Annotated in this window: 54 protein-coding genes (2 of these 54 only partly in view); 17 read left to right on the top strand and 37 right to left on the bottom strand. The window is 70.4% G+C overall.

Annotated features, from left to right (window positions below):
- On the bottom strand, positions 1-755 hold the 5' portion of the coding sequence (locus U1T56_RS12140; protein WP_418159733.1) for a hypothetical protein. 25 nt of this gene lie to the left of the window's left edge; the window shows 755 of its 780 coding nt (coding positions 1-755); its start codon is at positions 753-755; its stop codon lies off the left edge, out of view.
- A gap of 90 nt (positions 756-845) precedes the next feature.
- Between U1T56_RS12140 and U1T56_RS12135 the strand changes: the two genes are divergently transcribed.
- On the top strand, positions 846-3,023 hold the full coding sequence (locus U1T56_RS12135) for a glycosyltransferase (protein ID WP_418159732.1): 2,178 nt from the start codon (positions 846-848) through the stop codon (positions 3,021-3,023).
- 12 nt (positions 3,024-3,035) lie between these two features.
- Here U1T56_RS12135 and U1T56_RS12130 read toward each other — a convergent pair whose 3' ends face one another.
- Positions 3,036-3,713 carry a hypothetical protein gene (locus tag U1T56_RS12130; protein ID WP_418159731.1) on the bottom strand — a complete coding sequence of 226 codons (678 nt, stop codon included), beginning with the start codon at positions 3,711-3,713 and terminating at the stop codon, positions 3,036-3,038.
- Positions 3,714-3,743: 30 nt separating this feature from the next.
- A complete protein-coding gene (locus tag U1T56_RS12125; RefSeq protein WP_418159730.1) occupies positions 3,744-4,106 on the bottom strand; it encodes a hypothetical protein in 363 nt (120 codons plus the stop codon).
- A gap of 342 nt (positions 4,107-4,448) precedes the next feature.
- Here U1T56_RS12125 and U1T56_RS12120 point away from each other — a divergent pair, with 342 nt between their 5' ends.
- Entirely contained in the window at positions 4,449-4,601 is a 153-nt protein-coding gene (locus tag U1T56_RS12120; protein ID WP_418159729.1) for a hypothetical protein, read from the top strand.
- Positions 4,602-4,656: 55 nt separating this feature from the next.
- Here the strand turns inward: U1T56_RS12120 and U1T56_RS12115 are convergent, their stop codons facing one another.
- The 3 genes from U1T56_RS12115 to U1T56_RS12105 form a co-directional block, all read right to left on the bottom strand.
- On the bottom strand, positions 4,657-5,664 hold the full coding sequence (locus U1T56_RS12115; RefSeq protein WP_418159728.1) for a 2-oxoacid:ferredoxin oxidoreductase subunit beta: 1,008 nt from the start codon (positions 5,662-5,664) through the stop codon (positions 4,657-4,659).
- A complete protein-coding gene (locus tag U1T56_RS12110) occupies positions 5,661-7,547 on the bottom strand; it encodes a 2-oxoacid:acceptor oxidoreductase subunit alpha (RefSeq protein ID WP_418159727.1) in 1,887 nt (628 codons plus the stop codon). The genes U1T56_RS12115 and U1T56_RS12110 overlap by 4 nt, the downstream gene beginning before the upstream one ends.
- Positions 7,548-7,651: 104 nt before the next feature.
- A complete protein-coding gene (locus tag U1T56_RS12105) occupies positions 7,652-8,632 on the bottom strand; it encodes a S1C family serine protease (protein WP_418159726.1) in 981 nt (326 codons plus the stop codon).
- 218 nt (positions 8,633-8,850) lie between these two features.
- Between U1T56_RS12105 and U1T56_RS12100 the strand changes: the two genes are divergently transcribed.
- From U1T56_RS12100 to U1T56_RS12090, 3 genes are all read left to right on the top strand, one after another.
- A complete protein-coding gene (locus U1T56_RS12100) occupies positions 8,851-9,771 on the top strand; it encodes a substrate-binding domain-containing protein (RefSeq protein ID WP_418159725.1) in 921 nt (306 codons plus the stop codon).
- A 177-nt stretch (positions 9,772-9,948) separates the two neighbouring features.
- The gene (locus U1T56_RS12095) at positions 9,949-10,332 is read left to right on the top strand and encodes an ABC transporter permease (RefSeq protein ID WP_418159747.1); all 384 of its coding nucleotides are present in this window, start codon (positions 9,949-9,951) and stop codon (positions 10,330-10,332) included.
- 99 nt (positions 10,333-10,431) lie between these two features.
- Positions 10,432-11,310, top strand: a complete 879-nt coding sequence (locus tag U1T56_RS12090; RefSeq protein ID WP_418159724.1) for a transporter substrate-binding domain-containing protein — start codon at positions 10,432-10,434, stop codon at positions 11,308-11,310.
- A 65-nt stretch (positions 11,311-11,375) separates the two neighbouring features.
- Here the strand turns inward: U1T56_RS12090 and U1T56_RS12085 are convergent, their stop codons facing one another.
- The 5 genes from U1T56_RS12085 to U1T56_RS12065 form a co-directional block, all read right to left on the bottom strand.
- On the bottom strand, positions 11,376-12,674 hold the full coding sequence (locus tag U1T56_RS12085) for a BON domain-containing protein (protein WP_418159723.1): 1,299 nt from the start codon (positions 12,672-12,674) through the stop codon (positions 11,376-11,378).
- An 88-nt stretch (positions 12,675-12,762) separates the two neighbouring features.
- Positions 12,763-13,647 carry a penicillin-insensitive murein endopeptidase gene (mepA, locus tag U1T56_RS12080; protein WP_418159722.1) on the bottom strand — a complete coding sequence of 295 codons (885 nt, stop codon included), beginning with the start codon at positions 13,645-13,647 and terminating at the stop codon, positions 12,763-12,765.
- Positions 13,648-13,741: 94 nt separating this feature from the next.
- Positions 13,742-14,587 (bottom strand): ABC transporter substrate-binding protein, encoded by an 846-nt coding sequence (locus U1T56_RS12075; RefSeq protein WP_418159721.1) that lies wholly within the window; start codon positions 14,585-14,587, stop codon positions 13,742-13,744.
- Positions 14,588-14,619: 32 nt separating this feature from the next.
- Positions 14,620-15,393 (bottom strand): ATP-binding cassette domain-containing protein, encoded by a 774-nt coding sequence (locus U1T56_RS12070; RefSeq protein ID WP_418159720.1) that lies wholly within the window; start codon positions 15,391-15,393, stop codon positions 14,620-14,622.
- Positions 15,386-16,093 (bottom strand): ABC transporter permease, encoded by a 708-nt coding sequence (locus U1T56_RS12065; RefSeq protein ID WP_418159719.1) that lies wholly within the window; start codon positions 16,091-16,093, stop codon positions 15,386-15,388. Before U1T56_RS12065 ends, U1T56_RS12070 begins: the two co-directional genes overlap by 8 nt.
- 259 nt (positions 16,094-16,352) lie before the next feature.
- On the opposite strand from U1T56_RS12065, the gene U1T56_RS12060 reads away from it, so the two are divergent.
- Both U1T56_RS12060 and U1T56_RS12055 read left to right on the top strand, forming a co-directional pair.
- Positions 16,353-17,033, top strand: coding sequence for a hypothetical protein (locus U1T56_RS12060; protein WP_418159718.1), 681 nt, complete (start codon positions 16,353-16,355; stop codon positions 17,031-17,033).
- Between the two features lie 104 nt (positions 17,034-17,137).
- Positions 17,138-17,392, top strand: a complete 255-nt coding sequence (locus U1T56_RS12055; protein ID WP_418159717.1) for a DUF4170 domain-containing protein — start codon at positions 17,138-17,140, stop codon at positions 17,390-17,392.
- Here the strand turns inward: U1T56_RS12055 and U1T56_RS12050 are convergent.
- Genes U1T56_RS12050 through mobB form a run of 3 tightly spaced genes read right to left on the bottom strand, consistent with a single transcriptional unit; the run spans position 17,383 to position 20,308 of the window.
- On the bottom strand, positions 17,383-18,519 hold the full coding sequence (locus U1T56_RS12050; RefSeq protein ID WP_418159716.1) for an NAD(P)/FAD-dependent oxidoreductase: 1,137 nt from the start codon (positions 18,517-18,519) through the stop codon (positions 17,383-17,385). The genes U1T56_RS12055 and U1T56_RS12050 overlap by 10 nt on opposite strands.
- Positions 18,520-18,539: 20 nt before the next feature.
- Positions 18,540-19,808: a molybdopterin molybdotransferase MoeA gene (locus U1T56_RS12045; RefSeq protein WP_418159715.1), complete on the bottom strand. Its 1,269-nt coding sequence runs from the start codon at positions 19,806-19,808 to the stop codon at positions 18,540-18,542.
- The gene (gene mobB / locus U1T56_RS12040) at positions 19,805-20,308 is read right to left on the bottom strand and encodes a molybdopterin-guanine dinucleotide biosynthesis protein B (RefSeq protein ID WP_418159714.1); all 504 of its coding nucleotides are present in this window, start codon (positions 20,306-20,308) and stop codon (positions 19,805-19,807) included. Before mobB ends, U1T56_RS12045 begins: the two co-directional genes overlap by 4 nt.
- Before the next feature lie 143 nt (positions 20,309-20,451).
- On the opposite strand from mobB, the gene U1T56_RS12035 reads away from it, so the two are divergent.
- Positions 20,452-20,679 carry a sulfurtransferase TusA family protein gene (locus U1T56_RS12035; RefSeq protein ID WP_418159713.1) on the top strand — a complete coding sequence of 76 codons (228 nt, stop codon included), beginning with the start codon at positions 20,452-20,454 and terminating at the stop codon, positions 20,677-20,679.
- Between the two features lie 216 nt (positions 20,680-20,895).
- Here the strand turns inward: U1T56_RS12035 and U1T56_RS12030 are convergent, their stop codons facing one another.
- Positions 20,896-22,038, bottom strand: a complete 1,143-nt coding sequence (locus U1T56_RS12030) for a carboxylate-amine ligase (RefSeq protein ID WP_418159712.1) — start codon at positions 22,036-22,038, stop codon at positions 20,896-20,898.
- Positions 22,039-22,112: 74 nt separating this feature from the next.
- Positions 22,113-22,979: an N-formylglutamate amidohydrolase gene (locus tag U1T56_RS12025; protein WP_418159711.1), complete on the bottom strand. Its 867-nt coding sequence runs from the start codon at positions 22,977-22,979 to the stop codon at positions 22,113-22,115.
- 215 nt (positions 22,980-23,194) lie between these two features.
- Here U1T56_RS12025 and U1T56_RS12020 point away from each other — a divergent pair, with 215 nt between their 5' ends.
- The 3 genes from U1T56_RS12020 (at position 23,195) to U1T56_RS12010 (ending at position 25,361) form a co-directional block, all read left to right on the top strand.
- Positions 23,195-23,704 carry a L,D-transpeptidase family protein gene (locus U1T56_RS12020; RefSeq protein ID WP_418159710.1) on the top strand — a complete coding sequence of 170 codons (510 nt, stop codon included), beginning with the start codon at positions 23,195-23,197 and terminating at the stop codon, positions 23,702-23,704.
- 138 nt (positions 23,705-23,842) lie between these two features.
- A complete protein-coding gene (locus U1T56_RS12015) occupies positions 23,843-24,103 on the top strand; it encodes an Lpp/OprI family alanine-zipper lipoprotein (RefSeq protein ID WP_418159709.1) in 261 nt (86 codons plus the stop codon).
- A 169-nt stretch (positions 24,104-24,272) separates the two neighbouring features.
- On the top strand, positions 24,273-25,361 hold the full coding sequence (locus U1T56_RS12010; protein WP_418159708.1) for a L,D-transpeptidase family protein: 1,089 nt from the start codon (positions 24,273-24,275) through the stop codon (positions 25,359-25,361).
- Between the two features lie 445 nt (positions 25,362-25,806).
- On the opposite strand, the gene U1T56_RS12005 is transcribed toward U1T56_RS12010, so the two are convergent.
- Complete coding sequence (locus tag U1T56_RS12005; protein ID WP_418159707.1) at positions 25,807-29,403, bottom strand: vitamin B12-dependent ribonucleotide reductase; 3,597 nt, start codon at positions 29,401-29,403, stop codon at positions 25,807-25,809.
- 776 nt (positions 29,404-30,179) lie between these two features.
- Here U1T56_RS12005 and U1T56_RS12000 point away from each other — a divergent pair.
- The gene (locus U1T56_RS12000; RefSeq protein WP_418159706.1) at positions 30,180-30,563 is read left to right on the top strand and encodes an NADH:ubiquinone oxidoreductase subunit NDUFA12; all 384 of its coding nucleotides are present in this window, start codon (positions 30,180-30,182) and stop codon (positions 30,561-30,563) included.
- On the opposite strand, the gene U1T56_RS11995 is transcribed toward U1T56_RS12000, so the two are convergent.
- Positions 30,560-31,249: a DsbA family oxidoreductase gene (locus U1T56_RS11995; RefSeq protein ID WP_418159705.1), complete on the bottom strand. Its 690-nt coding sequence runs from the start codon at positions 31,247-31,249 to the stop codon at positions 30,560-30,562. The genes U1T56_RS12000 and U1T56_RS11995 overlap by 4 nt on opposite strands.
- Positions 31,246-31,668, bottom strand: a complete 423-nt coding sequence (locus tag U1T56_RS11990) for a VOC family protein (protein ID WP_418159704.1) — start codon at positions 31,666-31,668, stop codon at positions 31,246-31,248. Before U1T56_RS11990 ends, U1T56_RS11995 begins: the two co-directional genes overlap by 4 nt.
- Positions 31,669-32,019: 351 nt before the next feature.
- On the opposite strand from U1T56_RS11990, the gene U1T56_RS11985 reads away from it, so the two are divergent.
- Positions 32,020-32,955 carry a metal-dependent phosphohydrolase gene (locus tag U1T56_RS11985; protein ID WP_418159703.1) on the top strand — a complete coding sequence of 312 codons (936 nt, stop codon included), beginning with the start codon at positions 32,020-32,022 and terminating at the stop codon, positions 32,953-32,955.
- Between the two features lie 9 nt (positions 32,956-32,964).
- Here the strand turns inward: U1T56_RS11985 and U1T56_RS11980 are convergent, their stop codons facing one another.
- The 11 genes from U1T56_RS11980 to U1T56_RS11930 all read right to left on the bottom strand — a co-directional run bounded on the left by U1T56_RS11980 (position 32,965) and on the right by U1T56_RS11930 (position 42,421).
- Entirely contained in the window at positions 32,965-33,234 is a 270-nt protein-coding gene (locus U1T56_RS11980) for a hypothetical protein (protein WP_418159702.1), read from the bottom strand.
- A gap of 53 nt (positions 33,235-33,287) precedes the next feature.
- Positions 33,288-33,596 carry a calcium-binding protein gene (locus tag U1T56_RS11975; protein ID WP_418159701.1) on the bottom strand — a complete coding sequence of 103 codons (309 nt, stop codon included), beginning with the start codon at positions 33,594-33,596 and terminating at the stop codon, positions 33,288-33,290.
- Positions 33,597-33,808: 212 nt separating this feature from the next.
- A complete protein-coding gene (locus U1T56_RS11970; protein WP_418159700.1) occupies positions 33,809-34,318 on the bottom strand; it encodes an OsmC family protein in 510 nt (169 codons plus the stop codon).
- Positions 34,319-34,359: 41 nt separating this feature from the next.
- Complete coding sequence (locus tag U1T56_RS11965; protein ID WP_418159746.1) at positions 34,360-35,106, bottom strand: ABC transporter ATP-binding protein; 747 nt, start codon at positions 35,104-35,106, stop codon at positions 34,360-34,362.
- A 5-nt stretch (positions 35,107-35,111) separates the two neighbouring features.
- Positions 35,112-35,948, bottom strand: coding sequence for an ABC transporter permease (locus U1T56_RS11960; RefSeq protein WP_418159699.1), 837 nt, complete (start codon positions 35,946-35,948; stop codon positions 35,112-35,114).
- Entirely contained in the window at positions 35,945-36,922 is a 978-nt protein-coding gene (locus U1T56_RS11955) for an aliphatic sulfonate ABC transporter substrate-binding protein (protein ID WP_418159698.1), read from the bottom strand. The genes U1T56_RS11960 and U1T56_RS11955 overlap by 4 nt, the downstream gene beginning before the upstream one ends.
- Positions 36,923-37,358: 436 nt before the next feature.
- The gene (locus U1T56_RS11950) at positions 37,359-37,655 is read right to left on the bottom strand and encodes a YciI family protein (protein WP_418159697.1); all 297 of its coding nucleotides are present in this window, start codon (positions 37,653-37,655) and stop codon (positions 37,359-37,361) included.
- Between the two features lie 275 nt (positions 37,656-37,930).
- Positions 37,931-39,052, bottom strand: a complete 1,122-nt coding sequence (locus U1T56_RS11945; RefSeq protein WP_418159696.1) for an NAD(P)/FAD-dependent oxidoreductase — start codon at positions 39,050-39,052, stop codon at positions 37,931-37,933.
- Positions 39,053-39,061: 9 nt separating this feature from the next.
- Entirely contained in the window at positions 39,062-40,135 is a 1,074-nt protein-coding gene (locus U1T56_RS11940; protein WP_418159695.1) for a malate/lactate/ureidoglycolate dehydrogenase, read from the bottom strand.
- Positions 40,136-40,250: 115 nt separating this feature from the next.
- On the bottom strand, positions 40,251-41,087 hold the full coding sequence (locus U1T56_RS11935; RefSeq protein WP_418159694.1) for an inositol monophosphatase family protein: 837 nt from the start codon (positions 41,085-41,087) through the stop codon (positions 40,251-40,253).
- Entirely contained in the window at positions 41,084-42,421 is a 1,338-nt protein-coding gene (locus U1T56_RS11930; RefSeq protein WP_418159693.1) for a TldD/PmbA family protein, read from the bottom strand. The genes U1T56_RS11935 and U1T56_RS11930 overlap by 4 nt, the downstream gene beginning before the upstream one ends.
- Positions 42,422-42,734: 313 nt before the next feature.
- Here U1T56_RS11930 and U1T56_RS11925 point away from each other — a divergent pair, with 313 nt between their 5' ends.
- The gene (locus tag U1T56_RS11925) at positions 42,735-43,763 is read left to right on the top strand and encodes an extracellular catalytic domain type 2 short-chain-length polyhydroxyalkanoate depolymerase (RefSeq protein ID WP_418159692.1); all 1,029 of its coding nucleotides are present in this window, start codon (positions 42,735-42,737) and stop codon (positions 43,761-43,763) included.
- An 8-nt stretch (positions 43,764-43,771) separates the two neighbouring features.
- Here U1T56_RS11925 and U1T56_RS11920 read toward each other — a convergent pair whose 3' ends face one another.
- From U1T56_RS11920 to U1T56_RS11910, 3 genes are all read right to left on the bottom strand, one after another.
- Positions 43,772-45,265 (bottom strand): UbiD family decarboxylase, encoded by a 1,494-nt coding sequence (locus U1T56_RS11920; protein ID WP_418159691.1) that lies wholly within the window; start codon positions 45,263-45,265, stop codon positions 43,772-43,774.
- 129 nt (positions 45,266-45,394) lie between these two features.
- Complete coding sequence (locus U1T56_RS11915; protein WP_418159690.1) at positions 45,395-45,847, bottom strand: hypothetical protein; 453 nt, start codon at positions 45,845-45,847, stop codon at positions 45,395-45,397.
- 118 nt (positions 45,848-45,965) lie between these two features.
- Positions 45,966-46,523, bottom strand: a complete 558-nt coding sequence (locus U1T56_RS11910; RefSeq protein WP_418159689.1) for a thioredoxin family protein — start codon at positions 46,521-46,523, stop codon at positions 45,966-45,968.
- Positions 46,524-46,611: 88 nt separating this feature from the next.
- Between U1T56_RS11910 and U1T56_RS11905 the strand changes: the two genes are divergently transcribed.
- Positions 46,612-47,913, top strand: a complete 1,302-nt coding sequence (locus U1T56_RS11905; RefSeq protein ID WP_418159688.1) for an MFS transporter — start codon at positions 46,612-46,614, stop codon at positions 47,911-47,913.
- Between the two features lie 22 nt (positions 47,914-47,935).
- On the opposite strand, the gene U1T56_RS11900 is transcribed toward U1T56_RS11905, so the two are convergent.
- Both U1T56_RS11900 and U1T56_RS11895 read right to left on the bottom strand, forming a co-directional pair.
- Positions 47,936-48,589, bottom strand: coding sequence for a peptidoglycan-binding domain-containing protein (locus tag U1T56_RS11900; RefSeq protein ID WP_418159687.1), 654 nt, complete (start codon positions 48,587-48,589; stop codon positions 47,936-47,938).
- Positions 48,590-48,598: 9 nt separating this feature from the next.
- Positions 48,599-49,009, bottom strand: a complete 411-nt coding sequence (locus tag U1T56_RS11895) for an EF-hand domain-containing protein (protein WP_418159686.1) — start codon at positions 49,007-49,009, stop codon at positions 48,599-48,601.
- 179 nt (positions 49,010-49,188) lie between these two features.
- On the opposite strand from U1T56_RS11895, the gene U1T56_RS11890 reads away from it, so the two are divergent.
- Both U1T56_RS11890 and U1T56_RS11885 read left to right on the top strand, forming a co-directional pair.
- Positions 49,189-50,784 (top strand): alkaline phosphatase D family protein, encoded by a 1,596-nt coding sequence (locus U1T56_RS11890; RefSeq protein WP_418159685.1) that lies wholly within the window; start codon positions 49,189-49,191, stop codon positions 50,782-50,784.
- 158 nt (positions 50,785-50,942) lie between these two features.
- Positions 50,943-51,890, top strand: coding sequence for an SDR family NAD(P)-dependent oxidoreductase (locus tag U1T56_RS11885; RefSeq protein ID WP_418159684.1), 948 nt, complete (start codon positions 50,943-50,945; stop codon positions 51,888-51,890).
- Here the strand turns inward: U1T56_RS11885 and purH are convergent.
- Together purH and U1T56_RS11875 are read right to left on the bottom strand one after the other, a co-directional pair.
- Positions 51,884-53,437, bottom strand: a complete 1,554-nt coding sequence (purH, locus tag U1T56_RS11880; RefSeq protein ID WP_418159683.1) for a bifunctional phosphoribosylaminoimidazolecarboxamide formyltransferase/IMP cyclohydrolase — start codon at positions 53,435-53,437, stop codon at positions 51,884-51,886. The genes U1T56_RS11885 and purH overlap by 7 nt on opposite strands.
- 37 nt (positions 53,438-53,474) lie before the next feature.
- Positions 53,475-54,384 carry the 3' portion of an RsmB/NOP family class I SAM-dependent RNA methyltransferase gene (locus U1T56_RS11875; RefSeq protein WP_418159682.1) on the bottom strand. It continues 533 nt past the right edge of the window, so only the last 910 of its 1,443 coding nucleotides appear in the window; its start codon lies off the right edge, out of view — the gene reads right to left on this strand; it ends in the stop codon at positions 53,475-53,477.

Raw genomic sequence — 54,384 nt, 5'->3', positions numbered from 1 at the left:
GCGCCGGCGTCGGTCGCAGCGGAGCGGAGCAGGGCGCGGGCCTCTTCGGCGAGATGCGGGCTGTCGGCGATGGCGGCGAGCCACTGCCGGGCCTCCCTGCCGAAGGCCACCACCCGCAGCGGCTGCCATTTCCGGCACAGGATGCCGAAGCGGCGGATGCGGTAGAGCTCCCAGTCGCGGCCGTCGGGATCTCTCGGCTGCGGCAGGTGCTCGAAGAAGGCCCCCCGGCGGCGGAAGGGCGCGAACGCGGTCCGGTCGGTGACGAAGACGGGGACGAGGCCGGGAAAAGGCGGGGCGGCCGCGAGCCGGTCCGCGAGCGCGGCCTGCTCCTCCTCGCTCAGGCCGAGGAGGAGGGCCAGCACCGTGCGGCCGGCACCGGTCAGGAGCGAGGGGGCGGGCGGGGCGGCGGGCTCGGCCGCTTTCGGCCCGAGGCGGGCGAGCAGGGTTCGGATCGGGACCAGGCCGCGCGCGAGGCGGCGCCCGAACCGCGCGGTCGCGTGGCGGGCGATCTCGTCGAGCCGGCGCTCCTGCCGGTGCCGGCCGGCCGCGAGCTCCTCGAGCCTGCGGCGCAGGCCATCCAGCGCCTGGCCGAGCGCGCGCGTCTCGGGCGGCGGGGCCGCGAGCTTCTGTTCGAGGCCGGCGAGTGCCGTGCGCAGGCCGGCGAGTTCCGTCAGGATCCGCTCGTCCCGAATGCCGGGAGCGGCGGGGCGGATCGGCAGCGGCCGTGCGCGTCCGGAACGGATCTGGCGCGCCATTTTCCACCTTGTCGTCTCTGCGGCTGCCTCTATTAGCGGAGCGCGCAGCCGGCCGCCAGCGCGGGCGTTCCGGCCGGAGCCACGCCCCGCATGAGCCGCAGCCACGACATCCTCGTCCTCGCCGATCTCCGCTTTCCCGGCGGGACCTCGACGGCGATCGCGGCCGAGATCGAGGCGCAGGCCCGCGCGGGCCACCGCACGGGCCTCGTCGCGCTGAAGGCGCCGGTCTTACGCTTTCCGCATCCGATCCATCCCGAGATCAAGGCGCAGATCGCGGCCGGGCGGGCGGAGCTCCTCGATCCCGAAACACCGGTGAGTGCGGGGCTCGTGCTGATCCACCACCCGCAGGTGCTCACCCATCTGCCGCGCGTCCCGCTCGGGATCGCCGCGGAGCACGCGCTGCTCGTCGCCCACCACCCGCCGTTCGATGCCGAAGGCAGTCCGTTCTACGACTGGCGGCGGATCGACCGGAACGCGGCCGCCCTGTTCGGCCGGCGCGTGCCGTGGGCGCCGGTGGGGCCGGCCGTGCGGCGCCAGCTCGCAGCCCTGCCGGACGGGCCGGCGCTGTGGGCGGCGGACTGGCACAACGTGCTCGATCCGGACGCGTGGCGGGTGGCGCGCGGGCCGGCACCACGGACGGTGCCGGTGATCGGGCGCCACAGCCGGCCCGATCTCCTGAAGTGGCCGGCGACCCGCGAGGAGGCGCTGCGGATCTACTCGGCAGCACCCGGCGCCGTCGCGGTGCGGATCCTGGGCGGCGACGCCGCGGTGGCAGCCTTCCTCGAGCCGCTGCCGGCTCATTGGGAGCTGCTGCCGTTCGGCAGCGTGCCGCCGCGAGCGTTCCTCGCGAGCCTCGACACGTACGTCTACTTCCATCATCCGCGCTGGGTCGAGGCGTTCGGGCGGACGGTGCTCGAGGCGATGGCCGCGGGTCTGCCGGTGGTCCTGCCGGCCTCGTTCCGGGAGCTGTTCGGGGCGGCGGCGCTCTATGCCGAGCCGGCCGAGGTCCAGGCGGTGCTGCGGGCACTCCATGCCGATCCCGCGGCCTGGCGCGCCGCGGGCGAGCGCGCCCGGACCGCCGTGGCGGAGCGCTTCTCGCTCGCCCGACACGCGCAGCGGGTCGCGGACGTGATCGGCAGGCCCACGGCGGGCGGGCCGCCGCGTCCCCGGCGGCCGCGGACGGTCCTGTTCTTCACCTCGAACGGGATCGGGCTCGGCCACGTCACGCGAGCGCTCGCGATCGCGAAGCGCTGCGGCCCCGGCATCGAGCCGGTCTTCGTCACCCTTTCGCAAGGGGCACGGCTGATCGAGGAAGCCGGGTTCGCGGTCCAGTACCTGCCGTTCCACGCCTATCTCGGCGCCGACGTCAACCGCTGGAACCAGCACCTCGCGGCCGAGCTCGGCGAGGCGATCCGGTTCTACGATCCCTCGGTCGTCCTGTTCGACGGCAACACGCCTTACGCGGGGTTCGTGCAGGCACTTCAGAAGGCGGAGCGCGCCTGGGCGGTCTGGGTGCGCCGCGGCTTCTGGCGGCCGGGCAGCGGAGCGGCGGCGCTCGAGCGGGAAGGAGCGTTCGATGCGGTGATCGAGCCCGAGGATCTGGCCGAGATCCTGGACGAGGGGCCGACCACGCAGCAGCGCGGCCGGACCCGGCGCGTGGCGCCGATCCGGCTGGTCGACGGGGCGGAGCTCCTGCCGCGCGAGGCGGCGCGGCGGGCGCTGGATCTGCCGGGAGCGGGTACGTGCGTCCTCCTCCAGCTCGGCGCCGGCAACAATTACGACTTCGCGGGTCTGCAGGAGCGCGCGATCGCGCTTCTCTCGAGGGTTCCGGGTCTGACGCTCGCCGCCCTTGAATCGCCGATCGCCCTCGAGCCGCCTTCGGACGGGAACGGGGTGCGCCGGCTTCGCCTGTTTCCGGCCGGCCGCTATGTCCGGGCGTTCGATTTCGTCGTCAGCGCCGTGGGCTACAACTCCTATCACGAGCTCCTGCTCTCGGGCACGCCCGCGCTGTTCGTCCCGAACGAGCATCCGATGATGGACGACCAGCGCGCCCGTGCCGAGCACGCCGAGCGGATGGGCTGGTCGCTCGCGCTCCGCACGGACGACATCTACCGGCTGGGGGCGAAGCTCGACCGGCTGCTCGATCCGGGCGAGCGGGAGGCCATGCGGCGGCGCATGGCGCTCCTGCCGCAGCGCAACGGCGCCGAGGAGGCGGCCGAGATCGTGCGCGAGATGGCGCTCACCGTGCGTGCCGACCGGGCAGGCTGAGGCCGCGGCCGGTCAGGGTGCGGCGTCGCTCTTCCTGAACGGCTCGAACACGACGCTTTCGAGCCGGCCGTTGCCGACGCAGATCGTGCCCTTCGCGAACCGGCCGCTCCCGGCCGAGGTGAAGCTGATGGTCTCGCGATTCACCAGCTCGTCCGGCTTGCCGCCCTTGCGCAGGCGGTGAATGGACTTGGTCGCGACGTAGATGGCGTCGCTGTAGATTTTCGCTCCCTTGCCGCGGGGCTCGACCCGCGCCACGAGCCGCGCGTCGAGGCGGAGCGTGCGGAGCAGGCCATAGCGCCGTCCTTTCGGCCACTTGCCGGTGCGCACCTCGGCCTTGTTGGCGCCATAGGTCCTGGGCGGCTCGGCGGGGCGGCCGTCGACGAGCAGGGTCACGACGCCGCAGTCGAGGAAGGGCCTGGGATCGCCGCTGTAGCGGGCGACGACGAGGCGCTGCTGCGGATCGACGCTCTCGATCCTGAAGCCCTGCTCCTCGAGCGAGGTCCAGATCGTCTGGAGCACGGCGTCGGGCGCCTCGTTCACGAAGCGCGAGCGCTGGCCCTTGGGTGCCCGCTCGGGTGGGGCGTAGGCGAAGCTCTCCTTGGCGGCCCACCCGGCGGATGGTGCGACGAGGAGCGCCGTGGCGAGGGCGAGGCCCGCCGCTGCCGCCTTGACGCTCGAGGACGTGAGCATGGGCTCGGTTCTCCCTGCCATCCTGGCCGCTCAGTAGAGCGAGAGCGCTGCGGTCTCGATCGTGTGGCGGCGCCCCTTGGCGCCGGGGCGCGCAGGCGGGTCGACGTCGACGAGCGCTTTCACCGGCCGGCCCTTGAGCGAGTGCTCGACCAGGAGCCGGAAGGCCTCCTCGGCATATTGCCCGGTGGGGAACAGCTCGAGATAGCGCTCATAACCCGCGACCGTCCGCTTCTTCCGCGCCTCGGCCCAGACCTTCTGCTCGGCGGCGCTCGCTCCCGTCTCGGTTCCGGCGGGTGCCTGGGCGTGGCCCGGAAGCGGCGGGGCACTGCCCGCGGCGGCGGCGAGCAGCAACGCGCGAAGACGCTCGAGAGCGGCCTTCAAGGCCGGACGCATGGGCGAAGCTCCATCCTGTGAGCCGCCGGCACGGCCGATCTTCTTGGCGTTTCTTGCCGGCGTCGACCCGGAGGCTCGGCAGGTAGTTCCACACTCGGCGGGCGGACGCAAGGCCGGCGGCAGGAAACGGCACCCTGTCGTAGGCGCTTCACGCGCGGTCGGTCGTGTGGGGGAAGGGGGCGGGAATGCCGACGGGCGGCGGGCTTCCGGGCGGGCACCGCCTGCCGGCGCGGAGTCCGACGTCATAGGCCGCCTCTATGGAGATGGCAGCCGGCCGGCATTTCACGCTGCCCTCGCCACGATGCAGAAGGGCAGCATGGAGCACGAAGGTGGAGAGCAACCATGAAGCCGATCTGGATCGTGTGCTGGCGCGGGCTCGACGAGGTCCGCATGAGCCGCGAGGACGCGCTCGACCGGCTGGAGCAGCTCGATGCGCTCGGCATCGAGGCCGAGCTGTTCGAGGTCAGGGACGGGCGGCGGCGGAAGCTGTGCTGAGCCGCCGGCCGTCGGAGGAGAACGGACGATGGACGGGGCCGTGGCCCTCGCGCCGTCAGCCCGGCACCACCCAGGTGGGTGCCTGCCGCAGGAGCGCGCCGAGGTCGGTGCGCCTCCCGGCCGGCGCTTGCTGCGCGCGCCGCATCTCGTAGCTCGGGGCCGGGTCGTCGTAGAGGATGCCGACCGCGACCGGCATCGGTGGCTCGAGGGCGGCCAGCATCTGCGCCAGGACCGGGTCGGTCTGGTCGTGGCGCAGCACGCCCGCGGCATCGGGGCCGTCCGCGCCGATCGGGACGATCTCGAGCCCGAGGCCATCCACGCGCAGGCGCAGGCCCTTGTCCTTCGCCTTGCCGAAGACGAGCGGCTCGCCGTGGGCGAGGCGGATCTGCGCTTCGGCCTCGACCTCCTTGCCGGCGACGTCGTCGAAGGCGCCGTCGTTGTAGACGATGCAATTCTGCAGGATCTCGACCAGCGCAGCACCACGGTGCAGCTTCGCCCGCTCGAGGATCTCGGGCAGGAGCTTCTGCTGGGTGTCGACGGCGCGGGCGACGAACCGGGCACCCGCACCCAGCGCCAGCCGGCAGGCCGAGAGCGGGCCGTCGATCGAGCCCGCAGGCGTGCTGGACGTGCGCGTGCCGAGCCGGGTCGTGGGCGAGCACTGGCCCTTGGTGAGGCCGTAGATCTCGTTGTTGAACAGGAGGATCTGAAGGTCGACGTTGCGGCGGAGCGCATGGATCAAGTGGTTGCCGCCGATCGAGAGCATGTCGCCGTCGCCGCCTATCACCCAGACGTCGAGCGCGGGATTCGCGAGCTTGATGCCGGTCGCGATCGCGGGGGCGCGACCGTGGATGCCGTGGAAGCCGTAGGTGCGGACATAATAGGGAAAGCGCGCGGCGCAGCCGATGCCGGAGACGAAGACCGTGCGCGCGGGATCGGCGCCGAGATTGGAAAGCGCCTTCTGGACGGCCCGCAGGATGGCGTAGTCGCCGCAGCCGGGGCACCAGCGGACCTCCTGGTCGCTGGCATAGTCCTTGGGCTCGAGGCGGCAGGTGGGGGCGTTCATGCGCGGTCTGCCTCCAGCTCGGCCGCGATCGCGGCTTCGAGCTCGGCGATGGTGAAGGGCTTGCCGGTGACCTTGGAGAGGCCCTTGGCCGGGACCAGGTACTCGCTCCGGAGCAAGGTCACGAGCTGGCCCTTGTTCATCTCGGGCACCACGATCCGGCCGAAGCTTTGCAGCAGATCGCCGAGGTTTCGCGGCAGGGGCCAGAGATGGCGGAGATGGACGTGCGCGACGTCGTGCCCGCGGGCACGGGCGTTCAGGACCGCGCGCGCGATCGGCCCGTAGGTGCTGCCCCAGCCGACGACGGCGAGAGCCGCACCCGGCGCTCCCTGCTCGCAGCCCTGCAAGGGGATGGCGTCCGCGACCTTCAGGACCTTCTCCCAGCGCGCATCAGTCATGCGCTGGTGGTTGACGGGATCGTAGGAGATGTTGCCGCTCGCGTAGTCCTTCTCGATGCCGCCGATCCGGTGCTCGAGGCCGGGGGTGCCGGGCTTGACCCAGGGCCGCACCAGCCGCTCGTCGCGCAAGTAGGGGTGGAAGCCCTCGGGGTCGGTGCGAAAGCGTGCCGGGAAGGGCGGGGTCGCCTCGAGGTCGGGAATCAGCCAGGGCTCGGACGCGTTGGCGAGGAAGCCGTCGGTGAGCAGCATCACCGGGGTCATGTGGTGCACGGCGAGGCGCACGGCCTCGCGGGCCATCGCGAAGCAGTCGGACGGTGTCGCCGCCGCCAGCACCACGATCGGGCAGTCGCCGTTGCGGCCGAACACGGCCTGGTAGAGGTCGGACTGCTCGGTCTTGGTGGGCAGGCCCGTCGAGGGGCCGCCGCGCTGGGCATCGACGATCACGAGCGGCAGCTCGGTCGCGACCGCGAGGCCGATCGCCTCGGTCTTGAGGGCGATGCCGGGGCCGGAGCTCGCGGTGACGCCGAGGCTGCCGGCATAAGAGGCGCCGATGGCGGCGCACACGGCCGCGATCTCGTCCTCGGCCTGGAAGGTGGTGACGCCGAAGGTGCGGAGCTTCGCGAGATGGTGCAGGAGGGCCGAGGCCGGGGTAATGGGATAGGAGCAGAAGACCATCTCGAGCCCGGCCTTCCTCGCCCCGTCGAGGAGGCCGAAGGCGAGCGCCTCGTGGCCGGTGACGGTGCGGTAGATGCCGGGCACCATCGGCGCGGGCTCGACGTGGAAGGCCGGGAGCTGCGGGATCTCGGCCGTCTCGCCGAGCGCATGGCCGGCATCGAGTGCTGCGATGTTGGCGGCGGCGAGCTCGGGCCGGTCCGCGAAGCGCTGCTCGAGCCAGCGGACGGTGGGTGCCCGGTCGCGCTCGAACATCCAGTAGACGAGGCCGAGCGCGTAGAAGTTCTTGCAGCGGAGCTGCTCGCGGACGGAGAGGCCGGTGTGCTTGGTGGCGGCACGCGTGCCGGCCGTGATGTCGACCGGGACGACGCGGTAGGGATCGAGGGTACCGTCGAAGCGCGGGTCCGCGGCGAGGCCCGCCTTCTTCAGGCTGCGCTCGTCGAAGCTGCCCGCGTCGAGAATGACGATGCCGCCGGGCTTCAGGTCCTCGAGGCTCACCTTGAGGGCGGCCGGGTTCAGCGCCACCAGCACGTCGGGATGGTCGCCGATCGTCCAGATGCGGCGCGCGCCGAAATGGATCTGGAAGGCCGAGACGCCGAAGGTGGTGCCCACGGGGGCGCGGATCTCGGCCGGGAAGTCGGGGAAGGTCTCGAGGCTGTTGCCGGCCAGGGCCGTCGCTTGCGTGAACTGCGCGCCGGTGAGCTGGATGCCGTCGCCGCTGTCGCCCGCGAAGCGGACCACCGCCGAGTCCAGCTCTAGGCGGCCGGCCGTCGCCACCCTGTTCCGCTCGCCCGCGATCGTCGCCGCTGCCGCCATCGCTCCTGCCCTTCGCCCGCCGGGTCCCGTCGTCACGGCGGCGGAGCCTGCCGCCGGATCGGACACGGTTCATTGATCCAGATCATGTGGGGAGCGGGACGGGGTCAGTGCAGCGAGGGACGCTTCAGAAAGTCGCGGCGGCTCGCGGTGCGGCACTCGAACTGCTGGCGGCGGCCGTCGCGCAGGACCGTGAGGCTCACCACCGCACCGGGCGCGCCGTGTGCCCAGAGCCGGCGCCAGAGGTCGGCCAGATCCTCGATCTCGTAGCCGTCGACCTCGATGACGACGTCGCCCTCGGCGAGGCCGGCGTCGGCAGCGGGCCCGCCTGGGGCGAGGCCGGTGACGACGACACCTTCGGCGGTGTCGCTCGCGAACAGGCCGAGCCAGGGCCGGGGCGGCCGGTTCACCCGGCCGTAGCGCAGAAGGTCGTCCAGGATCGGGGCGAGGAGATCGATCGGCACCGCCATGTTGCCGATCACGTTCCGGCTGTCGCGGATCGCCTCCTGCACGAGCAGGGAGCCGATGCCGATCAGGCTGCCATCGGGGCCGATGCAGGCGGCCCCGCCCCAGTGCGGGTGGGCCGGGGCGGTGAACAGCGCGTTCTCGAGGTAATATTCCCAATAGCCCGCGAACGGTCGCTTGGCGACGATCCGGGCAGCGAGCGCGTCGCGGACACCTCTGCCGCCCGCCACCACCACGGGCTGGCCGATGTCGAGGATCTCGCTGCTGCCGAGCGGCAGCGGTGGCGCGCCCAGGCGGGCGAGGGCCTGGACGAGGCCCAAGCCCGTCGCGTGGTCGTGAGCGACGGCATAAGCGGGTGCGGCGGTGCCGCTCGCGGTCGTGAGCCAGATCTGCTCGGCCTCGGCGATGACGTAGCCGATGGTGAGGACGAGGCCGTTGTGGTCGATCATCACCCCGTTACCGCGGCGCTCGGTGCCGAGCGACGCGGCGGTGAAGGCGTCGCTCGGGATCTGCGTGCGCACGGTGACGACCGAGGCGAGCGCCGCGTCGAGATCGTACGCGAGCTCGGCGGGATCGGGACGCGCCACAGGCGGTATGTCGTCGTTGTCCTCGTCCGCCTGCATCAGCCTCCTCCAGTATCTTCTGTGCCGGGCCGGGCTATTCACCTAGAATCCTTTCCGAAGCCGTCGAGGTCAACCGAGGATCGCGGCCGATGCGCCGGGCGGTGCTGCAGCGTCGCCCGTGCCGTGCGAGGATGCCTCGAGCCCTTGCCCGGTTCCTTCGGACAGGCTACCGCCCGTAGGGTGGGCGATGCAACGCGGATGGTGGTGGACGAGGACGCATGGGCGAGCAGCAGCCCTACCTGACGGTCCAGGAGGTGGCTCGACTGCTTCGGCTGAAGGAGCGACGGGTCTACGCGCTGGCCCGTTCCGGTGTTCTGCCCGGCCGGCGCGTGACCGGCCGGCTCCTGTTCCGGCGGGCGGAGATCGAGGCCTGGCTGGCCGGTGCTGCTGCGGGCGTGCCCGCGGCCGGGATGGGCACGCCGCCGGCCGTGCTCGTGGGCAGCCACGATCCGCTGCTCGAATGGGCCTTGCGCGAATCGGGCAGCGGGATCGCGAGCTTTCTCGACGGCAGCCTGGACGGCCTCGCCCGGCTCGCGCGCGGCGAGGCGATCGCCGCCGGGCTGCACCTGCCGGGAGCGCTGGACGAGGGGGAGTGGAACCGGTCCCAGGTCGAGGAGTGCCTGGCCGGGCGGCCAGTGGTCCTGCTGGAGTGGGCATGGCGTGAGCGCGGGCTCGTCGTGGCGGCCGGCAATCCTCTGGGAATCGACGGGCTCGAGGGCTTCCTGCGCCATCGGCTGGTGGTGCGCCAGCCCGAGGCGGGCAGCCAGCTTCTCCTCGAGCTGCTCCTGCGGCGGGCCGGCCTGCCGCGGGAGCCCTTGCAGCGCGCCGTCGCGGTCGCGCGCAGCGAGAGCGATGCCGCGCTCGCCGTCGCCGACGGCAAGGCCGATGCGGCGTTCGGCCTGTTCTGCATGGCTCGCCAGTTCCGGCTCGGCTTCGTCGGCCTCGCACGCGAGCGCTTCGATCTCGTCGTCGACCGCCACGCCTATTTCGAGCCGCCGTTCCAGCGCTTCCTCGCCTTCTGCCGCAGCCCAGCGTTCGCTTCACGGGCCGGAGAACTCGGCGGCTACGACCTGTCGGGGCTGCTCACGGTCCACTATAACGCTCCTCGGGATCCGGCTGCGGGATTGTCTCCGTCTTGAAGCGTCTTCTTCCGTGCGCGTTCGCGGTCCTGCTCCTGGCCGGAATGGCGATCGGCGCCACGGTCGCGGAGGGTCTGAAGGAGCTCCTGCGAGCGCGACGCCGGGTGCGGGACGGCGCACCCGACGGCTTCGACGTCCGCAACGAGTTCGTCCGCGCGCACGGCGACCCGGAGCACGCTGGGAATCCTCCTGGGTGCGACGGCGGCGATCTCGCTTCCCGTGGGCGGCATCGGCATCATGAACATCATGCTGGTATCGGTGACCGAGCGCACCCGCGAGATCGGGCCCAGGATGGCGATGGGCGCGCGCCGGCGGGACATCCTGCGCCAGTTCCTGATCGAGGCGGTCAGCCCGTGCCTCGCGGGCGGCCTCGTCGGGGTCGTCCCGGGCGGGACGATCGGTCTCGGCCTCGCCCGGTTCGGGATCCGGCCCGCCCGCCTCGATCCCGGCATGGCGGTGCTGGCGCTCCTCGTCCCGGCTCTGGTCGGGATCTTCTTCGGCTGCTGGCCGGTGCGGCGGACGGCGGAACTCAACCCGATTGAAGCGCTACGTCATGAATAGACGCCAGGCGATTGCAAGATCACGATCTTTCCGGCATAGGATGATCGGCATCAACTTTCTGCGACGGTTCATTCACTCTTGCCCTGGGACCTCGAAGCCATGATGCGATCCCCGTTCGATGCCGACAAGGTCGGCCCGAGCCGCCTTCGTCGGCGGATGGCGCTCGCCGTGCTGGCGGGCGCGGCTGTCCTCGTCGCCGGTGCGGCCGAGGCGGCGCAGAAGGCGGCTGTCGCCAAGCAGCCTGCGGCGCAGGGCGAGGGGCTCAAGGTCGCGGTCGAGGGCGAGTACCCGCCGTTCAACGAGACCGGGCCGGACGGCCGCCTCAAGGGCTTCGACGTCGACATCGCCCAAGCGCTCTGCGCGCACATCGGAGCACGGTGCGAGCTCGTGAAGCAGCAGTGGGACCGGATGATCCCGGATCTCGCCGCGGGCAAGTACGACATGATCGTGAGCTCGATGTCGATCACCGACACGCGCCGCGCCACGATGGACTTCACCGACGCCTATTATCACACGCCGGCCAAGTTCGTGGGCCGCAAAGGGGCGTTCGCCGGGCTCACGGCCGACGGTCTCGCCGGCAAACGGATCGGCGTGCAGCGGGCGACGATCCACGACAGCTATCTCACCGACACCTATGGCGGTCGGGCGGAGATCACGCGTTACGACACGCTGGAGAAGGCGCAGGCCGATCTCGTCGCCGGCAAGCTCGACCTCCTGTTCGCCGACGCGATCGCGCTCAACGACGGTTTCCTCAAGACGGCGAAGGGCAAGAGCTTCGAGTTCGCGGGCCCCGACGTGCGCGACCCGCGCTGGTTCGGCGAGGGTATCGGCATCGCCGTGAGGAAGGGCAACACGGGCCTGCGCGACCGGCTCAACCAGGCGCTCGCCGCGATCCGCGCCGACGGCACCTTCGAGCGCATCGAGAAGAAATACTTCCCGTTCGACATCGGCGACGTCAAGCGCACGGCGATGCCCTGAACGTGGCGGCGCCCCGGAGGGGCTCCGGGGCGCCTGCCGTTTACGTCAAGGTAAGGACGGCCCGGCTAGCTTCGATCCGTCGACGTGCCGGTGAGGCTCGTCGTGCCGGTGGTGCCGCCCTGGCTCGAACCGGCGCCGACCCCGGCCGTGCCGGTGGTCGAGCCGCTCATGGTGCCGGACGTGCTCGACGTCGTGCCGGTGCTGCCCGTTCCCGCCGAGCCGTGCTGGCCGGTGGTCGAGGAAGTCGAGCTGCCCTGCCGGCTGCCGGTCCAGGACGAGCTGCCGGTCTGGCTGCCCTGCCAGGACTGCGGCCGGACGCGCAGATTGTTCTGCACGTACGTCACGCCCGAGACGTTCTCGGCGATGTCCTCGGCCCGGCGCCTGGCCTCGCGGCTGTCGACCGTGCCCGAGAGCGTCACCTCGCCGTTGCTGACGCTCACGTCGATGTCGGAGGCGTCGACCCAGGGATCGTCGGCGAGACGGTCGTTGACGTCCTCGCGGATCCGGTCGTCCGAGCGGCGATAGCCTTTGGGGCCGCGGCCGCGATAGTCCTGCTCGCGGCGACGCTCGGCGTCGCGGTCGCCGAACCAGGATGCGACCTCGTCGGAAGCGCGCTCCCAGAAGCCGCGCTCCCGGCCGCGGCCTTCGCGGGTGCCGTAGCCCTCGCGGCCATAATCGCCGCCGCCCCAGCCACCGCCGCCGTACGTGCCGGCCCCACCGCGGCCATAATCGCCGCCATAGCCGAAGCCGCGGCCCTCGTTGCCGACATAGCTGCGGCCGGCGGCCTCCCGGCCGTAGCCGTAATCGCCGCCACGGCCGCCGGCACCGTAGCGCCACTCGTCGCGGCCGTAGCCCTCCGAGCGTTGCCGCCAATCCTCGCCGCCACCCCGGCCGCCGCCGGCGCGCCGCCATTCGTCGCGCTCGTAGTCGGAGCCGGTGTAGCCGCCACGGCTGCCGCCCCACTCGCGGCCGTAACCGCTGCCGTAGCCGCTGGAGCCGTAGTCCTCGCGGCTGTAGGTACGAGCACCCTCGCGGCCGTAGCCGCGGCCTTCGTGGCCCTCGCCCCACATGCCCTCGCGCTCGCGGCTCCCCTCGCCGCCACGGCCATAGTCGCGACCGTAGTCGCCGCCGTAGATGTCGGACGAGCCCTCCCGGCCGTAGCTCGTACGGCCTTCGCTGCCCTGGCGGCGATAGCTCTCGTCGGTCCAGCCGGCACCGCCGCTGTAGCCGCCGCCACCGTGCTCGCTGCCGTAGCCGCGCTGGCCGCCGCGCCAGTCGCCGCCTCTGCCTTCGCGCCAGTCGCGTCCCTCGCCGGAACGTCCCCAGCGCTCGCGATCCTCTCGCCAGCGACTCTCGTCTGCCATGGTGGATTCCTTTCCGTTGGCCCGATCGTCAGCCGTGATCGGCTGTCATCAGAACCCCCGCGACCATGGGCAGTTCCCGGCATCGATCTCAGGGCTCGCGCAGCACCACGCGGCATTCCGCGGGCAGCGCCGCCAAGGCGACCGGCCGCGCCGGCTGCGTCGTATCCTTGGGCTTGTAAGGAGGCCGGCCGAGCCAGCGCTCGAGCTCGGCACCGCAGCCGTCGCCCGCCGGCGGCGGATCCTGGTCCTCGCACGAGAGCTGACCTGCCGGGCAGCGCAGGCGGACGTGCATGTGGGCGTCGTGGCCCCACCAGGGCCGGACCTTGCCGAGCCAGCGCCGATCGCCCTCGGCCGTGGCGCAGAGCGCCGCCTTGATGCCGGGATTGACGAAGATCCGCGCCACTTCGGGCGACAGCGCCGCGCGCCGGATCAGGGCCGCCTGCCGGCGGCCGAAGCGGCTCGGGTCGACCGCGTAGCGGTCGTCCTGCACCATCGAGACCGGAACCAGGCGCTCGCGGTCGTCGAGCGACAAAGGCCGCGCCGGCGGCGGCATCAGCCAGATGTCGGCGTCGAGGCCGATCTGGTGCGAGGCGTGGCCGAAGCGTGCCGGCCCGCCGCGCGGCTGGCCGAGATCGCCGACGAGGATGCCGACCCCGTCCTCGCGCTCGGTGTCGGCCGCGAGGCGCTCGATGAAGCGGACGAGGCTCGGATGACTCCAGTTGCGGTTGCGCGAGAGCCGCATCACCTCCCAGCCGGGGCCGCTCACCGGCAGCTCGACTGCACCACGCAGGCAGCCCCTGGCGTAGGAGCCGATCACCTCCGGCCGGCGGTCGGCGGTGGGCTCGCGGACCGCGCCGAAGAGCTGGTTGGCGGAGAGAGTCTCGCCGCTGGCGGCGGGCACGGAGACCGCTGCCGCGAGCGAGACGGCGAGGCCCGCGAGGACCCCGCACCAGAAGGTGCGAAGCAACCACATGCCGATTCGTTCCCGCAGATCATCGTTCTGCGGTTGATGATGCTCGGCCGATGGTTGTCAGACAATGAACTCTCGGTCGCGCTTTGCGCGAATATCAACTCGCCGACGGCTTGGCGTTGGGAAAGAAGAGCGGCTCCCCGGCGATCTTGTAGGACGCGATCGCGGCCTGGCCCTCGGGGCCGATCAGCCAGTCGACGAACTTCTGGCCGAGCTCGGCCTTCACGTTCGGGTGCCTGGCCGGATTCACGAGGATGACGCCGTACTGGTTGAAGAGGCGCGGATCGCCTTCGACCAGGATCGCGAGGGGGCCGCGGTTCTCGAAGCTGAGCCAGGTGCCGCGGTCGGCGAGCGTGTAGGCGCTCATCGCAGCGGCCGTGTTCAGCGTCGGTCCCATGCCGGAGCCGGTCTCGCGGTACCAGGTCCCGCTCGCGGCCCTGGCGTCCACGCCGGCTGCCTGCCAGAGCTTGAGCTCGGCCTTGTGCGTGCCGCTGTCGTCGCCGCGCGAGACGAAAGGGGCCCGGGCGTCGGCGATCTTCTTCATGGCTTCGGCCGCGTCCTTGCCGCCCTCGACGTGGGCGGGGTCGTCCTTCGGGCCGACGAGGACGAAGTCGTTGTACATGACGTCGAAGCGCTGCACGCCCCAGCCTTCGGCCACGAACTTCTCCTCGTCGGGCCTGGCGTGACACAGGAGCACGTCGCCGTCGCCGTTCATGGCGTTCTTGATCGCCTGGCCGGTGCCGACCGCGACCACGCGGACCTCGATCCCGGTCTTCTTCGTGAACAGCGGCAGGATGTGGCCGAACAGGCCGGACTGCTCGGTGGAGGTGGTGGACTGGACGGTGATGAACCGATCCTCGGCCCGGGCCGCGGGGCCGGCGGCGAGCCCGCTGCCGAGGACCACCGCACCCAGCACGATGGTCAGGAATGCGCGACGAGGCATGGGTCGTCCTTTCTCGCTTCGGGGTGAAAAGGTCAGAGCGCCAGGTCGCCGGCGAGGTAGGCGCGCGCGATCGCGGAGCGAGGTCCGGCGAAGAAGGCGGCGGCCTCGGCTTTCTCGACGGCTCGGCCCTGGTGCAGGAACACGACCTCGCGCGCGAGCCGGCGCGCCTGGCCGAGATCGTGGGTGACGAGGAGGATGGCGGTGCCGGCGCCGTGCGCCCGTTCGATCAGGGCTTCGATCGCGAGCGTGGCGGCGGGATCGAGGCTGGCGGTGGGCTCGTCGAGGAACAGGACCTCGGGCTCGCAGGCGAGGGCTCGGACGACGGCGAGCCGTTGCTGCTCGCCGCCCGAAAGGAGGCGGGCCGGTACGCGGGCGAGGTGGAGCAGGTTGCCGAGCGTCAGAAGCTCCTGGAGCCTGGCTCGGCGCCTCGAACGGGAAAGGCTCTGCCGTTTCAGCACGTAGTCGAGATTGGCGGCCGTCGAGCGGCGCAAGAGCACGGGCTTTTGGAACACCATCGCCTGCCGGCGGCGCACGTCGGCATCGGCCGCGCGCCCGGCCCAGGTGATGGCGCCGGCCGTGGGCCGGAGCAACCCGTGCAGGAGGCGCAAGGCGAGGCTCTTGCCGGCCCCGTTGGGACCCAGGATCACGGTGAGAGCGCCGGGCTGAAGCTCGAGGTCGAGCCCGTCGACCAGGCGCCGGCCGGCCGTCTCGAGCACGAGTCCCCTGGCTTCGAGCGGCAGGATCGGCCGGGCCCGGACTGCGGCCGCGGGTGCCGTGAGCGCGAAGGGGGTCTCGACCCTAAGCATAGGCGGTGTGCGCCATCGTCGCCCGGATGCCCGCGACCGCGGCGTTCACGGCCGTGGTCAGCGCCATCAGGATCAGCCCCAGGGCCAGGGCCAGGGCGAGGTTGCCGCGCGCCGTCTCGAGTGCGATCGTCGTGGTCATCACCCGGGTGACGTGGTTGATGTTGCCGCCGACGATGATGACCGCTCCCACCTCGGCGATGGCCCGCCCGAAGCCGGCGAGCGCTACCGTGAGCAGGCTGTAGCGGGCGTCCCAGAGGAGCGTGCGGACGAGATCGAGCCCTGCGACCTGGAGCGAGCTGAGCTGCTCGTCGTACTCGCGGTGGAGGTCTTCGATCACCTGCCGGGTCAGCGCCGCCACGATCGGAGCGACCAGGACGGCCTGGGCCAGGATCATGGCGGTGGGCGTGTAGAGGAGCCGCAGGAAGCCCAGAGGCCCCGCGTTCGAGAGCAGGAGATAGAGGAGCAGGCCCGCCACTACCGGCGGGAAGCCCATGAGCGCATTGAGGAGGACGAGGACGGCGCCGCGTCCCGGAAAGCGCACCACCGCGAGCGCTGCGCCGAGGGGCAGCCCGACGAGGCAGGCGAGCACCACCGCCGACAGGCTCACCCGCAGCGAGAGCAGGACGATGGCGACGAGGTCGGGATCGGCGCTGACGATCAGCCCGAATGCCAGGCCGAAGGCGGCGGTGAAGTCCTGCAAGGCTTCCCTCCGAGATCTGCATTCCATGCGGAGACAGGGAAAGGAAAAGCACAGAATGCAGTATCTGGCCAGCGCCGACCCGGCTGCGATGCCCGCGTCGCAAGTGGATGATGGGTAAATCCAGATTGATTGACGGTCCAGGAATGGATTCGATGCGCGATCCCGCCGCCTTCTTGCCCGGTGTGGGCACGGATCGCATAGTCGGGCGGCAGCCGAGGCGGGGTGATCCGCCTCGGCATCAGGACGGGCCGATCCGCGCATGACCGAAGCCGCACCGCTCGAGACACTCGCCCGGCTGCTCACGGCCGAGGCGGCGCATCTCTGCCGCTCGCTGGCCGGGGCGGTCGTGGTGGCGGCCGCTGCCTGCATCGCCGGCAACGATCTCGGCGCCGTCCTGCGTCTGCCCGAGGCCGCCGGCCGCCGGCGCCGGATGGTGCTGCAGCGCGGGCACGTGGTCGAGCTGGACGGCGTGTCGCTCCTGCACCTGCTGCGCTTCGCCGGGGCCGAGCCGGTCGAGATCGGGACCGCGCGCGAGACCAGAGCGGACGAGCTCGCCGCGGCTCTGGCCGAGGGAGCGGCCGCCGGGCTGTTCGTGGCCGGAGCGGGCGAGGGCGGGTCCGTCGCGTTGCCGGCCTTCTCCTGGGCCTGCCGTGAAGCGCACGTGCCGTCGCTTGTGATCGCCGACGGCTCGCTGCCGCCCTTGGCGGCGCTCGATGCCGGGGCCGATCTCGTGCTGGTGGATCCCGCACGGATTGCGGCGGCACCCGAGGCCGGGCTCGTCCTCGGCCGGCGCGATCTCGTGCGGGCGTGCGCGCTCCAGGAGCGCGGCATCGGCGCCCTGGTCCGGGCGGAGGAGGGGGTGGCCGCGGCCTGCGTGCGGGCGTTTCGGGTCGCGGCGGGGGAGCTCGCGGGCGGGATCGCCGTGGCCGACCCCGGCTGACGCCCGAGACGATAGGCCATAGGCGCTATGGCCTATCGCGCGGGTCTGCTCTGCGCTATCCAGCCCCGCACCGCATTTCCGGCGAAGGCAACAGGACCTGCAGCATGACGAAGCAGCTGCTCCATCTGGTGTTCGGCGGCGAGCTCAAGGACCCGACCGCGACCGAGTTCACCGACCTTGCGAACCTCGACATCGTGGGCATCTACCCGAACTACGCCGAGGCCTTGAAAGCGTGGCGCGCCAAGGCGCAGGCGACGATCGACAACGCGCACATGCGCTATTTCGTGGTGCATCTGCACCGCCTGCTCGATCCCGCGACCGACACCCGGTCCACGAACGGCGAGCCCGGTCAGGGCTGAGCCGCGAGCAGGCGGGCCGGACTCAGCGCTGCGGGCTCGATGCCGGCATCCTCGATCTGGCCCGGCACCGGCTCGCCCTTGACCAGCGCGGCCGCGAGCGCGGCCAGCGCCGGCGCGGTCTGGATGCCGTAGCCGCCCTGGCCCGCGAGCCAGAAGAAGCCCGGTGCCCGCGGATCGAAGCCGGCCACGGGCGTCTTGTCGGGCGCGAACGAGCGCAGGCCCGCCCAGCGGCTCTCGATCCGGCGGATCGGGAAGATGAAGTTCTCCTCGATCCGCTCGACGCAGATCGCGACGTCGAGCTCCTCGGGCTGGGCGTCGCAGGGATCGCACGGGGTCTCGTCGGCGGGCGAGCACAGGAGCCGCCCGGCGTCGGGCTTCAGATACCACTCCTCGGCCACGTCGGCGACCATGGGCCAGGCGCGGACGTCGCTGTCGGCTGGGGCGGGGACCGTGATCGCGGTGCGCCGCTTGGGGACGATGCCGAGCGGCCCGAGGCCGGCGAGCCCGGCCAGCGTGTCGGCCCAGGCTCCGGCGGCATCGACGAGGATGTCGGCCTCGACCACGCCGTCGCGCAGGCTCACGCGCCAGCCGGCGCTCGCGCGCTCGATGCCGAGGAGGCGGACATCGGTGCGCAGAGTGGCGCCTCGGGCGCGCGCACCCTTGACGAAGCCCGCGAGGATGGCGCCGACGTCGAGGTCGAGCAGGGTGGGATCGAGCATCCCGGCCACGATCCGCTCGGCGCGCAAAGCGGGCACGAGCGCCCGGCAGCCGGCACCGTCGAGCCGCGCGACCTCCGGCACGAACCGGCGCGAGCGCTCGATCTCGGCCTCGAGCTCGCCCTGCTGATCCTCACGGGCGGTGACCAGGATGCCGCGCGGGCTCGAGAGCGCCACTTCGGTGAAGTCTGCGGGTGGGGCGAGGTAGAACGCTGCCGAGCAGGCCGACAGCGCCCGGATGGTGTCGTTGCCGTAGGAGCGGTGCAGCGTCGCGGCCGAGCGGCCGGTGCTGTGATAGCCGGGCTGGCTCTCCTGCTCCAGCAGCAGCACCCGCCGGTCCGGCGCCAGCATGTAGGCGAGGGACGCGCCGGCGATGCCGGCACCGACGATGACGACGTCGAAACGCTCCATGGATATCCGTTCCGTCAAGGTCAAGAGGTGATGCCGAGCTCGGCGAAGCTCAGGAAGGATACCGGCTCGCCCGGCTCGACCCGCTCGACCTCGGGGCCGAGTTCGACGAGGCCGTGCGCCTCCACCATCGAGGTGAGGATGCCCGAGCCCTCGCGCGGGACGTGCCGTGCCGCGAGCCCGGCTTCGGTCGCGACGAGGGTGGCGCGCAGATATTCGCTCCGGCCGGGCTTCTTGCGGAACGCGAACGCGGCAGGGACCCGGAACGCGTTCGGCCGGGGCCAGGCGGCACCCGCCAGCCGCAGGAGCACGGGTCGGGCGAAGAGGAGAAAGCAGACCATGCTGGCGACGGGATTGCCGGGCAGGCCCACGAACACGGCCTCGCCCAGCCGGCCGAAGGCCAGCGGCCGGCCCGGCTTCATCGCGATCTGCCAGAAATCGAGCCGGCCCATCGCCTGCACGCTCCTGACGACGTGATCTTCGTCGCCGCGCGAGGCACCGCCCGAGGTCAGGACGACGTGATGCCGGGCGGCGGCGCGGCCCAGCACCTCGCGCACGGTGTCGGGATCGTCGCGCACGATGCCGAGGTCCTTGATCTCGACCGGCAGGGTGGCGAGCAGGCTCATCAGGATGAAGCGGTTGGCATCGTACACCCCGCCCGCCGGCAGATCGAGGCCGGGCTCGACGATCTCGTCGCCGGTCGAGAGCACGGCCACCTCGAGCCGCCCGAACACCGAAAGCCGGTCGCGGCCGAGCTCGGCGGCGAGCCCGATCTCCTGCGGGCGGAGCCTGGCGCCGGCTGCGAGCACGGTCTGGCCCCGGCGCACGTCCTCGCCGGCGAGGCGGCGGTTGGCGCCGCACTTCAGGCCGGGCGGGATCGTCACCGCGGCGCCGTCCGGATCGAGCGTCACCTCCTCCTGCAGTGCCACCGTGTCCGCACCGTCGGGCATCATGCCGCCGGTGAGGACGCGCAGCGCCGATCCTGCGGGCAGGGTGCCGGTGAAGGGGTGCCCGGCCGCGGACCGGCCGGGATGGAGGGGAAGCCGCACGGCTTCGCTGCGCATCGCAGCCGTGAAGGCGAAGGCGTAGCCGTCGACGGCGCTGTTGGCGAAAGTCGGGACGTCGCGCGGGCTGACGAGGGGCTCGGCGAGGCAGCGCCCGACGGCCGCGCGTAAAGGCACGGTCTCGGGGCACACCATCGGCGCCGTGCGTGCCTCGAGGAGCGAAAGTGCCTCGGCGACCGTGATGCGCTCGCCGCCATAAGCGAAGCAGTCTCCGGCGAGCCGGCTCATGATGCCGCACGCTCCATCCGCTCGAGGATGAACGCGGCGATTCCCGCGACGTCGTCGAGGTCGAACTGCGGCAGCGGGAGGTCGGGGAAGGGCTCGTCGGTCGCGAGGGCCACGATGCTCGGGTCCTCGCGCGCAAGCAGCGGCGTGCCGCGCGCACGGCGGTGCACCTCGAGCTTCGGATGCGCGAAGCGCTTGAAGCCCTCGACGAGGACGAGATCGCAGGGTGCCAAGCGTGCCAGCAGCTCGTCCAGGCTCGGCTCGGGTGCGCCGCGCAGTTCGTGGACGATGGCGAAGCGGCGCGCGGTCGCGAGCACCACCTCCTGCGCCCCGGCCTCGCGGTGGCGCCAAGTATCCTTGCCGGGCTGGTCGAGTTCGACCTCGTGGTGCGCGTGCTTGACGGTCGAGACGCGAAGGCCCCTTCCCGTCAGATGCTCGACCAGGCGCACGACCAGCGTGGTCTTGCCGTTGTTCTTCCAGCCGACGACGCCGAAGACCTGCATCGCCCTTCCCGCTCGTGGCTCTACCCTCGCGCGCCGCCGCCCGGTCCGCTATAAGCTCCCGGCCGCACCGCGCCTGAGCGGAATGTGCAGCGCGGGCGGCGCCTCGGCAAGGACGGCGGACGAGCGGTAGGGCCTGATCATCGATGAGCGAGCAGCTTCTTGACACGCGCGGTCTGTCCTGTCCTCTGCCGGTCCTGAAGGCGAGGAAGCGCCTGATGGCCATGGCGCCCGGCGAGCGCCTGCGCGTGCTCGCGACCGATCCCAAGGCACCCGGCGACTTCCGCCTCTACTGCCAGGAAACCGGTCACAAGCTGATCGAGGAGCGGCAGGAGGGGCAGGATTTCGTCCTGGTGCTGGAGCGGGCCGGATAGAGCCGCGCGTAGACAGCCGAGAGGGGAGCGGGACCGGCGGTGCCGGCCGCGACATTTTCGACGTGAATGCCGGTGACAGCGAGGTCGGCCCGGGTAGCGGCGACGCGATCGCCGACTTCACCCGCGGCCAGGACCGGTTCGATCCGGGATCGCCCTCGCGGCAACCGACTTTTATCTCCGAACGCGCCGCGTGACCGGCCGGATGGCCTCTGGGGGTTATTCCGGCAGGCCCGCCAGCGTCGCCTCCAGCAGCCAGTCGACCACCATCCGGCAGGCCTCCTCGGGACTGGCACCTTCGCGCAGCGCCTCGTGGTAGAGGGCGAGCTGACGGTCGGCGCTCGTACCCCGCTCGACGATCTCCCGCGCCCGCTCGACCTCGGCGAGGCACCCGAGCTCGCCCGCATCCTCGCGCACGAGCTCGATCAGCTCCTCGATCAGCATGGGCATCGGCTTGAGGCAGCCGGCGCCGAGATCGGCGAGCTCGGCTTCGATTCCATAGCGCTGGGCGCGCCACTTGTTCTCCTCGAGCAGGATCCGGCGATAGACGCGCCAGCTCTGGTTGCAAGTGCGCAGCCGCCAGAGGCGGTGCAGGAGTGCCTGGAACAGGGCGGCGATGGCGAGCGCGTCCTCGAGGCTCGTGCAGACGTCGGTGATCCTGAGCTCGAGCGTGGGGTGCTTCGCCGAGGGGCGGATGTCCCACCAGACCTGGGTCGGATCGCTGCACAAGCCCGTCCCGGCGAGAAGGTCCAGAAGATCCCGCCATGCACTCCAGCTTGCGAGATATTCGGCCGAGCCCGAGCGCGGCAGGTTGCCGAACACCGAAGGGCGGAACGCCTTCAAGCCCGTCGGGCGGCCGCGCCAGAACGGCGAGCTGGTCGAGAGCGCCAGAAGGTGCGGCAGGAAGTAGCCGGCCTGGTTCATGAAATCGATCCGGAGCTCCTCGTCCTCGACCGCGACGTGGACGTGCATGCCGCCGATGAGCTGACGGCGGGCGAGGGCCTGGTAGTCGTCGGTGAGCGACTGGTAGCGGTCGAGCTCGGTGCTGCGCTGCTCGTCCCATTCGGCGAAGGGGTGGGTCGAGGCGGCGATCAGGCCCATGCCGTGATCGCGGGCGATGGCGGCGACGGTGCGCCGCAGCCGGGCGAGATCGCTCCTGGCCTCGGCGATCCGAGCGCAGATGCAGGTACCCACCTCGACCTGCGACTGGAGCAGCTCGTTCGTGACCTGCTCGCCCAGAGCATCCTCGCAGGCCGTCATGAAGCCGGGATCCGGCGACTGGACGAGGGCGCGCGTGAGGGGATCGACGAGGAGATACTCCTCCTCGATGCCGAGCGAGAGCGTGGGCTTGCGTGGCGCCATGACGGGCGGACCTCCTTGATCGACGGTCTAGGAGGCGCCGAGCCCGGTCCGGGTTCCCACCTCGCCGGATGGACTCAGTTCGTCGGCGGAGGGCGCAGCGCGTGCCGCCAGGAGATCAGCCCGCCCGGCTGGTCGAGATTGTCGCCTTCGAACGGCCGGTAGAGGTCGGGATCGGCGAGCGGCCCTTGCAGCGCCGCGTGGACGATCCCGGCGAGGCGTCGGGCCTTCTCGGGCGTGTCGATCTCGTCCTGGCGGATCTCGAGCATGACGTGCGGCAGGCGCGGGCGTTGGGCGTGGAACTCGACCGTGAAGCCGAACTCGCGCAGGCCCGAGTAGGGCTGGTTGTCGCCGACCACGAGATCGCCGCGGGCGCGCAGGGCCTCGAGCACCGGCCCGGCCAGCCGCCGGTCGCCGCGCCAGAGCACGCCGATCTGCCAGGGCCGGTCCTCGCCGTTCAGGCGCGGGGTGAAGCTGTGCACGGCGATCAGCACGGGCACGATGCCGGCGCACCGGAACCGGCCGATGCGCCGGGCGATCGCGCGATGGTAGGGCAGGAAATAGCGGACCACGCGATCGAGCACCGCCTCGAGGTCGAGTCCCTGGTTGCCGGGGACGATGCAGCCGTCGCTGATCTCGGGGATCGAGGTCGGCGTTCCGGGCCGGCGGTTGGCGTCGATCACGAGCCGCGAGACGTGGTTCAAGATCGCGGGCGCATCGAGAAGGAGGGCCAGGTGCTTTGTCACGTCGGCGGCGCCGATGTCCCAGCCGATGTGGCGGGCGAGCGCCTCCTCGCTGATGCCGAGGCGGTCGAGGCCGCCCGGGACCAGCTTTCCGGCATGGTCGCACACGACGAGGATCGGTGCCCGGCCGGCCGGATGAAACAGCTCGACATGGGTGGGGTCGGGAACGGGAACGATGCGCATGGCGCGGGAATAGGCCACGAAACCAGCGGCTTGAGAAGAGTGCCGTGACCGAGCCGTTCGCTCCACTGTGACGTGATTGCACCACCTCCCGATCGGCCGCCGGCTGCGTTCCTTCGCGCCCAAGGTGATCGATGGACTTTTGGCAATCAGCCCGTATAGACAGGTCGCGTTCGGACCGGTCGTATCATCGAGCGGGTGGTTTGCGCATGGAGCGCAGCTTGGCGAGACGAGGTATGTGGGCGACGAGCGTGGCCGCAGCGATGCTGGCCGGTGCCGCGCTCCTGCACGGCTCGCCGTCGGCCGGAGCCGGCGAGGTCCTCAAGGCCGACAAGATCGTGGTCGTGAAGAGCGAGCGCCGGCTCTACCTCCTGCACGGCGGCGAGATCATCAAGAGCTACCGCGTGGCCCTGGGCCGGCAGCCCAAAGGCACCAAGATCTACGAGGGCGACGGCCGCACGCCCGAGGGCGTCTATCGTGTCGCGGCCTTCAACCCGGACAGCCGCTTCTATCGTTCGATTCGGGTCTCGTACCCGAACGAGGCGGATCTGACACGGGCGCGAGCGCTCGGCCAGTCGGTCGGCGGCAACATCATGATCCACGGCCTCGCCCCGGAGCGGCGCCAGTTCGGATCGGACCACTGGCTCTACAACTGGACGAGCGGCTGCATCGCGGTCACCGACAAGGAAATCGACGAAATCTGGCAACGGGTCGAGCTCGGTACGCCGATCGAGATCCGTCCATGATCCCGGCGGGCTCTTTTGGAGCCGCTCCCTGCCCGGAAACGCATCGGAACGCGGGCATGGGGCGAGGAGCCCCGGCGGGCTCGTTCCGATGATTTTCTCGCCTTCGAAGCTCACGACACCCAATTGGAGGGAACAAGCATGAAGAAGCTCTACAGCCTCGCTCCGGTCGCAGCCGTGGCGGTTCTCGCTCTCGGCGGCTGCGCCTCGAAGGGCGACATCGAGTCGCTCCGCAGCGAGATCTCGGGCCTGCGCTCCTCGATCGAGTCGGTCGACGCCAAGGCGACCCGCGCCGAGGCTGCCGCCCAGAAGGCTGCTGCCGACGCCGCCGCCGCCAACGCCTCGGCCACCGCGGCCAGCCAGAAGGCCGACCAGATCTTCCGCGCCGGCCTGCGGAAGTAACGGCGCGCAGCGAAACGCGAGACCGGCTGCGGGCTCGTCGCTTCGCTCGCGACGTGTGCGCCGGTGCCGGGGCGGACTTGCCTCCGGCCCGGCGTGCACGATCTAGATGAACGACTGCCACAAGAAGCGGCGGAACGCCTTGCTACAAGGTTCGTCACGGTCTCGTGCCATGATCTCGCGTCGGCTCTTCGGCCTGCACGTCCTCGGCGCCCTAGGCGCTGCCCTCTTCCTGCCGCACGCAAAGGCCGCCACGGCCACGGTTTCTGCGCCGCAGCGGCGGACCGGCGATCTCGTCGGTGAGATCACCTACTACGTCACGCACGCGAACGAGACGCTGCTCGACATCGCCCGCGCCCACAATCTCGGCGTGCCCGAGATCTCGGCGGTCAACCCGGGCGTGGATCCCTGGGTTCCGGGCGAGGAGACGCTCCTCATCCTGCCCACGGCCTTCATCCTTCCGGATGCGCCGCGCGAGGGGATCGTCATCAATTACGGCGATCTCCGGCTCTATTATTTCCCGAAGAACGGCCCGGTGCAGACCTACGCCCTTGGCATCGGCCGGGACGGGTTCGAGCTCAAGTACGGTCAGACCCGGATCGTCCGCAAGAAGGAGAAGCCGACCTGGTATCTGACCGAATCCGAGAAACGCGACCATCCCGAACTCGGGAACGCCGTGCCGCCCGGGCCGGACAACCCGCTGGGCGAATACGCCCTCTATCTGGGCTGGCCCACCTACCTGATCCACGGCACCAACAAACCCTACGGCGTCGGCCGGCGGGTGAGCCGCGGCTGCTTCCGCATGTACCCCGAAGGGGTGGCGCGCCTGTTCCGCGAGGTCCAGGTCGGCACCAAGGTCACGGTCTTGGACCAGCGGGTCAAGGTCGGCTGGCACCAGGGCGAGCTCTACATCGAGGTTCAGCCCGACATCTACCAGATCGACGAGCTCGAGGCGACGCAGACCATGACGCCGCGGCCGCCCGAGGGCGACGTCCGCCAGCACATCCTGAACAAGGCCGGCGCCGACGCGGCCCGAATCGACTGGAGCATCGTGGACAACGAGCTCCTGTTGCGGCGAGGGATCCCGGTTCAGATCACACGGCCGGAGCTGCCGGTCGTGTCGGAGCGGGAGCCGTCGCTGCCGATGGCCGATGCCGCTTCCAGCATCACCGCCGACAATGATCCGCTCGACGGTCTGCGCGCGCGGGTGGCGCCACCGGCGATCGTCCGACCTGGTGCCGACAGGAGCGGCTTCTACTGAATCCGTGGAAGCACACAGCTTATCCACAGGATGAAAATCCGCGTTGATGGCGGCTGAGGATGGCTTGAGAGTGCCATCCGCCGCCGTCCTCCGGCGCGGCGGCATGGTCGCCGGCGCGTCGGCGAGCGGTCTTCGATCGTACCCCGAAACATCCGGCGATACCAGGCCGACCCGGCCGTCTCCGGTCGGGACGGCGCTCTTGCGCGACCGCTGTGCTTTCCTCGTCGCAGCGGCCCGGCGGCGCGGTGTCCACGATTCATCCACAGGGCGGCTGCCGATACGGCCTGGAGATGGGCTTGAGGCTTGTCAATCCGAATCATCGGCCGGCAGCCACGTTTCCCGACGAGGGTGACAAAAAGGCCCGGGAGACGCGCTCCCGGGCCGAAGATGGAGGAGAATACAAGGAAAGAACGCCCCGCTTGCCCGACGGGACGTATGCGTACTTTTAGCTACAACCAGTGGTCGAGCCGCAAGTATCGCATTTCAGGCAGGTGCCGTTGCGCACCAGCGTGAAGTTGCCGCAGGCGGAGCAGGGGTCGCCGACATAGCCCTTGAGCCGGGCCATCTGCGCCTGCGCCGCGCGGCTGTTCGTGCCGCCCGACGGAGCCTCGGCGGCAACCGCCGGGCTCCCGGTCGGGCCGGGTCTCTTGGCCGCATCGCTCGCGGCACCGCCGCCGGCGAGCAGCCGGAGATTGCCGCGGACGAAGCCGGTCGAGGCGATCTGGCGGACCGCCTCGCTGCCCATGTCGCCTTCCTTGATGCCCTTGCCGAGCGCATCGTGACGCACGTCGGCCGGCTCGACGTTGGCGAGGTCGGTGCGGCCGAGATAGGACACGGCGAGCTCGCGGAAGATATAGTCGAGCACCGAGGTCGCCATCTTGATGGTGTCGTTGCCCTGCACGACACCCGAGGGCTCGAAGCGGGTATAGGAGAACGCCTCCACGAACTCCTCGAGCGGGACGCCGTACTGGAGGCCGATCGAGATCGCGATCGCGAAGCTGTTCATCAGCGAACGGAAGGCCGCGCCTTCCTTGTGCATGTCGATGAAGATCTCGCCGAGCGTGCCGTCCTCGTACTCGCCGGTGCGCAAGTAGACCTTGTGGCCGCCGACCACGGCCTTCTGGGTGTAGCCCTTGCGGCGGCTCGGCAGCTTGCGACGGTCGTGGATGAAGCGCTCGACGATCCGCTCGGTGACCTCGATCACCTTCTGGACCTGCGGCTTCTCCTCGGCCTCCTCGTCCTCGCCGAGATCCTCGGGCAGCATCGAGGCCAGGGGCTGGCTGAGCTTGGAGCCGTCGCGATAGAGCGCCAGGGCCTTGAGGCCGAGGCGCCAGCCTTGGAGATAGGCCGCCTCGCAGTCCTTCACCGTGGCGCGCGCCGGCATGTTGATGGTCTTCGAGATGGCGCCGCTGATGAAGGGCTGGGCTGCCGCCATCATCCGGATGTGGCTGTCGACCGAGAGGAAGCGCTTGCCCTTGCGGCCGCAGGGATTGGCGCAGTCGAACACCGGCAGATGCGCTTCCTGCAGATGCGGCGCGCCCTCGACCGTCATGGTGCCGCAGCAGAAGGCGTTCGCGGCCTCGATCTCCTCGCGCGAGAAGCCCAAAGCCCTGAGCAGGTCGAAGGACGGATCGTCGAGCTGCTCGGCGGTGAAGCCGAAGCGCTCCTTCAGGAAGCCGTCGCCCAGCGTGTAGCGGGTGAAGACGTACTTGATGTCGAACGCGGTCGGCAGCATGCCCTCGAGCTTGCGCAGCGCATCGTCGGTGAAGCCCTTCGCACGCAGGCTATCGTGGTTGATGCAGGGTGCCCCGTCGAGCGTGCCGTAACCCACGGCATACCGGGTGATGTCCTCGATCTGCTGCTCGCTGTAGCCCAGCGTGCGCAGCGCCGTCGGAACCATCCGGTTGATGATCTTGAAGTAGCCGCCGCCGGCGAGCTTCTTGAACTTCACGAGCGCGAAGTCGGGCTCGATGCCGGTGGTGTCGCAGTCCATGACGAGGCCGATCGTGCCCGTGGGGGCGATCACCGAGACCTGCGCGTTGCGTACCCCGTGGCGTTCGGCGAGCTGAACCGCCTCGTCCCAGGCACGGCGTGCGGCCGCGACCAGATCCTGGTCGGGGCAGTTGCCGGCATCGAGGGGAACGGGCAGGGTGTGCAGGCTCTCGTAGCCGGTCGTCTCGCTCCAGGCGGCGCGGCGGTGGTTCCTGAGCACGCGCAAGACGTGCTCGCGGTTCGGCGCATAGTCCGGGAAGGGGCCGAGGGCGGCAGCCATCTCGGCCGACACCTTATAAGAGGTGCCGGTCATGAGGGCGGTGATCGCGGCGCAGAAGGCGCGACCCTGCTCGCTGTCGTAGGGCAGGCCGCAGGCCATGAGCAGCCCGCCGAGATTGGCGTAGCCCAGGCCCAGCGTGCGGTAACGGTAGGACAGCTCGGCGATCCGCTCGCTCGGGAACTGGGCCATCAGCACCGAGATCTCGAGCACGATCGTCCATAAGCGCACGGCGTGGACGAAGTCCTGAACCGCGAACCGGCCGTCCTCGCGCCGGAAGCACATCAGGTTGAGCGAGGCGAGGTTGCAGGCCGTGTCGTCGAGAAACATGTACTCCGAGCACGGGTTGGACGCGTTGATCCGCCCCGAGGCCGGGCAGGTGTGCCAGTCGTTGATCGTGGTGTCGTACTGGATGCCGGGATCGGCGCTGGCCCAGGCGGCGAAGCCGATCCTGTTCCACAGGTCCCGCGCCTTCAGCGTCTTCGCGACCTTGCGGTCGGTGCGGCGGAAGAGCTGCCAGTCGCGGTCCTCGAGGACGGCGTTCAGGAAGTCGTCGGTGACCCGGACCGTGTTGTTCGAGTTCTGCCCGGAGACGGTGAGGTAGGCCTCGCTGTCCCAGTCGGTGGCGTAGGTCGGGATCTCGATACCCGTGTAGCCCTGGCTCGCATAGAGGATGATCTGCTGGATGGCGCCTTCGGGCAGCATGGCCTTGCGCGCCGCGCGCACCGCCTTGCGCAGGCCCGGGTTCTCGCGCGGATCGAACCGGTCCGCACCTTGATATTCCGGGTCGTGGCACGCGGCCATGATCGCCTCGGCGTGCTGCTTCAGGAGCTTCGAGCCGGCGACCAGCGCCGCCACCTTCTGCTCCTCGACCACCTTCCAGTCGATGAAGGCCTCGATGTCGGGATGGTCGGCATCGACGATCACCATCTTGGCCGCACGGCGCGTGGTGCCGCCCGACTTGATCGCACCCGCGGCCCGATCGCCGATCTTGAGGAAGCTCATCAGGCCCGAGCTCTTGCCGCCGCCCGACAGGCGCTCGCCCTCGGCGCGCAGGTTCGAGAAGTTGGTGCCGGTGCCGGAGCCGTACTTGAACAGGCGTGCCTCGCGCACCCAGAGATCCATGATCCCGCCCTCGTTGACGAGATCGTCCTTGATGCTCTGGATGAAGCAGGCGTGCGGCTGCGGCCGCTCGTAGGCCGAGGTCGAGGCTTTCACCTGGCCGGTGACCTCGTCGACATAGAAGTGGCCCTGCGCCGGGCCGTCGATGCCATAGGCCCAGTGGAGGCCGGTGTTGAACCACTGCGGCGAGTTCGGGGCCGCGTACTGGCGCGCCAGCATGTAGCGCAGCTCGTCGAAAAAGGCGTGGGCGTCCTCCTCGGAGGCGAAGTAGCCGCCTTTCCAGCCCCAGTAGGTCCAGGTTCCGGCGAGACGGTCGAACACCTGGGCAGCGCTGGTCTCGCCCGTGAAGCGCTCGGCTTCCGGCAGCTCGGCCAGGGCCTTCTCGTCGGCGACGCGGCGGCACAGCCAGGCCGGGACACCCTTCTCCCGCACCGGCTTGAGCCGGGCCGGCACGCCGGCTTTGCGGAAATATTTCTGCGCCAGGACGTCGATCGCCACCTGCGACCAGCCGCTCGGCGCCTCGAGCCGATCGAGGCGGAACACGACGGACCCGTCGGGATTGCGGATCTCGCTCGACGCCGAGCGGAATGGAATCGCCGCGTAGGGCGATTCGCCTGCCCGCGTGAAGCGACGCTGGATCTCTAGGGGCACGCTTCTCCTCCTGTCTGAGAGTAGATTGTTCTCGACATGTTCGTCAAACCGAATCTGCCGCTCTGAGATTCGCGGGCGGACGGATCAAGAATAGGCTGAGCGCCATCAAATAAGGGCTGAGTTTATGCGACGAGATGCTGACCGGCAATGATGCGCCGCCGCTTGTCCACGGGTTCCACAGGGCGGGAGTAAAACGGCGCGCCACACCCCTGGCTCTCCTTGCAGATCCGGGTTCGGCCCCGGGAAGGGCTCGACGGGAGCATGATACGCCTCGAAGAGGTCGGTCGCAACAAGATCTGGGGCTTGAGCGTGCCGCTAACTACAATTTGTTGCGGCCCGGGCACGGCGCAGACCCGGGTATCCGGCAGCGGCGCGGGGCGAGCGAAGCAGCCGGCGCGTTTCCGGCCGGCGGAAACGGCAACGAAATCAATATCAATATAAGCTTATCATCAGTTTATAGCGACGATGGTCGCCGGCGCGTGCGGTCGGGCGGGACCGTGGGCTGTCCACGGCCTGTGTGCGATTTGGTGCATAAGAGGTGTGCACGAAAACGAGCCGCCGCCGGATGCGGCATCCCGTTTGCTGCATCGCGATCATGATTTTGGGTCAAGTGCAATCAACCGCCGTTGATGATCGTTTCATCCACAGCGGCGGCTGGTTATCCACAGACGGGCCGGCGGATCCCCCGCCCGCCGAGGTGGCAGCGCGCCCTCTGGACAGGGCACGCGTCTTGCCCATAGTGGCGGCGGTTTCAGCGGGCCCTTGGAGCATCTGCCGTGTTGAAGTGGTTGCGCGCGAACACGCTCGGCACCTACCTGTTCACCCGTCGTCGCGGCGAACTAGTCGGCGAGGACGAGTTCGGCAACAAGTATTACCGGGAGAAGGGGGCGCGCGATTGGCGCTCCGAGCGGCGCTGGGTGATCTTCGCCGGTGACGGGCTCGAGATCGATGGCAGCGCCGTTCCGCCGGGCTGGCACGGCTGGCTCAACCACGCACGCGAGAAGGCGCCGAGCGAGGAGCCGCTCGTCGTCAAGCGCTGGGAGAAGGAGCACCAACCCAACCTCAGCGGCTCGCCCTTCGCCTATGTGCCGCCCGGCCACGAGCGGCGCGGCGGCCAGCGCCAGCGCGCCACCGGCGATTACGAGGCCTGGCGGCCTTAGCCGGCGGTATCGCGCCGGCGATAGAGCTCGAGGTCGAGCAGCGCCTCGAGCGCCTCGTCGGGCTGGGCGCCGGCGATGAGATGATCCTCGCCGAACACGAACACGGGCACGCCGTTGATCCCCAGAGCGTAAGCGCGCTCGTGCGCCGCCGCCACCTCGGCGAGCCGTGCCGGCTCGGCGAGCGCGGTACGGGCCGTCTCGGACAGGCCGATCGCGGCCGCGATCGGCTGCAGGGTCTCGATGCGGCCGATATCGGCCCCCTCCTCGAAGAAGGCGCGGAACACGGCCTGGACCGCCTCGACGAGCCGGCCGTGCTCGGCCGCGGTCAGCACCAGCGCGTGCGCCAGCGCCGTGTTGGGCTGCGTGTCGATGGCGGCGAAGCGGAACCGGATCCCTTCTTGAGCGCCGATCGCCGCGATGCGGCGGACGACGCTCTGTGCCTGGGTGGGGCTACCGAACTTGCGCTCGAGATAATGCGCCCGCGCCACACCCTCGCGCGGCAGATAGGGGTTGAGCAGGAAGGGATGCCAGACGAGCTCGACCGGTGCTCGGGCCACGAGTCGCCGCAACCGGACGAAGGCGATGTAGCACCAGGGGCAGGCGAGGTCGGCGACGAGGCGGACCCGAGCCTGCGCTCGTGGCCGGCCGTGGACCAGCCTCGCGTTCGCAGGAGCTTCGGCCATCATGCCGGATCTCCGGACACCGTCTCGGGCAGACCCCAGATGCGCGGCGTGGCCAGCTCCAGGCTGTTGTTCGCGGGATCACGGAAATAGAAGGAACGGCCGCCACGCGGCCAGGCCTGCTCGTGCTCGATCGCGACTCCATGCGCCTCGAGCCGTCGTTTCCAGGCGTCGAGCTCGCTCTCGGGAACGGCAAAACAGACGTGACCGGCGCCGGTCGCCCCGTGCGCCGGCACCTCGCGGCCTCGCTGCGAGGCTTGCGGATTGAACAGGAGCAGCATGTTGCTGCCGATGCGGAAGAAGCAGAACAGCCCGGGCTTGCGGCTGTCGAGGTCGAGGCCCAGCACCTCGCCGTAGAACCGCTCCGCGGCGGCGAGGTCGTCGACGTAGAGAACGGTCTCGAGCACGCGGTCGAGAGGGTGCATGGGCGTCGGCTCCTCGTGAGACCCCCTGCAGAGCTACGCTCTCAAGGCGCACGCTGGCAAGATCCGCGAGCAGACCGCCGGGGTGGCGCCATCATCCGCCATGAATAAAGAGGAATGATGCTCGATTGATGGATCGGTCCCGCCCGGACGATTGCCTTGATGCGGAATCATGCCGGACGTTGTCCGGAGCCTGTGTATGACTCGAGGTCGGGCGGTGGAAAGAACGCCCTGCGAAGCGGGCAGGCGGCGGTCCGGAACCGTGCTATGCTCATCGAGTTCGGCTCGAGCACGGCCCCACTCATGGCGACATGGGGTCCGAATCGGGTCGTGTCGGACCTCGAGGAGGGCGCGATGTTCAACCCGGCTGCCGTGCTCGCCGCCGCCTTCGCCGAGCATCTCGTCGATGGCTATCGCACCGTCTACGGCAACCGCGAGCCCGACCACAGCCCGATCATCCGCTCCATGGCGCAGCTCGCGGTGGAGCGGATCTCGTCGAGCGACGCGCTCTATCACGATGCCCAGCACACCATGCTCGTGACCCTGGTGGGCCAGGCGATCCTGCGCGGCCGCATCATCGTCGAGGTGGTCACACCCGAGGACTGGCTCCATTTCACGGTCGCCACCTTGTGCCACGATCTCGGCTACCTGCGCGGGATCTGTCCCGGCGACGAGGAGGGCCGCTACGTCATCGACGAGCACGGCCACACCATCGAAGCACCCCGCGGCGTCTCCGACGCCTTCCTCGCCCCCTGGCACATCGACCGCGGCAAGCTGTTCGTCCGCCATCGCTGCCGGGCGATCCCGGTCCTCGACGTGGAACGGATCGCACGCGCGATCGAGCTCACCCGCTTTCCCATCCCTTGCGATCGGGATCACGCCGAGACCGGCACCGAGCCGGCGCTGGTGCGGGCCGCCGACCTGATCGGCCAGCTCGGGGACCCCGACCACCCGCGCAAGCTGAATGCGCTCTATTACGAGTTCTGCGAGACCGGGATGAACGAGAAGCTCGGCTACCGCTCGCCGGCCGACCTCGCCGAGCAGTATCCGCGCTTCTTCTGGTCGAAGGTCGAGCCCTATCTCGGCACGGCGATCCGGCATCTCGAGCGGACGGTCGAGGGCAAGCAGTGGATCGCCCAGCTCTACGCCCACGTCTTCGTCGAGGAGCACCGTCGCAGCCGTCCCGGTCCGGAGCGGGCGCCGCGCGCGAAGGCGGCGGAGCCGCCGGCCACGGTCGCCGCGCTGCATCCGGAAACGCGGCGCGGCGGCCGGGCCAAGCGGCGGGCGTGAGGGTCGGACTCAGAAGATGAAGTCGGCTTCGGTGAGCCGGTGGATGCCGACGAGCTCGATCGCGGTGTCGGGTGCCAGGTCGTCGTCGAGGTTCACCTGAACGATGGTGTTGCCGCCGGCATGGGCGACGCGGACCTGCTCGTCGTCGGTGAAGCGGGCGGTGCCGATGAAGGCCAGACCGCTGTCCAGGCTCAGCGCCTCGATCGCGAGCCGGTCGCCCTCGGCGAAATCGAGGACGAGATCGCGCTCGCCCAGTTCGGTTTCGTCGGCCGAGAGCACGAACCGGTCGGCACCCGGACCGCCGCGCAGGACGTCGTGGCCCAGCCAGCCGTTCAGCTCGTCGGCGCCGGCGCCGCCGTCGATCTCGACCGGGATGCCCTGGTCGTGGGAGCTGATCGTGTCATCGCCGGCATCGCCGAAGATCCGTCCGCCCCCGAACCGTAGATCCGGTCCTTGCCATCGCCGCCGTGCAGTTCGTCGTTGCCGTCGTCGACGAGACGATCGGCGCCGCGGCCGCCCCAGAGGATGTCGTTGCCGAGACCGCCCACGAGGCTGTCGTCGCCGCTGCGCCCGAACAGACTGTCGGCGGCCGCCGTGCCGACGAGCGTGTCGTTGCGATGGGTGCCGTATCTTCTCGCCATCACCGTTCCTCTGAACGATCCGGAGTCGTCGCGCCGACCGGCCCCGCTGGGCCGGGCGAGGCTCGCTCTTGCTCCGGCAGAAACCGCCGGTTGAATGAACCTAGGAGACGAGGCGCGGGCCGCTTGTGTGAAAACGCACGAAGCGGCCGTTTCGAAACAATGTTCTCTTTTTATTTTACAGTCGTGGTGATCACGCCACGGCCGGCCCGCTGTCAGGCGCGGGCGATGCTGGCCTCGGTGGCGGCCGGATTCTTCAAGGTCTGCAGCACGACGCAGTAGCGCTCGGTGAGCTTCAGGAGCGTGGCGAGCTTCTCGTCGTCGGCGTCGGTGTCGAGGGTGAAGCGGAGCCGGATCGCCTTGAAGCCGACCGGGGCATCCTTGGCGACGCCGAGCGTGCCGCGGAAGTCGAGGTCGCCTTCGGTCTCGACCGTGCCCTGCCTGATCTCGATGCCGAGGGCGGTGGCCACCGCCGAGAGAGTGACCCCCGCACAGGCGGCGAGGGCTTCGAGCAGCATGTCGCCGGAGCAGGCCTGAAGGCCGGTGCCGCCCGTAGCGGGGTGCAGCCCGGCTTCGACCAGGGCACGGCCGGTCTCGACCCGGCAGGCGAGGCCTTCCTGACCGATCTCGCCCCTGGCCTTCAGGGTGATCACGGCGGCGTCGGGATCCTCCTTGTAGCGGGCCTTGAGCGGGGCCTGCAGCTCGCGCAAAGCGTCGGCGTCCATACCTTCTTCCTGATGCTACCTCTGCGTGGAACAGGGCCGGGTCAGGCGGCGAGCTCGACGGGCCCGTGCGGCAGCTCGGCGAACAGCCGCTCGCGCAAGGCCGCCAGCGCCGTCCCGTCGCGGGGGCGCGGCCGGGGCAGGCTCACCTCGAGCTCGAGCCGCACGCGGCCGGGATGCCCGCCCAGGACCACCACCCGGTCGGCGAGATAGAGTGCCTCGTCGAGATCGTGGGTGACAAGGACCATCGTCGGCCGGTCCTCGGCCCAGAGCCGCAAGAGCTCCTCCTGCAGCGCCTGACGGGTGAGGGCGTCGAGGGCGCTGAACGGCTCGTCGAGCAGCAGCACAGGGGGGCGCGTGACGAGGGCGCGCGCGATGGCGGCGCGCTGCGCCATGCCGCCGGAGAGCGTCTTGGGCAGCGCGTCCTCGAACCGGGCAAGGCCGACACGGGCCAAAGCCGCGCGCGCGAGCCGCATCCGCTCGGCCTTGGGCAGCCGCCGCGGCAGGCCGAAGGCGACGTTGCTCACGAGCTTCAGCCACGGCATCAGCCGGGGCTCCTGGAACACGACCCCGATCCTGGGCGAGGGTCCCGAAAGGCGCTCGCCGTCGAGCAGGATGACGCCCGCGCTCGGGGTCTCGAGGCCGGCGACGAGGCGAAGGAGCGTGCTCTTGCCGCAGCCGCTCGCTCCCACGACGGCGAGGATCTCGCCCGCGCGCAAGGAAAGGCTCACCTGGCTCAGCGCCTCGTAGCCGTTCGCGAAGCGCTTGGCGATCCGGTCGATCACGAGCATGGACCTCACCCCGCCTTCGCGAAGCTGTCCTGCCAGGCGACGAGCCGGCGGGTCAGCAGGACGAGGAGCGCGTCCGTGGCCTGGCCGAGCAGCGCGAACAGGACGAGAGCGGCCAGGATCTGGGCGGCGTTGCCGGTCATCTGGCCATCGACCAGGAGATAGCCCAGCCCTTCGGAAGCGCCCATGAGTTCGGCCGCGATCACGAACATCCAGGCGAGGCCGAGGCCGCCGCGCACCCCGGTGAGCCAGGCCGGGAGCGCTGCCGGAATCAGGATGCGGCCGATCAGGGCGAGGGGGCCGAGCTGGCAGACCCGCCCGACCTCGACCAGCTTCCGGTCGACGCCCTGGATGCCGGTCACGAGCGAAAGGTAGATCGGGAAGAAGGCACCGGTCGCGATCAGCGCCACCTTCGAGGCCTCGAAGATCCCGAACCACAGCACGAACAGCGGCACCCAGGCGATGGACGGAATGGCGCGCAGCGCCTGGAGCGTGGGATCGAGGAGCCGGCGTGCGGTGGCCGAAAAGCCGGCGAGCGCGCCGAGACCCGTGGCGAGGGCGAGGCCGAGCGCGAAGCCCGCCGCCACCCGAGCGAGGGTGGCGGTGGTGTGGCGGGCGAGATCGCCGCTCTGCTGCAGCTCGACGATCGCACGCGCCACGACCGAGGGCGGCGGCAGGAGCCGGGCCTCGATCCAGCCGGCGCGAGCCGCAAGCTCCCAGGCGGCGGCGGCACCCAGCGGCAGCAGCAGGCCGAGAACGAGAGGATGACGCAGGAGCCGGGCCGGAGCCGTGGTCGCCGGACCGGTCCCGGCCTCGACGCCCAGCCGCTCGATCACGGTGCTCATGGCGCCGCCGCGACGCTGGTGGCGAAGCTCGGATCGAGAAGGGCGGCCACCTTTCCCTTTACGTCAACGTCAGGCTCGATCATCCCGCCTGCCTGCAGCGCCTCGCCGGCGGCGAGGATGGTGGCGCGTACCGCCTCACCGGGGCGCGGGTCGACGAAGGCGGTACGGGCGAGCTGCTTCTCGGCCACGGGCTCCGGCAGCTTCGCGGCTCCGGCCAGGAGCTTCACGAGCTCTTCCGGATTCTGCAGCGCCCATTGCCGGCCGCGCTCGTAGGCCCGGAGCACCTTCTGCACGAGATCCGGGTGCTCGGCGGCGAAGGCCTCGCGGACATCGAGCACGCCGTAGGTGTTGGCGTCGGGATCGCGGTAGAAGAGCGGGTAGCCGCGCTGGATCTCGACGTCGGCCATCATCGGGTCGAGCCCGGACCAGGCATCGACGTCACCGCGCTCGAGGGCGGCCCGACCCTGGTCGTGCTGGAGGAGGACGAGCCGGACGTCGCCGGGCCCGAGCCCGTGCTTCTCGAGCGCGCGCAGGAGAAAGATGTAGGGATCGGTGCCCTTGGTGACCGCGATGCGCCGGCCCTTCAGGTCCTCGACCTTGGCGATGCCGGTATCGGGACGGGTGACGAGCGCCGTCCATTCCGGCTTCGAATAGACCCAGACGGTGCGGATCGGGTTGCCGTTGACCTTGGCGAGGAGGGCGGCGGCACCCGCGGTCGAGCCGAAGTCGAGGCTGCCGGCGTTCAGGAACTCGAGCGCCTTGTTCGAGCCCAGGCTCTGCACCCAGCGGACGGCGATCCCGTCCGGCTTCAGGGCCTCCTCGAGCCAGCCCTGCTGCTTCAGCACCAGGCTCACCGGATTGTAGTAGGCCCAGTCCAGCGTGATCGTGTCGGGTCGGCCGGCAGCGCGGGTGGTGCCGGCACCGGCGAGAAGCGCCAGGCCGAGGGCAAGGGTGTGGCGACGGGAAAGCTGCATCGAGCGCCTCATTCGCTCGCACGCTGGTTTGCGCGCCGGTTGCGATCAAGGCGGGAGGAGGCCGGCCCAACGGCCGGGCCGAAGCCCGCCGCAGCCTGGTCGTACGGCGGGATGCCGGACGCTTTAGCCGCACTTGTTACGCGCCCGCAAGCTGTCGCTCAAATCGGCGCGATGTAAATGGATTTATATCACGGCAGCAAACTGTCAAGGGAATTAATATACATAAAAATATAGTTATTTATGCGCCCCCGCGTGCAGCCATGCTTGCAAGGATCGGTGTCAGCATGCGCCGTGGGTCGAAAATCCGTTCGGGCAAGGACGAGCGATGCCGCGAGCGGCGACGGCCTCGTCCCCTTCCTTCGGCGTGGCCGCCGCGATCGCGCACGATCTCGCCGGCTACGCCCATCGTCCCTGCGGTGGCGAGGTGCCGTGCGCGTCAGCCGGTCCGCGCGCCGGCAAGGAAAACCTTGCGCCAGGGACGAACGGTCACAGTCTCGAACAGGCCGCCCTTGGTGTAAGGATCAGCATCGATGAAGGCATCGACCTCGGCGCGGTCGTCACTATCGAGCACGATCATGCTACCGACGGGTGTGGTGCCGTCCTCGGCCAGCATCGGGCCGGCAGCGAGCAGCTTCGCGGCATGGCGGGTCAGGTGCTCGAGATGCGCGGGCCGGAGCTCGGTGCGCAAGGAGGCGCTTCCCGGCTTGTCGAGGGCGACGATGACGTGGGGCATGATGCGGGCTCCCGTCGGGGTTGTGTCGTGGCAGCAACAGCAGCCGACGACTTGCAAAGAAACTGCGACGATCTGTGACAAACGTCACGGTTTCTCAACCATAATAGCGCCAGCAAGAGGGCAGGGCGGCCGAAAGATGCTCGGAAAGGGGCGACCGGCCATGGTGGCGCGTGTTCTGGTCTATCTCTACATGGTCCTGCTCGGCATCAGCTTCCTGATGGAGCAAGCTCCGCTCGGGGTCGCGATCGGCCCCTGAGCGCTGCCGTTCTCCCCGGCTACGGGCGTTCCAGCTCCGGCAGGCCCAGGCGGCGCGCCACCTCGCAGGCGATCGGCCAGGAGGCGGTAAGGCCCGGGCTCTCGATCCCGAACAGGTTGACGAGCCCCGCGATCCCGTGCCGCTCGGGGCCGTCGATGACGAAGTCGCGCGCGGGCGAGCCCGCCGGGTCGAGCTTGGGCCGGATGCCGGCATAGCCGGGAGCGAGAGCGCCGTCGGGAAGGTCCGGCCAGTATTTGCGGACTTCGGCGTAGAACGCGTCGGCGCGGGCCGGATCGACGTCGTAGTCGATCCGATCGACCCATTCGGTATCGGGGCCGAAGCGGCACTGGCCGGCGAGATCGACGGTGACGTGCACGCCCAGGCCCGCCTGCTCCGGGACCGGGTAGATCAGCCGCGAGAACGGCGAGCGGCCGATCAGCGTGTAGTAGTTGCCCTTGCAGTAATAGGCGGTCGGCACCAAGGCCGGGTCGAGGCCCTGAAAGCGCCGGGCGAGGTCCGGGGCGTCAAGGCCGGCGCTGTTGACGAGGCGGGTCGCGAGCAGCTCCATGGGCGCAGCACCGCCGACCTCGAGCACGATGCCCTCGGATGTGACGATGGCGCGCTCGAGCGGGCTCTCGAAAGCGATCATGGCGCCGTGCGCCTCGGCATCGCCCTGATAGGCCAGCATCAGGCCGTGGCTGTCGACGATGCCGGTGGTGGGCGACCACAGAGCACCGGTGCAGCGCAGCGCCGGCTCGAGCTGAATCGCCCGCTCGGCCGGCCAGGGCTCGAGGTCGGGCATGCCGAGGCCGGCCGCGTTCTTCCGGATGGTCTCGAGCGTGGCGAGCTGGGCCTCGCTGGTGGCGACGATCAGCTTGCCGCAGCGGACGTGCGCGATGCCGCGCTCCTCGCAGTAGCGATAGAGAAAGCGCTTGCCCTCGATGCAGAGCCGTGCCTTCAGGCTGCCGGCGGCGTAGTAGATGCCGGCGTGGATCACCTCGCTGTTGCGCGAGCTGGTCTCGGTGCCGATGGCATCCGCCCGCTCGAGCACGATCACCTCGAGCCCCGCCATGGCGAGCCGGCGGGCGCAGGCGAGCCCGACCACGCCAGCGCCGACGACGACGCAGTCGACCTTCTCCATGGCGGCTCTCTAGCGCCCGAGCGCTCGGTCGAGCTCGGCGTCCGACAGGCCGAGGCTGCGCGCGGCGGCGAGGATGTCGGCAAGGCTCTTGTCGTCGATCGGCACCCCTTCGGCCAGCCGCCGCTCGCGCGAGCGCTGCTCGGGCTCACCCGGCAGCAGGACCTCGGTGAAGCCCGGTGCCGGCGGCGAGGCCTTGATCCAGTCGCCGACGGCGAGCGTCTCGCGCGCGATCTGCATCGGGTCGCCCACGGCCGAGGCGTCGAGAACGAAGGAGAGCATGGAGTTGACGATGCCGTCCTGCCGCGCGTGGTGCGGGGCGATGGTCATGCCGCCCGTGACGGCAGCACCCAGGACCTCGCACAGGATGGCGAGGCCGGAGCCCTTGTGGCCGCCGAAGGCGAGGAGGGCACCTTTACGCGTGTCGACGTAGATGGTGGGATCGGTCGTGGGCCGGCCGTGCTCGTCGATGAGCACACCTTCCGGCACCGGCACGCCCTTGTTGCGCGCGACCCTGGCCTTGCCGAAGGCGATGGCGCTGGTCGCCATGTCGAGGAGGAGGAGCGGCTTGCCGTCCGGTCCCGGCACGCCGACCGCGAACGGGTTGGTGCCGAGCCGGGCGTCGCTGCAGGCGTAAGGAGCCTGGAGCGGATCGTGGTCGCCGACATTGACGAAATGGATCGAGACCATGCCGGCGGCGCAGCACTGCTCGGCCCAGTGCCCGATCCGGCCGACATGGGCGCTGTTGCGCAAGGCCACGACGACGGAGCCGTTCTGCTTCGCGCGCTCGATGCCGCGGCGCATCGCCTCCTTCGCCATCGCCTGGCCGAAGCCGCGTTTCGCGTCGAGGACGAGAACCCCGCCCCGATCGGCCACGAGCTCGAGCGTCTGGTTCGGGACGAGCAGGCCGGCATGGAGCATCCGGACATAGTCCGGGAACATGCCGATCCCGTGGCTGTCGTGGCCGGCGAGGTTGGCGGCGACCAGATGCTCGGCGACGTCGCGCGCCTCGGTCTCGCTGCTGCCCATGGCGCGGGCGATCAGGAAGGCGAGGTCGTAAAGGCGCTCGGAGGGGATGTTGGGCATGGCGCGCTCACGGGGCTCGAAGGTCTCGGGCGGTGCCTCTGCCCGCCGCCGTTCGCTGCTACCAGAGCCGGAAGGTCGCGGGAAGGTGCCCGTGCCGGCGACCTCCCATGCCGGTTCAGATCGGAAGACCACGGGCGCGCCGGTCCTCGGCATAGGCCCGATAAGCCTTCCGGGTCGCGGCGAGCAGGGAGCCGTGCAGTGCCGCGCCGGCGGCAAGCAGGCCCGGATGGCGGGGCTCCGGCTGGTTGAGCCGGATCGGCCCGCCGCCGGCATCGGTGACGACCGCCCCGGCTTCCGTGAGAAGCAGGGTGGCGGCGGCGATGTCCCAGTCGTGGATGCGGCGCCAGGAGAGATAGCCGTCGAACCGGCCCGAGGCGACGAGAGCCAGCTTGTAGGCGAGCGAGCCCATACCGGTGAGCCGGGCGTTCGGGAACAGGCTCGCGAAGTTGCGCTTCCTGCTCTCGAACCTGCTGGCCGCGATCCGCGCCCCCTCGAGGCTGGTCGCCCGGCTCGCCGCGAGCCGCTCGCCGTTGCGGAAAGCGCCCTCGCCGAGCCGGGCCTCGAACATCTCCTCGGTCGCCGGGTTGAAGACGAAGCCCATGACGGGATCGTTCTCGATCAGGAGACCGACGCAGATCGTGAACTCGGGCGTGCCTTCGGCGAAGGAGCGGGTGCCGTCGATGGGGTCCACCACCCAGACCCGTCGCCGGTCGAGCCGGGTGCGGTCGTCTTCGGTCTCCTCGGAGAGCCAGCCGTCGGTGGGATAGGCCCCGAGGAGCTCGGCATGGAGAAAGCGGTCGATCGCGACGTCGGCCTCGGTCACGACCTGGCCCGGACCCTTCTCCCAACGCTCGTGCTTCTGCCGGAAGAAGCGCATGGCGATCCGGCCGGCCTCGCGGACGGTCTCGCGCACGTGGGCGGCCTCGGCGGCCGGGACGGCGACGCCGGTCATCGGCCGGCCACCACGAGCCCGTCGATGCGGAGCGTGGGCGCATCGACGGCACCGCGAAGCTCGAGGTCGGAGGCGGGGACGAGGCGGGCGAACATCTCGGCGAGATTACCGGCCACCGTGACCTCGCTCACCGGGTAGGCGATCGCCCCGTTCTCGATCCAGAAGCCCGCCGCACCCCGGCTGTAGTCGCCGGTGACCGTGTTCACACCCACCCCCATCATCTCGGTGACGTAGAACCCTGCCGCGATGTCGGCGATCAGCGTCTCCGGTCCCACGACGCCGGGCTCGAGGAAAAAGTTCGTGGGCCCGGGGCTGCCGAGCGCCGCACCGCCGCGGCTGGCATGGCCGGTGCTCGCGAGGCCCAGGCGGCGCGCCGTCGCGAGGTCGAGGAGCCAGGTCGTGAGCACGCCGCCGTCGATCACCTTGCGCCGCGTGCCGGCGATGCCCTCGCCGTCGAACGGGCGCGAGGCGAGCCCGCGCGGGCGGAGCGGATCGTCGACGATGGTGACCCCGGGCCCGAACACGGGCTGCCCGAGCCGGTTCTCGAGGAAGGTCCGGCCCGCGGCCACCGCCTCGCCGCCGATCGCCGCCGCGAGATGGCGCAGCAGCCCGGCGGCCGCGCGCGGCTCGAACACCACCGGGACACGCGTCGTCGCCACCTTGCGCGGACCCAGGCGGCGGACCGTGCGCTCGCCCGCGGTCCGGCCGATCGCTTCGGGCGCCGGCAGGTCGGCCCGGTGGGTTGCCTGGCGGTATTCGTGGTCCCGTTGCATCGCGGTGCCGCTGCCAGCGAGGACCGTGACGCCGAGGCCGAAGCGGGTGCGGCGGTAGCTGCCCGAGAAGCCGTTCGTGGCCGCGAGCGTCACCGTGGCGGCGGACCACGAGGCCGAAGCGCCGTCGGTGTTGGTGACGCCGGGAACGGCCCGCGCTGCCGCCTCGGCCGTGGCCGCGGCGCGCTGCAGCGACTCGGCGGCGGGCTCGCCTGCCGGGTCGGCGAGGTCGAGCTCGAGCACTCCGGCGGCGAGCTCCTCGGGTGCGGCGAGGCCGGCCCAGGGGTCCTCGGGAAGAAGTCGCGCGGTCGCCACGGCCTCCTCGCTCAAAGCACGGAGCGAGTCCGCATCGAGCCGGTTGGTGGCCGCGGTCGCGACCCGGCGGCCGACCAGGACGCGCACCCCCAGCTCGCGCTCCTCCTTGCGCTCGAGCCCTTCGAGGGCGCCCAGGCGCCAGCTCAGGCCGAGGCTCGTGCGCTCGACCAGGAGAGCGTCGGCGGCATCCGCACCGGCGCGGGTCGCAGCGGCGAGGACGGCTTCGAGAAGCAGGCTGTCGTCGGTCATGGCAGGCGACATGTAGCGGTGACACCGCGCGCGGAAAAGGTACGACCACGGCGGCGAGCGCGGGCAACGGGGCGGGTCAGGCGCGGATCAGGAGAATATGGAGTATCGACTGATTCTCCGCGAAAAGGAATCAGGATGGTCAATGCAGGCTCAAGATTGTCAGGAGGTCGTGTGGCGCGGGTCGCGGCGGGGCAGCCGAGCGGGCAACCCGCATGGCATGGTCGGTTTGCCGCAGCCCGGAAGCCGCCATCCGGTCGTCATCGAACGGCGCTGGGCCCGGGCTCGCAAGCAGCACGCAGCAGGAGGTAGCAGCATGATCGACCGCGCCGCCATCCGCAGCGCTCTGGCCGTCATCCTGGCCTTTGCCCTCGCCGTCGGCGCCGACCCCGTGGTCCGCGCGGCCGAGCCGCTCCGCGCCTATGTGGCCGATGCGTCGGGCACGTCGGTATCGGGCATGTCCTCGGGCGGCTTCATGGCGGTGCAGTTCCAGGTCGCCTTCTCCAACGACGTGATCGGAGCGGGGATCGTCGCCGGCGGTCCCTATTACTGCTCGGAAGGCAAGATCGAGCTGGCGCTCGCCCGCTGCACCGGCACCTGGGCCGGGCCGCCCGATCCGGCGCGGCTCGTGGCGTTCGCGCGCGAGGCGGCGGTGAAGGACGAGATCGACCCGCTCGAGAACCTGGCGCGCCAGCGCGTGCTCGTGTTCGGCGGTATGTTCGACACGATCGTGACCCCGCCGGTCGTGGCGGCGCTCGCCGCGTTCTATCGCGAGGCCGGCGTGCCGCCGGAGCGGCTCGCGATCCGAGCCGATCTTCCCGCCGGGCACGGCTTCGCGACGCAGGACTTCGGCAGCACCTGCGCCGCGACCATCCCGCCCTTCGTCAACGCCTGCGGCTTCGACCTCGCCGGGGCAATCCTGCAGCACATCTACGGCAGCCTGCAGCCGCCGGCGCAGGCGCCCGCAGGGCGTCTCGTCGAATTCGATCAGAGCGAGTTCCTGCCCGATGCGAGAGCGCATGGGCTCGACGATACCGGCCTCGTCTACGTGCCCGGACCGTGCGAGCAGGATGCGCGCCGCTGCCGTCTCCACATCGTCTTTCACGGCTGCCTGCAGGGCCGCGAGCGGGTGGGCGATCTTTTCGCCACCCGCACCGGCTACAATCACTGGGCCGACAGCAACGGGCTGATCGTCCTCTACCCGCAGGCCGTGGCGACACCGCGCAACCCGGACGGCTGCTGGGACTGGTTCGGCTACGACGACCCGGCCTTCCATGTGCGGTCCGGCCGGCAGATGGCGGCCGTCAAGGCGATGCTCGACCGGATCGTGGCGCCCGGCCGTTGACGCGGGGCTCACTTCCAGATCGGCTTACCTGTGCCGGGCAGGCCGTAGCGGTCCCATTTCCGGGTGACCTTCTCGACGATCTCCTCGGCCATCCTGAGCTTCCGGCCCCACTCGCGCCTGGTCTCCGGCGGCCACTTGTCGGTGGCGTCGATGCCGAGCTTGCTGCCCAAGCCCGACTCGGGCGAGGCGAAGTCGAGATAGTCGATCGGCGTGTTCTCGATCACGACGAGATCACGGCCGGGATCGACGCGGGTGCTGATCGCCCAGATCACGTCGTTCCAGTCGCGGCAGTCGATGTCGTCGTCCACGACGATCACGAACTTCGTGTACATGAACTGGCGAAGATAGGACCAGACGCCCATCATGATCCGGCGCGCATGGCCGGGATAGGCCTTCCTGATCGAGACCACGGCCACACGGTAACTGCAGCCCTCGGGCGGCAGCCAGAAATCGACGATTTCGGGGAACTGCTGGCGGATCAGCGGTACGAACACGTCGTTGAGCGCCACACCCAGAACCGAAGGCTCGTCGGGCGGCCGGCCGGTGAAGGTCGAGAGATAGATCGGATCGCGGCGCATGGTGATCGCCGAGATCCGGAACACCGGGAAGGGCTCGACCGCGTTGTAGTAGCCGGTGTGATCGCCGTAAGGCCCCTCGTCGCCGTACTCGTCGAGGCTGACATGGCCTTCGAGCACGATCTCGGCCGTGGCCGGCACCTTGAGCGGGACGGTGACGCAGTCGACGAGCTCGACCTTCTTCCCGCGCAGGAGGCCCGCGAACTGGTACTCCGACATGGTGTCGGGCACCGGTGTCACCGCCGCCAGCGTGACGCCGGGATCCGCACCGATCACGGCCGCGGCCGGGAGCGGGTCGCGCCGGGTCTGCTTCCAGCGCTGGTGATGCTGCGCCCCGCCGCGATGCTTGAGCCAGCGCATGAGCGTGCGGTCGCGGCCCAGGACCTGCATGCGGTAGATGCCGAGATTGAAGCCGTCCTCGCGCACGCTCCCCGGACCTTTGGTGACGACCAGCGGCCAGGTGATGAGCGGTGCCGGCTCGCCCGGCCAGCAGGTCTGGATCGGCAGCCGACCGAGGTCGATGTCGGAGCCCTCGAGCACCACTTCCTGGCAGGGGGCGCGGCTCACGGTCTTCGGCTTCATGGCGAGCGCCGTTCGGAGGAGCGGCAGCATCTCCCACGCCTCGCTCAGGGATTCGGGCGGGACCGGCTGCTTGAAGAAGGCGAGCGTCTCGCCGAGCGCCTTCAGCTCGTGCGGCTCGCGGTCCATGCCCCAGGCGACGCGCTCGACCGTGCCGAAGAGGTTCGTGAGGACCGGCATGGTATGGCCCTCGACGTGCTCGAACAGCACGGCCGGCCCCTGCTCGGCCAGAAGGCGCGTGTGGATCTCGGTGATCTCGAGGACCGGCGAGACCGGCTCCCTCACCCGCACCAGCCGGCCGCGCGCCTCGAGATGCGCCATGAACTCGCGAAGGGAAGCGAACGGCACGGCAACGGACTCCTCGCTGGCAACGGGCCGGTCGCGGCCCCGGGTCAGCGAGATAGCCGAGCCTTCGGGCCTGTCCAGCCCCGAGGACGATCGCGACCGGCCCGGACGTCCGGGCCGGCCGCGCCGGTGTCATCGGCCCTTCTGGAGCGTGCAGCCGTAGCTGCCGATCTGCGCCGCCGCACCGGCATCGAGGATCGGGAAGCCCGGCGGGAAGGCCTTCGTACCACCCGCGACCGGCTTGCTGTCGAGGCGGAGCGCGCCCTCGAGCTTGCCCGAGGCGCCGATGGCGAGCGTGATCTGTCCGGCCTTCACCCCGGCGAGAACGACGTCGAACACGTGCCCGGCCGCGAGGTCGCCGCCGATCGGGCCCTCGAGCGTCGCCCAGAGCTGCCGCCGGCCCTTGCGGTCCTCGTAGCGGACCTTGCCGGTCGTGGCGCCGCCGTCGGCCCGGATGCGGCACTCGAGGCGGAGATCGCGGGGTGGAACGGGCTTGGGCGGCTTGCCGGACGCGGCGAACGCGGCCGGGCTCGCGAGGAGGGCGAGAAGAGCGAGACATGCCGACGAGGCGTGACGGGGCTGCATTGTCGTTCTCCCTGGCAGCATCGGCCGGCGTTGGTCCGGCCCGATGCTGCGGGTATAAGCCCCTTGCCGCGGCTATTCAACTTCAAAGAGAATTAGAAAGCGATCATGCGCTGCCGGTTCAAGCGGCGTGCCGCCACTTGATCGAGCAGCCCATGGAGGGAATCTGCTCCTGCGGGCCCTTGCCGGTCTCCGCCACCTGCCTCATCGCCTCGTAGAGCTCGCGACGGGCGGTGGGTGCTGCGGCTTCGCGCTTCGATTCGTCGAGCCGGCCGCGATATTGCAGCTCGAGATCGGCGTTGTAGCCGAAGAAGTCGGGGGTGCAGACCGCACCATAGGCCCTCGCGACCTCCTGGGTCGCATCGTGCAGGTACTTGAAGGGGAAGCCCTTCTCCTCGGCCCAGCGCTTCATGTTCTCGAAGCTGTCCTCGGGGTAGGCTTCGGCGTCGTTGCTGCAGATCGCGATCGTAGTGACGCCCAGCGCCGCGAGATCCTTCGCATCGCGGATCAGGCGGTCGATGATCGCCTTCACGTAGGGGCAGTGGTTGCAGATGAACACGACCACCGTGCCCTTGGATCCCTTCAGGTCCCCGAGCCGGTAGCGTCTGCCGTCGGTTGCGGGCAGCTCGAAGTCGGGGGCGGGCTCGCCGAAATTGCAGACCGGGGGGATCGCTGCCATGGTCGGGTCTCCTCGCGGGTGGTTTGCACGCGAGCCGTTCTAGCACAAGCGCCACCCTCGTGGCGCCAGGCCCCGGAGAAGGAAGCCCGTGACCACGGTCGAGATCGCCGATCCCGCAGCGGTGCGGGCAACACCCGCGACGAGAGCCCAGCTCGTGGCCTGGGCGCTCTACGACTGGGCGAGCTCGCCGTTCTTCGCCGTCGTCATCACCTTCGTGTTCGCGACCTACGTCACGACCGCGGTGGCGCCCGACGAGATCGAAGGCACCACGCTCTGGAGCCGGATGACCGTCGTGGGCGCCATGCTGATCGCGCTGACGAGCCCGGTTCTGGGGTCGATCGCCGACATCAACGGCCGCCGGAAGCCCTGGCTCTTGGGCTTCACGCTCGTGAGCGCGGGGGCCACCGCCCTGTTGTGGTTCGTGGCACCGCATGCGGCCTGCCTGCCGCTGGCGCTCTCGCTCGTCCTCGTCGCCAACGTCGCGAACGAGATCGGCCAGTCGTTCTACAATGCGATGCTGCCCGACCTCGCCCGCCACGAGGAGCTCGGCCGCTGGTCGGGCTGGGGCTGGGGGCTGGGCTACATCAGCGGGATCGTAGCACTCGGCCTGATCCTCCTCGTCTTCATCCAGCCGGAGACCCCGCCCTTCGGGCTCGACAAGGCCGAAGCCGAGCAGGTCCGGATCATCGGGCCTCTGGTCGGGGTCTGGTTCGTCCTGTTCTCGCTACCGCTTTTTCTCGTGACCCCCGACAAGCCCGCGAGCCCGCGGCCGTTCGAAGAGAGCGTGCGGCTGGGCCTGCGGACGCTTGTGGCCACGCTCAAGGACGTGCGCGGCAACGCCAACATCGCGAAGTTCCTCCTCGCCCGGCTGATCTACAACGACGGGCTCAACACGCTGTTCGCATTCGGCGGCATCTATGCCGCCGGCACCTTCGGCATGGCGCTGAACGAGGTGCTGCTGTTCGGGATCGCGCTCAACGTCACGGCGGGCTTAGGCGCCTTCGGCTTCGCCTTCATGGACGATCGGGTCGGCTCGAAGCCGACGATCCTGGTCGCGATCACGGGCCTGCTCGTCGCCGGAACGATCGCGCTGCTCGCGCACGACAAGACCACGTTCTGGATCGTGGCGCTCGTGATCGGCATCTTCGTGGGCCCGGCGCAGTCGGCGAGCCGCACGCTGATGGCGCGGCTCGCCCCGCCCGAGCAGCGCACCGAGATGTTCGGGATCTACGCGCTCACCGGCAAGGTCACGGCGTTCTTAGGCCCGTTCCTGTTCGGCGAGGCGACGAGCTGGTTCGCTTCGCAGCGGGCCGGGATGGCGACGATCCTCGTCACGTTCGTCGTGGGCGGGCTCCTGCTGCTTCCGGTGAACGAGCCGCGGCGGGGCTGAGCCGCCGCGGCCAGGCCGATGCTCAGGACGAGGCGGCGAGGGAGGAGCGCATGCGCTGGATGATCGAGGGGGTCAAGGAGCCCGTCTGCGGCAGGCCCTGCGAGGCCTCGAACTGCATGATGCCCGAGCGGGTGCGGGCACCGTAGACGCCGTCGATCGGCCCGCGATAGTAGCCGAGCGCAGTGAGCAGGCGCTGGGCGGTCATCACGTCGGCCGTGCCGGTCACCGCCGCCGGGGTGGCGGCACCCGTGCGCTCGCGCTTCCACTGCTCGTAGAGGTTCTGCTCCTCGATTTCCTTCCGGACCTGCTCCTTCTGCAGCGCGCTCTGCCGCTCGTAGTCGAGCTTCCGCTGCGTCTCGAGGTCGGCGTTGGCCTGCGCCTGCTGGGCCGAGCGGATTTCGTTCGGCCGGTCGACCAGGACGTTGCCGGCGATGCCGCCCAGAAGCGCGCCGCCCAGCATCGCCAGCGTGTTGTCGTGCTTGCCGGCGATGGCGCGGCCGAGGAGCGCGCCCGCACCGGCGCCGCCCGCCGTGCCGAGGCCGATGCCGGAGGGCGAGGTGACTCCGGTGTTGTAGTTCTGGCCCTGTGCGCAGGCACCCAGAGCCAGGGCAGCCGCGAGGGCGCCCGACAACGCCAGCGGCCGGGTGGAAAGGATGCGCCCGAGATCAGACGACATGGTGCTCACTCACTTGGAAGCTTCGAACCGCATCACCTCGTCGAGCGACAGACGGCCGTCGCCGTTCGTGTCCGCTCGCCGGAAATCCTCGAGCTTGCCGGCCATGACCTCCTGGAAGGAGAGCCTGCCGTCGCCGTTCGTGTCGAGCCTCCTGAAGGCGGCGGGATCGGCATCGACCAGCTCGTCGGGCGTGAGAAACCCGTCACGGTTGGCATCAAGACTGTGAAACCGCTTCGCCTGATCGGCCCCGAGCTCGGCCTCGTCGACGAAACCATCACCGTTGGTATCCGCAGCCAGGAAGGCGAGATCGCTCGTCTTCGGTCCCGTTTGTGCCCGACCCGTCGTAGCCGAACCGAAAGCGACGAGCGATGCGACACCGATGATCATCGCCAGAACGTGTATGCTGCGTCGTGCGCTCATGCCCGCTCCCCGACAGTTCCGGTCCGCCGCGCCGAGATGCGCCGGCCTCGCCGGAGCGGCTCGTCGGCCCTCTCCGGCCGGCATCGCTCCTGCCGCACTCCTGCAGACGTCGGACGACGTCATCACGGCTATGATGATGTGTGCACGCTGCGGAGCATGTACCAGGGGAGCGGGACGGGATGGCCGGAACCAAAAAGCCGCTGCTGACGCGCCGACGGTGGCTGCAGGCGAGCGCCGGCCTCGTGGCGGCAGCCCCTTTTCGCGGTCTCGCGCAAGGAGCGCCGGCCGTGGTCACCGCCGAGCGGATGCGGCCGCGGGCTCCTTACGGTGCGCAAGCCGGCGACGTCGTCGGCGACCGGGCCATCCTGTGGAGCCGGGCCGACCGGCCGGCACGGATGACGGTCGTGTGGTCGACCACGGAGAGCATGGCCGATCCGCGCGCCGCCCCGCCGGTGGATGCCCTGCCCGAGCACGGGCTCACCGCCAAGATCGACCTCGAAGGCCTGCCGCCGGGACAGCGCATCTTCTACGAGATCCGCTTCTCCGATCCGGGCGATCCCGACCTCGTGAGCGAGCCCGTGCGCGGCAGCTTCGAGACCGCGCCGGCCGAGCGGCGGAACATCCGCTTCGTCTGGGGCGGCGACGTGGCCGGGCAGGGCTGGGGCATCAACCCCGATTTCGGCGGCATGCGCATGTTCGAGACCATGCGCGCGGTCGAGCCCGACTTCTTCATCCACTCGGGCGACACGATCTATGCCGATCACCCGATCCTGCCCGAGGGGCGGGCGCGCAACCCCGACGGCAGCGTCTGGCGCAACGTGACCATCCCGGAGAAGCTCAAGGTCGCGGAGACGCTCGACGAGTACCGGATGAACCACGCCTACAACCTGATGGACGAGCACGTCCGCCGCTTCAACGCGCAGGTGCCGGTCTATGCGCAGTGGGACGACCACGACGTCCTCAACAACTGGTATTGGGAGCTCAGGAAGGACCGCGACCGGCGCTACAAGGAAGGCAGCGTCGCCGTGCTGGCGCATCGCGCCATGCAGGCGTTCCACGAGTATCTGCCCACGCGCCGGCACCCGCTCGAGCAGGAGCGGATCTTCACGAGCTTCCGCTACGGGCCCTCGCTCGAGGTGTTCCGCATCGACCTTCGGAGCTATCGCGGCGCCAACGAGGAGAGTCTCGAGACCGCTCTCTCGCCGCAGGCGCGGATCGTGGGCCAGCGTCAGCTTGCCTGGCTGATGGCAGCGCTCGCCGCCTCCACCGCCACCTGGAAGGTGATCGCCTGCGACAAGCCGCTCGGGGTCGTGATCTGGGACGATCCCGACACGCGCGTGACCGTGGACGGCGTGGCGCAGGGCCACAACGGACGCCCGCTCGGCCGCGAGCTCGAGATCGCCGATCTCTTACGCTTCATCCGCGACCGCAACATCAGGAACGTGGTCTGGCTCACCGCCGACATCCATTACGCCGCGGCACACCGCTACGATCCCGGCCGGGCCCGGTTCCAGGAGTTCCTGCCGTTCTGGGAGTTCGTGGCGGGGCCGCTCAACGCCGGCACCTCCGACCCGAAGCGGCTCGATGCCACCTTCGGGCCCGAGCTCGTGTTCATGAAAGCGGCCCCGCCGGGCCTGTTCAACCTGCCGCCCTCGGCCGGGCTGCAATTCTTCGGCCAGGTCGACATCGACGGAGCGAGCGAGGTGATGACCGTGCGGCTCAAGGATCTGAGCGGCGCCACCCTGTTCACGCAGGAGCTGATGCCGGAAGCCTGACGACCGTTGATCGGAAGGATCAGGCTTATGGGCTTGAGGCGACATAAAGGAACCATCAAGCGGCTGCATTCCGGCTCGCTGCTGCCTGGAAGCGGGGCCGCAGCGCGCTACTATCCAGGTCTCGCCGTCCCTCGACCCGGTTGCTGGAGGAGCCCGCCATGTCGTTCCGCTCGAGCAGCCCGAGCTTCCGCCGTGCTGTGATCACCGGCGCCAGCAGCGGCATCGGCGCCGCGTTCGCGCGCGCCCTGCCGTCGCGGACGGCGCTCCTGTTGACCGGGCGCGACGCGGCGGCTCTCGAGGAGCTCGCGGGCGAGCTGCGCGGTGCCGGCGGGCGCGAGGTGCGGGTGGTCACGGCCGATCTCACCGAGGCGAGCGGGCGCGCCGAGCTGATCGCGGCGGCGTCCGCCTTCGCGCCCGATCTTCTGATCAACGATGCCGGACTCGGCACCTGGGGCGCCTTCCTCGAGGACCCGCAGGCGCGCATGGAGGCGACCGTGCTCGTCAACGCGCTCGCACCCGTGGCGCTCACCCGCGCGCTCCTGCCCGAGATGATCGAGCGGGCCGAGATCGAGCATCGCCGCTGCGGGCTCCTCAACGTCGCGAGCACGCTCGCCTTCGTGCCCGTTCCCTATGGTGCGGTCTACGGTGCGAGCAAGGCGTTCCTGCTCTCGTTCACGGAAGCGCTCGCGGCCGAGCTCGCCGGCCGGCCGGTCGACGTGCTCGCCGTCTGTCCGGGGCCGGTGCGCACCGCTTTCTTCCGCCGCGCCGGCATGCCGGGTGGGGCGCCGTTCGGTGCTCAGGACCCGAACGAGGTGGCGCGCCGGGCGCTCGCCGAGCTCGGCCGGCGGACGGTGACGTTCACCGATCTGCCGAGCGCGACCTTGCTATGGCCGATCGCCGACATGCGGGTGGGTCTGAGCCGGATCGTGGCGCTGGGGCTGGGCGTGGTGCGCCACTTCGCCGGACGGCGGGCGCCCGAGCCGGAAACGGGCGAGACGCCGGTGGCCGAACCGCCGGCGAAGGCGCCCCGGCCGCCGCTCGGCGCCGCCGAGCCCGAGGTGCCCGGCACGCAGCCCAAGCGCCGGCGGGGCAAGCCCGCTCAGTGACGGAAGTGGCGGATGCCGGTGAACACCATGGCGATCCCGGCCTTGTCGGCGGCCTCGATCACCTCGTGGTCGCGGACACTGCCGCCGGGCTGGATCGCGGCGGTGGCACCGGCCTCGATCGCGGCCAGGAGCCCGTCCGGGAACGGGAAGAAGGCATCCGACGCGACGACGCAGGGCCGGCTGCCGGCCTGCGTCGCGGCCCGGTGCGCGGCGAGGTGGACGGCGTCGACCCGGCTGGTCTGGCCCATGCCGATGCCGACCGTGGCGCCGCCGCGGGCGAGCACGATCGCGTTCGACTTGACGTGCTTCACGACCTTCCAGGCGAAGAGGAGGTCGGCCAGCTCCTCCTCGGTAGGAGCGCGCCTGGTCGCGACGTGGAGCTGGGTCGGCTGCAGGCGGGCGGTGTCGCGGTCCTGGGCGAGGAAGCCGCCCATCAGCCACTTGATGTCGTGGCCCATGGTGATGGGATCGGGCAGCTCGTCGAGGGTGAGGAGCCGCAGGTTGGGCTTGGCGGCGAAAACGGCCTTGGCCGCCTCGTCCACGCCGGGGGCGACCACGACCTCGGTGAAGATCCTGCCGATCTCGGTCGCGGCTTCCTGGTCGAGCGGCCGGTTGCAGGCGACGATACCACCGAAGGCGCTCACGGGATCGGAGGCGAGCGCCTTGCGATAGGCCTCGGCGATGCTTCCGCCCACGGCGACACCGCACGGGTTCGCGTGCTTGATGATCGCGACCGCCGGCTCGTCGAACTCGGTCACGAGTGCCAAGGCCGCGTCGGTGTCGTTCAGGTTGTTGTAGGAGAGCTCCTTGCCCTGGAGCTGGGTCGCCGCGGCGAGCCCGGTCGGACGGGCACCGGAGGCGGCGTAGAAGGCCGCGCGCTGGTGCGGGTTCTCGCCGTAGCGCAAGCGCTGCCGGCGCTCGCCCGCGAGCACGATGCGCTCGGGAAACTCCTCGCCGATCTCGCGCGCGAGCCAGGTGTGGATGGCGGCATCATAGGCAGCCGTGCGGGCGAACGCCTTGGCGGCGAGGCGGCGGCGGAAGGCGCCTTCCGTTCCACCCTTGCGCGCCAGCTCGGCCAGAAGCTCCTTGTAGTCGGCGGGATCGACCACGACCGCGACCCCGTCGTGGTTCTTGGCGGCGGCGCGGATCATGGCGGGACCGCCGACATCGATCTGCTCGACGCAAGTGCCGAAGTCGGCACCCGCGGCGAGCGTCGCCTCGAACGGGTAGAGATTGACGACGACCAGATCGATCGGGGCGAGGCCGTGCTCCTCGAGCGTGCTCATGTGCGCAGGCTCGTCGCGCTTGGCGAGGATGCCGCCGTGCACGCCGGGATGGAGCGTCTTCACCCGCCCGTCCAGGATCTCGGGCGCACCGGTGACGGCGCTCACGTCGCGGACCGCGATGCCGGCCTCGCGCAAGGCACGGGCGGTACCGCCGGTCGAGACGAGCTCGACGCCCCTGGCGGCGAGTTCCCTGGCGAGCTCGACGAGGCCGGTCTTGTCGCTGACGGACAGAAGGGCCCGCCGGATCGGGCGAAGAGGCATTCTTGGCGTCTCCGAGCAGGAAGCGGAAAAAAGCGGGTCAGGCGTCGCGGCGTCTGAGCCTCGCGATGAAAAAGCCGTCGAGCCCGCCCGATTCGGCGAGATGGCAGGGAAGCGTGCGCACCTCGCCCTCGGGCGAGAGATCGACCGGCAGGCCTTTGAGCTCGGCGCGCCCGATCGGGTCGCGCACCACGGGCGCATCGCTCGCGAGCAGGGCTGCGATCCGCTCCGGCCCCTCCTCGGGCTGGAGCGAGCAGACGGCGTAGACCAGGACGCCGCCTGGTTTCAAAAAGCGCACGGCCGCCTCGAGCAGGCGGCTCTGCGCCTCGACGAGGCGCGCGACGTCGGCCGGCGATTTCGCCCAGAGCACGTCGGGGTGACGTCGTATCGTGCCGGTGGCGCTGCAGGGCGCATCGAGCAGCACGGCATCGAAGGGCTCCGGCGCCTGCCACTCCAGCGCATCGGCGACGACGATCTCGGCGTCGAGGGTGAGCCGGCCCAGATTGCGCACGAGGAACTCGGCCCGCCTGGGCGAGCGCTCGAGCGCCGTCACGGTGGCACCGGCGGCGCAGAGCTGGGCGGTCTTGCCGCCCGGTGCGGCACCGATGTCGAGGACGCGCCTGCCTTTGATCCGGCCCAGGAGCAGGGCGGGAAGGGCGGCGGCCGCATCCTGCACCCACCAGGCCCCCTCGTCGTAGCCCGGCAGGGCGTCGACGAGGCCGCCCGCGCGCCGGCGCAAAGTACCCGTGGGCAGGATCTCGGCCCCGAGTGCGTCGGCCCAGCGCTCGGGCTCGCGTTTGACGGAGAGATCGAGCGGCGGCTCGATCAGATGCATGGCGGCGATCGCGCGCGTGCGCTCCTCGCCGTAAGCGCCGACCCAGCTCTCCCAGAGCCATTTCGGCGTGTTGAGCCGGGGAGCATCCTGGCCCTCCAGCATCTGCCGGCCTTCG

The organism is Benzoatithermus flavus (genome assembly GCF_037908215.1).
Classification (GTDB): domain Bacteria; phylum Pseudomonadota; class Alphaproteobacteria; order Geminicoccales; family Geminicoccaceae; genus Benzoatithermus; species Benzoatithermus flavus.
The sequence above is the reverse complement of the archived record's forward strand: the minus strand, read 5'-3'. Positions and strand labels throughout refer to the sequence as shown.

Excerpts from the sequence above, each read along its gene's own strand:
- mobB (WP_418159714.1), bottom strand. The coding sequence starts at position 20,308 with ATGCAGGTCTTCGGCGTCGTCGGCTGGAAGAACAACGGCAAGACCACG.
- U1T56_RS11950 (WP_418159697.1), bottom strand. The coding sequence starts at position 37,655 with ATGCCCCACGTCATCGTCGCCCTCGACAAGCCGGGAAGCGCCTCCTTG.
- U1T56_RS12105 (WP_418159726.1), bottom strand. The coding sequence starts at position 8,632 with ATGCAGGCGGACGAGGACAACGACGACATACCGCCTGTGGCGCGTCCC.
- U1T56_RS11915 (WP_418159690.1), bottom strand. The coding sequence starts at position 45,847 with ATGCAGCCCCGTCACGCCTCGTCGGCATGTCTCGCTCTTCTCGCCCTC.
- U1T56_RS12115 (WP_418159728.1), bottom strand. The coding sequence starts at position 5,664 with ATGAACGCCCCCACCTGCCGCCTCGAGCCCAAGGACTATGCCAGCGAC.
- U1T56_RS12070 (WP_418159720.1), bottom strand. The coding sequence starts at position 15,393 with ATGCTTAGGGTCGAGACCCCCTTCGCGCTCACGGCACCCGCGGCCGCA.
- purH (WP_418159683.1), bottom strand. The coding sequence starts at position 53,437 with ATGCCTCTTCGCCCGATCCGGCGGGCCCTTCTGTCCGTCAGCGACAAG.
- U1T56_RS12125 (WP_418159730.1), bottom strand. The coding sequence starts at position 4,106 with ATGCGTCCGGCCTTGAAGGCCGCTCTCGAGCGTCTTCGCGCGTTGCTG.
- U1T56_RS11990 (WP_418159704.1), bottom strand. The coding sequence starts at position 31,668 with ATGCACCCTCTCGACCGCGTGCTCGAGACCGTTCTCTACGTCGACGAC.
- U1T56_RS11930 (WP_418159693.1), bottom strand. The coding sequence starts at position 42,421 with ATGACCGACGACAGCCTGCTTCTCGAAGCCGTCCTCGCCGCTGCGACC.
- U1T56_RS12110 (WP_418159727.1), bottom strand. The coding sequence starts at position 7,547 with ATGGCGGCAGCGGCGACGATCGCGGGCGAGCGGAACAGGGTGGCGACG.
- U1T56_RS12055 (WP_418159717.1), top strand. The coding sequence starts at position 17,138 with ATGACGAAGCAGCTGCTCCATCTGGTGTTCGGCGGCGAGCTCAAGGAC.
- U1T56_RS11940 (WP_418159695.1), bottom strand. The coding sequence starts at position 40,135 with ATGCCCAACATCCCCTCCGAGCGCCTTTACGACCTCGCCTTCCTGATC.
- U1T56_RS11955 (WP_418159698.1), bottom strand. The coding sequence starts at position 36,922 with ATGCAGCTTTCCCGTCGCCACACCCTTGCCCTCGGCCTGGCGCTTCTC.
- U1T56_RS11935 (WP_418159694.1), bottom strand. The coding sequence starts at position 41,087 with ATGACCGGCGTCGCCGTCCCGGCCGCCGAGGCCGCCCACGTGCGCGAG.
- U1T56_RS12100 (WP_418159725.1), top strand. The coding sequence starts at position 8,851 with ATGGGCGAGCAGCAGCCCTACCTGACGGTCCAGGAGGTGGCTCGACTG.
- U1T56_RS11895 (WP_418159686.1), bottom strand. The coding sequence starts at position 49,009 with ATGAGCGCACGACGCAGCATACACGTTCTGGCGATGATCATCGGTGTC.
- U1T56_RS11965 (WP_418159746.1), bottom strand. The coding sequence starts at position 35,106 with ATGCTCGTGATCGACCGGATCGCCAAGCGCTTCGCGAACGGCTACGAG.
- U1T56_RS12010 (WP_418159708.1), top strand. The coding sequence starts at position 24,273 with ATGATCTCGCGTCGGCTCTTCGGCCTGCACGTCCTCGGCGCCCTAGGC.
- U1T56_RS12030 (WP_418159712.1), bottom strand. The coding sequence starts at position 22,038 with ATGGCGCCACGCAAGCCCACGCTCTCGCTCGGCATCGAGGAGGAGTAT.
- U1T56_RS12075 (WP_418159721.1), bottom strand. The coding sequence starts at position 14,587 with ATGCCTCGTCGCGCATTCCTGACCATCGTGCTGGGTGCGGTGGTCCTC.
- U1T56_RS11975 (WP_418159701.1), bottom strand. The coding sequence starts at position 33,596 with ATGGCGAGAAGATACGGCACCCATCGCAACGACACGCTCGTCGGCACG.
- U1T56_RS11925 (WP_418159692.1), top strand. The coding sequence starts at position 42,735 with ATGATCGACCGCGCCGCCATCCGCAGCGCTCTGGCCGTCATCCTGGCC.
- U1T56_RS11970 (WP_418159700.1), bottom strand. The coding sequence starts at position 34,318 with ATGGACGCCGACGCTTTGCGCGAGCTGCAGGCCCCGCTCAAGGCCCGC.
- U1T56_RS11960 (WP_418159699.1), bottom strand. The coding sequence starts at position 35,948 with ATGAGCACCGTGATCGAGCGGCTGGGCGTCGAGGCCGGGACCGGTCCG.
- U1T56_RS12015 (WP_418159709.1), top strand. The coding sequence starts at position 23,843 with ATGAAGAAGCTCTACAGCCTCGCTCCGGTCGCAGCCGTGGCGGTTCTC.
- U1T56_RS11890 (WP_418159685.1), top strand. The coding sequence starts at position 49,189 with ATGGCCGGAACCAAAAAGCCGCTGCTGACGCGCCGACGGTGGCTGCAG.
- U1T56_RS12090 (WP_418159724.1), top strand. The coding sequence starts at position 10,432 with ATGATGCGATCCCCGTTCGATGCCGACAAGGTCGGCCCGAGCCGCCTT.
- U1T56_RS11995 (WP_418159705.1), bottom strand. The coding sequence starts at position 31,249 with ATGATGGCCGAAGCTCCTGCGAACGCGAGGCTGGTCCACGGCCGGCCA.
- U1T56_RS11945 (WP_418159696.1), bottom strand. The coding sequence starts at position 39,052 with ATGGAGAAGGTCGACTGCGTCGTCGTCGGCGCTGGCGTGGTCGGGCTC.
- U1T56_RS12050 (WP_418159716.1), bottom strand. The coding sequence starts at position 18,519 with ATGGAGCGTTTCGACGTCGTCATCGTCGGTGCCGGCATCGCCGGCGCG.
- U1T56_RS12135 (WP_418159732.1), top strand. The coding sequence starts at position 846 with ATGAGCCGCAGCCACGACATCCTCGTCCTCGCCGATCTCCGCTTTCCC.
- U1T56_RS12060 (WP_418159718.1), top strand. The coding sequence starts at position 16,353 with ATGACCGAAGCCGCACCGCTCGAGACACTCGCCCGGCTGCTCACGGCC.
- U1T56_RS12045 (WP_418159715.1), bottom strand. The coding sequence starts at position 19,808 with ATGAGCCGGCTCGCCGGAGACTGCTTCGCTTATGGCGGCGAGCGCATC.
- U1T56_RS12020 (WP_418159710.1), top strand. The coding sequence starts at position 23,195 with ATGTGGGCGACGAGCGTGGCCGCAGCGATGCTGGCCGGTGCCGCGCTC.
- U1T56_RS12035 (WP_418159713.1), top strand. The coding sequence starts at position 20,452 with ATGAGCGAGCAGCTTCTTGACACGCGCGGTCTGTCCTGTCCTCTGCCG.
- U1T56_RS11985 (WP_418159703.1), top strand. The coding sequence starts at position 32,020 with ATGTTCAACCCGGCTGCCGTGCTCGCCGCCGCCTTCGCCGAGCATCTC.
- mepA (WP_418159722.1), bottom strand. The coding sequence starts at position 13,647 with ATGTGGTTGCTTCGCACCTTCTGGTGCGGGGTCCTCGCGGGCCTCGCC.
- U1T56_RS12085 (WP_418159723.1), bottom strand. The coding sequence starts at position 12,674 with ATGGCAGACGAGAGTCGCTGGCGAGAGGATCGCGAGCGCTGGGGACGT.
- U1T56_RS12120 (WP_418159729.1), top strand. The coding sequence starts at position 4,449 with ATGAAGCCGATCTGGATCGTGTGCTGGCGCGGGCTCGACGAGGTCCGC.
- U1T56_RS11900 (WP_418159687.1), bottom strand. The coding sequence starts at position 48,589 with ATGTCGTCTGATCTCGGGCGCATCCTTTCCACCCGGCCGCTGGCGTTG.
- U1T56_RS11885 (WP_418159684.1), top strand. The coding sequence starts at position 50,943 with ATGTCGTTCCGCTCGAGCAGCCCGAGCTTCCGCCGTGCTGTGATCACC.
- U1T56_RS11910 (WP_418159689.1), bottom strand. The coding sequence starts at position 46,523 with ATGGCAGCGATCCCCCCGGTCTGCAATTTCGGCGAGCCCGCCCCCGAC.
- U1T56_RS12130 (WP_418159731.1), bottom strand. The coding sequence starts at position 3,713 with ATGCTCACGTCCTCGAGCGTCAAGGCGGCAGCGGCGGGCCTCGCCCTC.